This is a genomic window from Brucella sp. HL-2 (assembly GCF_025846885.2).
Taxonomy (GTDB): Bacteria; Pseudomonadota; Alphaproteobacteria; order Rhizobiales; family Rhizobiaceae; genus Brucella; species Brucella quorumnocens.
This window is the reverse complement of record NZ_JAOYTK010000009.1, coordinates 1-57,671: the sequence shown is the minus strand read 5'-3', so window position 1 is coordinate 57,671 and position 57,671 is coordinate 1. Positions and strand designations below refer to the sequence as shown.

The window sequence follows — 57,671 nt, the reverse complement described above, 5'->3', positions numbered from 1 at the left end:
TGCTGCAAAACCGCCAATCGCAAAAGGAATGCGCCATCCCCACTCGTGCAGTTGTTCTGAAGTGAGGAAGAACTGCAAAATAACCAAAACCAGAACGGCCAGCAGTTGCCCGCCAATCAAAGTCACATACTGGAAAGACGAGAAAAATCCGCGGCGACCAGCCAGCGCGACCTCACTCATATAGGTTGCAGTAGTGCCGTATTCGCCACCGACCGATAAGCCCTGCAACAGCCGCACCACCAGCAACAAAAACGGTGCCCAAAGACCAATCGTTTCATAGGTCGGCAATATTGCGATGGCAAAGGACCCCAGACACATCATGCTGACCGAAATCAGCATGGAGGTGCGGCGGCCAAGCTTGTCGGCTAGACGACCAAACAGCCACCCACCAATGGGACGCATGAGAAAACCGGCGGCAAAAATCGCAGCCGCATTCAACAGCTGACTTGTCTGGTCTTCTGACGGGAAAAACTGTGACGCGAAATAAAGCGCGCCAAAGGAATAGACATAAAAATCATACCATTCCACCAGATTGCCAGAGGCACTGGCAACAATTGCATAGATGCGGCGGCGCGTATCATGAGCGTCGTGTTTCGCTTCAATCTCGCCATTGGCATCACTCTGCATTTCTGCATTGCTCATTCTGAAACTCCCGATAGCAGGCACCGTCACGAGGGGGAGCGCCTGCGTGACCACTCGTTTTGCACGGGAGAGCGCAAAAGCCAGTGATCGTTGACCTCATAAACAATATATTCGGCAGGTAGCCAGGCCTCAGTCATCAATCTGCAAAGTTGCGCTAGCTCGCCAGGAAGTCAGGCTTTTGACATAGAGCGCATCCCGAAAACTGCGCCACATCTCGGCAAAGAGACATCGATGCTCCCAACCAAGCGATCCCTGCAGTTCGCAAAAAATACTAGGAATTACCTCCGATATCGCAAAATCATAGGAGCAATATCGTTTGCATGCAATCTATTATCAAAGACTACTATTCACAGACTTGGATTTTATGAAGCGAGTAACGCTTTGAATTAAATATGTTTTACCGGGAAACCTCTCGAAGTCTCCCGGTCAAATCTTTGTGAAAGGAACGTGTCTGTCTATTTGCTGGCGACGATAAAAATTCGCGGAAAGCGCAATAATACGCGGCCATCCTTCAAAGTTGGGTAATGTTCTTCGAGCCTCAATTTATAGGCTGTCAGAAACGCCTGCTGCTCCTGATCATCCAGCGGATCAAGAAACGGGCGCAGGCCGGTCGACTTCACCCACTCGATGATCGCATCGACATCAGCCAGCGGATGATTGTAGATCGTGTGCCAGATATCGATGCGGGAAGCGTATCCGACCAACGCATTGTAGTAATCGGTGACGGGTGCGAGCGGTCCTCTGCCCTTATCGCCAATCTTGGCGGCGAATGGTGCTGTCTTCGCAACTTCACGCATTAATTTGTGGGTCGGTTCACCCATGTTATCCGGCATTTGTACCGCAAGACATGCACCCGGCTTAAGCAGCGACAAAAGCCTCTTCATCTGCTCCGTATGATCGGGTAGCCACTGAAAAACGGCATTTGAAAACAGCACGTCCGTTTCGGCATCCGGTTCGAACTTGGTCAGATCGCCCAGATCAAAACTTACCTGAGGCAGACGCGCTTTTGCCTTTTCGATCATATCGGGTGAAGTGTCGAAACCCGACACTTGAGCATCTGGCCAGCGTTCAACCAGAAGCTCCGTTGAGTTTCCCGGACCACAACCAATATCAACAACCTTGCGCGGTTTATCGATTTTTATCTGCGCCAGAAGGTCAGCCGCCGGGCGGCTGCGTTCATCCTCAAACTTCAGATATTGCTTTGCGGACCAGTCTTTCATTCTTCACTCCTTGCAAACAAAAAGGCCGGTGCATTGCACCGGCCTCAGTTTCTTTAGCGTGTCAGCGGCTTGTAGGTGACCCGCTTTGGATTAACGCTTTCAGGTCCGAGACGACGGACCTTATCCGCTTCATAATCCTCGAAGTTTCCTTCGAACCATTCGACATGACTATCACCTTCGAATGCCAGAATATGCGTCGCCAGACGATCGAGGAACATACGATCGTGGGAGATGATAACGGCGCAGCCAGCGTATTTTTCAAGCGCGTCTTCGAGCGCTGCCAGCGTTTCGGTATCAAGATCGTTGGTCGGTTCGTCGAGCAGCAGAACGTTGCCACCTGCCTGCAGCATCTTGGCAAGATGCACACGATTGCGCTGACCACCGGACAGATTGCCGACTTTGGCCTGCTGATCGCCGCCCTTGAAGTTGAACGCACCGCAATAAGCGCGTGAGTTCATTTCAAATTTGCCGAGCTTGATGATGTCGTTACCACCGGAAATTTCTTCCCAGACATTCTTGTTCGGATCGAGGTGATCGCGGCTCTGATCCACATAACCAAGATGCACCGTGTCACCAATACGAATGGAGCCGGAATCAGGCTTTTCCTGACCGGTGATCATCTTGAACAGTGTCGACTTGCCCGCACCGTTTGGCCCGATAACACCAACGATACCACCTGGAGGCAGTTTGAAAGTCAGGTTTTCGATCAGCATGCGGTCACCAAAGGACTTGGTCAAACCTTCAGCTTCAATAACCACCTGACCAAGACGCTCGCCAGCGGGGATCAGAATCTGGGCATCGCCCGGACGCTGATTGTTCGCAGCTTCGACCAATTGGTCATAAGCCTTGATACGAGCTTTCGACTTGGACTGACGCGCTTTCGGGCTTGCGGCAATCCACTGGCGTTCACGCTCAAGCGCCTTCTGGCGGGAATCGTCTTCACGACCTTCCTGAATCATGCGCTTGGACTTGGCTTCCAGATAGGCAGAATAATTGCCTTCGTAAGGAATGCCGCGACCACGGTCGAGTTCGAGAATCCAGCCTGTTACATTGTCGAGGAAGTAGCGATCATGCGTGATGAGCAGGACAGCGCCTTCATATTCACGCAGGTGCTTTTCGAGCCAAGCAGTAGTTTCAGCGTCAAGGTGGTTGGTCGGTTCATCAAGCAGGAGAAGGTCAGGCTTCGACAGAAGCAGCTTGCAAAGCGCAACGCGACGACGCTCACCGCCCGAAAGCGTAGTGACATCGGCATCCGCTGGCGGGCAACGCAGAGCTTCCATCGCCATTTCAACCTGACTGTCCAAATCCCAGAGGTTCTGGCTGTCGATGAGATCCTGGAGTGCCGCACCTTCGTCTGCGGTTTCATCAGAATAGTTCATCATCAGCTCGTTGTAACGGTCGAGAATAGCCGTTTTCTTGGCCACACCTTCCATTACGTTACCGAGCACCGTCTTTTCGGGATCGAGATGTGGCTCCTGCGCGAGATAGCCGCAAGTCGCACCGTCTGCGAGCCAAGCTTCACCGGTGAAGTCTTTGTCGAGACCGGCCATGATCTTGAGAATTGTCGATTTACCGGCGCCGTTTGGTCCGAGAATACCAATCTTCGCATCTGGGTAGAACGACAGATGAAGGTTTTCGATAACCTTTTTAGCACCGTAGGCCTTATTCAGCCCGGACATATGATAGATGAATTGGCGTGCCATAAAGCGCGTCGTCTCCACGAGTTAAAAAGCGCGAACGGCGAAAAAGCCGAACCGCAGGGAAATTGCTGCTGGGTATGTAGGCGAAATAGAGCGCGGAAGCAAATATCATCGCGCAAGATGCGCTGCGTTTTTGTTATTCACGCAGCCCGGTATCTGACTTGAGTAAACCTCAAATAAAATGAAACCGGGCGCGGATATTTCCGTCACCCGGTTTCCCCTCTGGCCACCACTCGGGAAAGTTTCCTCCCTTTCGCCGAATGGCCTGCTGGTTATGCCTTAACGACCAAAGCCTATCGTGTTCCATCATGTCCATGCGATACGCTATAGTCTTCGTTTCTGCGCCTCTGAATTCTCTTCAAAACTCCGTCCATATCCCCTGACAGAGATAGATTTGCCTAGGATTTCGCGGTTTTCAAGCGGAATTTTCTCAAAAAAAGCAAATGCCTAAAATTACCTCATTCAACCTCTGGATGCCTTTTATTGAGACGCTACAAAAAGAGAATTTGACTATTTGCGCGGCATAAATTCTGATGGCCTTATGTCACTTGAAACCATTCACCGCTTGCCGCTGCCGGACGGAACCGAACTGCCCTATCGGCAGTCGTTGGCCCCAACCCCGAAAGCTGTCGTCCATATCTGTCATGGACTTGCCGAACACTCGGCTCGCTACGCCCGTTTTGCCATAGCACTGAACCAGGCGGGGTATCATGTGTACGCACACGATCATCGCGGACATGGAGCCAATATCGGTCCACATGCACCAAGAGGCATGTTCGCACCAAAAGACGGCAATAGAGTGGCTATCCAGGATGTTCTGGCGCTAAACCGCCATATTCATGCAACCAATCCCGACCTGCCCGTGGTGTTATTCGGCCACTCAATGGGCGGGCTTATCGCGCTGAACTACACCCTTGCGCATTCGGATACGGTGGATGCGGCCGCTGTATGGAACGCCAATTTCAATGGTGGTATCGAGAACAGTGCTGCAATGGCATTGCTTTATACCGAGCGCATGCTCAAAGGCTCGGACGTGCCAAGCGCGCTGCTGCCAAAGCTTACATTCCGGGCATGGGGCAATTCCATTCCGGGTCATCGCACTGCTTTTGACTGGCTGTCTCGTGATGCGGCAGAAGTAGAAGCTTATGTGAACGATCCTCTCTGTGGTTTTGATGCAAGTGTGGCACTTTGGATTGACGTCTTCCGCATGATGAAGAACGGCGCAACCGACAGCAATTTCGCGAACATCCGCAAAGATCTGCCGTTCAATCTCGTTGGCGGGACTGAAGATCCGGCAACAGATAAAGCCAAAGCCACGCGCAAACTGGCGGACAGAATGCTGGCGTTGGGCTTTAGCAATGTCACTTGCACCATCTATCCCGGCACCCGCCACGAAAGCCTGAATGAGATCAACCGGGATGAAGTGACGCAGAATTTTCTGGATTGGCTCGCTGAAGCACTTCCGTCCAGCCGCATCTCCGGTTAAAACCGGCAGATATTCAAAGACCGGATCAAACTCACGATTTCTTGAAACATCTTGGTTTGCCTCGCAATCAATGTTATGGAGCCCGCCTTGCGCGCTACAGGGCATCTGTACATAGACATTAAGCACACCGGTTTTACGGCAAATGCGCAAGGAATGAAGGAAGCTCCGCTTGGCAACACCAACGATTTCTGTGGTCATCCCCTGCCGCAATGAGGCCGACAATCTCGCTTTTCTGCTCGATGAAGTCGACAGTGCCATGCTTGGTCGTGCTTATGAAGTGATTGTCGTGGATGATGGCTCGACAGATTCCACCAGTGACGTGCTGGCTGGCCGCATTCACGCAGGCAGGCCGCTGCGCCATATCCGCCATGATCGTTCTGCAGGCCAAAGTGCCGCTCTGCGCTCAGGTGTTTTCGCAGCGCACGGCCAGATCGTCGTCACGATGGACGGCGACGGCCAGAACAATCCAGCCTATTTGCCAGCGCTTGCAGATGCTCTCATGAATGCAGGTCCAGCCTTTGGTATTGCCGCAGGTCAACGACTCAAGCGTACAGACACCAGGCTCAAGCAGCTTTCCTCGCGCTTTGCCAATAATCTGCGCGGCTCAATCCTGAAAGATAAGACGCGCGATTCTGGTTGCGGCCTGAAGGCGCTCCACACCGATCTTTTCCGTCAGCTGCCGTTCTTCGACGGCTGGCACCGTTATCTGCCTGCGCTGGCACTTCGCGAAGGTTTCGATGTCGTGCATATCGACGTCACCGACCGGGAACGCCGCCATGGAAAATCCAACTATGGCATTCTCGACCGCGGCCTGCGCGGTATCCTCGACCTTTATGGCGTGTGGTGGTTGCGCAAGCGTCGTAAGGTTGTTCCGCGTGTGACGGAGATTACCCATGACTGACATTCTGAACAGCCTCACTCAATGGCTGCACGATGTTTTCGTAGCACAATGGGATGGCTGGATCATTCTGGGCTTCATTGCACAGGCCTGCTTTACCATGCGTTTTGTGGTGCAGTGGCTGGCGTCGGAAAAAGCCAAGAAGAGCGTTATGCCAGTGGCATTCTGGTTCTTTTCGCTGTTCGGCGGTGCGCTTCTTCTGATCTATGCGATCCAGCGCAAAGACCCGGTGTTCATCGCCGGTCAGGCACTGGGCCTGATTGTTTATGTTCGCAATCTCTGGCTCATTGCCAATGAGAAAAAGCGAACTACGGCAGCTGATTAAATCACCCTGCCCAACCCAAAATCAAAACGCCGATCTGACGATATCAGATCGGCGTTCTAGTTTGAAATATCACGCTTTGAGCGCACGCCCGACTGAACGATAATCCAGCCCGGTGCCAACCACATCATCCGCCTTATAGACGTTACGCAGATCCATCAGCACCTTGCCTTCCATCACACTCGCGAGGCGCTTGAGATCAAGTGCACGGTAGGCATTCCACTCGGTCAACAGTGCTACAACACCGGCGCCTTGTGCTGCCTCATAGGCAGAGCCGCACCACGTTACATCTGGCAGAACCGATTTTGCGGCCTCCATGGCTTCTGGGTCGTGCGCACGCACGGAAATCCCCGCCTTTTGAATAGCCGTCACGATATCGAGCGAAGGAGACTCGCGGATATCGTCCGTATTCGGTTTGAAAGCGATGCCCAGCACAGCAACAGTTTTAGTCCCGCTCTCGTGAGCAGCTGCAACAATCCGCTCCGCCATCGACTGTTTGCGCGCCTCGTTGACCGCAATCACTTCTTCGATCAGAGATTGTGGCGCATCGTATTTTTTACCTGTAGCCGCAAACGCGCGCGTATCTTTCGGGAAGCACGAGCCGCCAAAACCAGGACCCGCATGCAGAAACTTTGAACCAATGCGGTTGTCCATACCAATGGCACGAGCAACTTCCTGCACATTGCCACCAGTTTTCTCGCAAAGATCAGCAACCTGATTGATGAAGGTGACTTTCATCGCAAGAAAGGCGTTGGCCGCATATTTGATGATTTCAGCATTTTCCAATGATGTAACCACCATCGGCGTCTCACGCAGATAAAGCGGTCGGTAAAGCCGCTGCATAGCAGCCTTGCCGCGCTCGTCGTCAACACCGACCACAACGCGATCAGGACGCATGAAATCTTCAATTGCTGAACCTTCACGCAGGAATTCAGGGTTTGAAACCATCGAAAATTGGACACCGGGACGTGCCGCAGCGATACGATCACGAATACGCGCATTGGTGCCGACAACGACGGTCGACTTGATGACGACCACCGCACCCGGCTTCATGGCGGCTGCGATTTCATCGGCAGCCGCTTCAATATACTGCAAATCCGCCTCACCATCACCGCGTCGTGACGGAGTACCGACAGCGATCAGGATCACATCTGCATCTGCAACACTGGTCGCAAGATCGGTACTGAACTCAAGCCGTCCGTCACGAATATTTCGCGCCATAAGCTCATCGAGCCCCGGTTCAAAAATCGTGACCTTGCCCGCGGTCAAGCGCTCGATGATCGACGGATTTTTGTCGACACAGGTGACGTGAAAGCCGAACTCGGCAAAACACACGCCCGAAACCAGACCCACATAGCCCGTTCCGATCATCGCCAGTTTCATGATTTGGTCCTTTTTCGTTTATCGCAGACCTGCGAAGATTCCGGTTATAGCCTGTCGAAAATGGTGATTTTCGAGAACCGGCGCGCAGCGTACCTAAAGGTACGCGAGCACCAGAAGAGCAGAAAAGTGACATTTGCAGACGGCCAAAGCCAGAATATCGGTAGGTTCAGAGCCATTTATCGTAATCTGAGACAAGTAGATGTACCGGCTTCTCGTTTTCTTCAATATTTGAGAAGCGTCCGATCGGTTCGCGGAAAATATTATCCGTCAGATCGTCATTGACGGTCGATACTTCACCGATCAGCACGTCGCCACCCTCACCCCAGAAGGCGTGCCAGTTGCCCGGCAAAAGCGTCACACTTTCGCCTGGTGCAAGCTTGAGATGCGCGCCAGCTTTTTGCGTAACCAGACGACCGTCCGTCGCGACCGTGACCTCGGTTTCTTCATCCACGCTGCCGTCGGCGCGCGAATTGAAAAGCTCAAGCACCAGCGTACCACCACCACGATTGATGATGTCTTCTGCCTTCACCACATGACGATGCATTGGAGAAATCTGATTCTTGCGCGAAATCATGATCTTTTCGGCATAGAGCATACCGCCACCACGCTTGAGATCTTCAGCATTACCATTGCGCGTGGTGAAGAGAAACAGACCCAGATCGGCAAATTTGCCCTGACCGTAATCTGTAATGTCCCATCCGAGGCGACCGTCGAGAATTGCCTTTGCATCACTGGAAGTGCGTGTTTTCAGCTCTTCTGGCGACCAATAAGCAAAGGGAGGCATGATATAACCAAACGAGCGGATGAAAGCGTCGCTCTCGCGGATAATCTCATTAATTTCTGAACGTTTCATGGCCTCTAAGCCTCCCATAGAATGAAACAGGATATATTTCGCAGTTTGGTAACTGCCTTTGAGTGCTCTTGGCAATCCCACAACAGAGAGTCTCACACAATTGCGAAGTCCAGCACCATTCTCAGCGCGTCATTTTGGCGTGTCGTCTTTACGCGAAAATCATGTCGCATCCCAATGCGCGTTTAGAACATTTCAGTGATTGAATCATGACAACGGAAGCCAGTCTGAACAGAACAGAATGAACAGACAAGCCATTGAGATAACGGGAAAAGCCGTGCTTTCGGAAGACAACGGGAACAGTCGGTCGAGCAAACGTCGCTGAGAGAACAGCGTTAGCACGACCTTGATACGGCACAAAGGTTCGATTCTATGGACGTTCGCAATGAAATGCTGGGGCTTTTGACAGGGCGCGACCCAAATTTCAGCCTGGAACAGAAGTTTTACACTGATCCTGACTATTATAAGCTGGATCTGGAAAACATCTTTTACCGCGACTGGCTGTTCGTCGGCCATGATTGCGAACTGCCGAAGACCGGCTCCTATATGACTGTGCAGGTTGGCGCCTATCCCGTCCTGATCGTGCGTGATGCGCAGGGCGGTATTCGCGCATTCCACAATTCCTGCCGCCATCGCGGTTCGCGCATTTGTTCTGCCGAAAAAGGCACCGCAGCAAAGCTCGTCTGCCCTTATCACCAGTGGACCTATGAACTGGATGGTCGCTTGCTGTTCGCCCGTCAGGTCGGCCCGGATTTCAAGCCGGCAGAATACGGTCTGAAGCACGTTCATTGCGAAACTGTCGCAGGCTATATCTATGTTTGTCTCGCTGACGAAGCACCTGACTTCAACAGCTTCCGCGCGCTTGTCGAGCCTTATCTCGCACCGCACAACATCAAGGAAGCCAAGGTCGCCTTTGAAAGCTCAATCATCGAGAAGGGTAATTGGAAGCTGGTATGGGAAAATAACCGTGAGTGCTATCACTGTGCGGCCAACCATCCAGAACTCTGCCGCACTTATCCTGAAGCACCTAGCGCAACCGGCGTTCAGGGTGTGATGGAAGACCCGGAAATCAACCAGCTCTGGAAAAACTGTGCTTCAATTGGTCTACCTGCTGAATTCAACATGTCGGAAGACGGGCGCTATCGCATCACTCGCATTCCGCTGCTACGCGACGCCGTGAGCTATACCATGTCAGGTAAGCCTGCCGTTAAGAAGCCATTGAGCGATAAAGTTGCTGGTGACACCAATATCGGCGCCATGCTGCTCTTCAACTATCCGTCCACATGGAACCATCTGATGGTGGATCACGCCATCTCCTTCCGCGTGCTGCCAATCAGTGCCGAAGAAACAATGGTCACAACCAAGTGGCTGGTCCACAAGGATGCCGTTGAAGGCGTTGATTACGACCTCGATGAGCTGACGCATGTCTGGATTCAGACCAACGACCAGGATCGTCAGATCGTGGAAGAGAACGCGGTCGGCATCCGATCGCCCGCTTACCAGCCCGGCCCATATTCGGTCGAGCACGAAGGCGGCGTGATGCAGTTCCTCGAATGGTACACCAACACCATCACGCCTCGCCTGAAAGGCGAAGCCGCAAAGCTTAGCCGCGTAGCCTGAACTAAAAGCGTATCCCGAAAAGCGTAAAACGGTTTTCGGAAGAAGATGCGCCTAAAATAAAGCAATAGAGAAGTGAGAAGGCCATGCAGCCTCTGAAATATCTGGACGAGATGCTGCCGTGGAACGACAGGTTGCAGATGCTTCAATGCATCTCAGCTATCGAAGAAGCGCCGGACGTTATGACCTTCTCCTTCAAAACACAGGACGACAACTGGTTTCGCTATACGCCGGGACAGTTCATCACGCTCGAACTTCCAATCGAGCGGTCCGATGGGCTTGGACCGGTGTTGCGCACATATACTCTCTCATCCACGCCTTCACGGCCCTATCATATTTCGGTTACGGTCAAGGCACAGAAAGACAGCATCGGCACCCGCTGGATGCTCGATAATCTGCGCCCGCCGATGACGATCAAGGCCTATGGTCCAAATGGCGACTTCTCGCTCGCCAATCATCCAAGCGAGAAATACCTGTTCATTTCGGCTGGTTCAGGCATCACACCTATGGTGTCAATGACCCGCTGGCTTTTCGATTGTGCACCGGCAACCGATGTAGCCTTCATCAACTGCGCGCGCACCCCCGATGACATTATCTTCCGCAAAGAACTGGAACTTCTTTCCGGCCGCATGGAAGCCATGCATCTTGCCTTCATCGTGGAACAGTCTTCTGCGCGCCATGTCTGGCTCGGCCTTCATGGCCGCATCGATCATGCACGACTGGAGTTGCTGGCACCTGACTTCCTGCATCGCAAGGTATTCTGCTGTGGGCCAGAGCCGTTCATGAACGGTGTGCGTGGTCTGCTGGAACAATCCGGCTTCGATATGACCAACTATCATCAGGAGAGTTTTCAGCCTGCGACGGAAATCTCTGCAGTACCGGTGCCATCCTCACTTGCAGCAACCACCAACACACCAACCGCGCCGGTTGCACCGGCGGTTGCTCCAGCCAGCGTCGTCTTTAGCCTTTCCGGCGTTGAAGTCGAATGCACAGAAAACGACACTATCCTGCTTGCAGCCCGCAATGGTGGATTGAAGATCCCGAGCGCCTGCGAGTTCGGCATTTGCGGAACCTGCAAAGTTAAATGCGTCGGTGGGGAAACCGAGATGACGCATAATGGCGGCATTCGCGATGACGAAATCGCTGAAGGCTATATTCTCGCCTGCTGCAGCCGCCCACGTGGTCGTGTCGAAATTGATGCGTAGAGCGTTTCCATTTTTGACTTAACGAAGGAAACGCTCACTTTTTTACGCCTTATCCGATGCATCGAAGCAGGATCGGAAATCAGTCCACTGGACTGATTTTTCCGCATAGGCGCTGCGCACTTTTACTGGAAATGCTTTAAGCTTTCTTCAGAAATTCAGCGCGCAGCACAAGGCCTTTGACCTGCTTGGTGCTGCAATCAACTTCATCCGGGTTTCCGGTCAAACGAATACCTTTGACCAGCGTACCGCGCTTGAGCGTGGTTGACGTGCCTTTGACCTTCAAATCCTTAATCAGCGTAACAGAATCGCCGTCATTCAGCTGCGCTCCGTTGCTATCGCGCGTGATTACATCCGTCATGATTATCCCCTGTGGCCTCAGAGCTTATTGCGAAAAATGTGAAACAATTTTCCGGATACGCTCTCAACAAAATTGGTCGGTAGCACCAAAGACAATGTAATACCAGAACATGGATATTCGCTGGTATGGGCCTGCGCTGCTGACTATAGTTGGCTCAAAGCAGTCAGGAGCATTTTATGATTGGTCACGCCCTCCTCGTCGTTGATGTGCAAAATGATTTCTGCCCCGGCGGCGCACTTGCCGTCGATAAAGGCGATGAAATTCTTCCCGCAATCAACCGGCTGATCGATGAGAGTGAGCATGTCATTCTGACACAGGACTGGCACCCGGCAGGCCATTCCAGCTTCGCAACAAGCCATCCGGGTAAACAGCCTTACGACACAGTCGATATGGCCTATGGTCCGCAGACATTATGGCCGGATCATTGCGTTCAAGGCACCCATGGCGCGGATTTTCACCCTGATCTGCAATGGACGCGTGCGCAACTGGTTATCCGCAAGGGTTTTCGCATCGGCGTCGACAGCTATTCGGCATTTTTTGAGAACGATCACCAGACCCCGACCGGCCTCGCAGGGTATCTGCGCGAACGCAATATCAGTTCTCTGACACTCGCAGGACTAGCCACTGATTTCTGCGTTGCCTATTCCGCACTCGACGCAATTTCACATGGCTTTCAGGTGCGTGTTCGGCTTGATGCCTGTCGCGGTATCGACATAGGCGGCTCTATCAATGCCATGCTTGAGAAAATGCAAAAGGCGGGCGTTGAGTTCATCAATCAACCCGCCCTTGCATCGCATTTGCTCTGATTATTTTTCGATCTCGCCATCAGGCAGAACGACATAAATCAACACGGCAATGATGGTGATGAAGAAGCGGAACGCGGATTCAATACCGTTCCATGTGGATGACATCCACATGCCGAACCATTCGCCACCAATCGACATGAAGCCAACCTGCCAGACAAGAAAGCCCAGTGAGAGACCGGCAATCGCCCATTTCTTGGAGCGATTGAAACTACCGGCATCACCACCCAGACGGCCGAGCATCGCAAATGCTCCAATCCAGCATAGGATAGCCGTCACAGTTTCAGCGGCAATGATCAAAATGTACCCGGCATTGTGCAGGAAATTGCTGTCAATGGCGCGATATTTGATCGTCGCGTCGGGGAAAATCGTATCCATGAGCAGAACATGCTGCACGAATGCGAAATTACTGCCGTAGTCGGTAATATTGCCAAAAGAAACGAGTGTGGCGAAGAAGGCGATTGCCGCAACGAATGCGGTCTTGCTCAAACGAGTAACGACCATGGAAGACCCCTCTCCAGAAAAGTCGCAGCCGCAATCTTTTCGAGACTTGCGGCATATGCTGATATGCTCTGGCGATAGCACCATAAGCGCATCAAGGCTCGCTAACTCTTTCGATTCGGTCAAGAGAGCATTGCCAGCAAAAATGCCAAGCGGTTTTGCGTAGGATAATGCGTAAAAAACAAAAAAGGCGGCTCGAAGCCGCCTTTTAGTGGCTTTTAACCCCGGGCTTTAATGCAGCGCGGCCTCATCTGCCTCTTTCTGCCACTCCGGATTATTCTTGTTGAAGCGGATCGAGGACACAAGAGAGAGCCCGATTAGCACAGCGCCGATCAAGCCGGTGATGACTTCCGGAATGTGCACCAGCGTCTGCACATACATGATCACGGCCAACACCAGGATGGCGTAAAATGCGCCGTGCTCAAGATAGCGATACTGACCAAGTGTCTTGCGCTCGACCAGCATGATGGTGAGCGAGCGAACATAGAACGCACCAATGCCAAGGCCAATCGCGATAACGAAGAGATTAGTCGTCAGTGCAAAGGCACCGATAACACCATCGAACGAGAAACTGGCATCAAGCACTTCAAGATAGATGAAGGCACCAAGACCGCCGCGATGGACCATATCCACCTGTTCCTGCGAAGCATCCAGCACCTCGCCTAAGCCTTCAACGGCCAGAAAGGTCAACAGGCCGAACAGCGCCGCGACCAGGAATGTGTGCGAATGCTCGGCATCGAGCTGATAGGAGAAGAACAGGATCAGCGCGATGGCAACGCCGATTTCAACGCCTTGAACCGATGCGAATTTTGACATGCGGCTCTCAATGATCTTGACCCAATGCACGTCTTTTTCGACATCGAAGAAGTATTTCATGCCGACCATCAGCAGGAATGTGCCGCCAAAGGCTGCGATACCTGTGTGGGATTCCGCGATCACCCGCGCATATTCATTTGGCTGCCATATAGCGAGTTTCAGCGCCGAAATCGGATCTGTCCACATGGCAACCGCAACGATTGCGAGCGGAAAGATGATACGCATGCCGAAGACGGCAATAATGATACCCCAGGTCAAAAACCGATGCTGCCACTCAGGCGTCATATCGAGCAGGATGCGCGCATTAACGATGGCATTATCGAATGAAAGGGAGATTTCTAGCACACTCAACACCGCACAAATGATGAAGACAGAAACCATGCCTCCAACAGTGCCAGTCGTCGAGTATCCAAGCCAGAGAGCGCAGAGAAGTCCAATGACCGTGAAAAATGCAGGCCAAATGAAATACTTATAAGTGGTCATCGCGAACCATTGTCTTTTATGTTTATGAGGCAGGCTGAACTACCGGTCCGACAATGCGCTGGGCCGACGGCGCTTCTCCTGCGGCGCAATAGCTTATGTAAGAAGCGGACGGATCGGGGACAAGGAAGATCGTGGCCAAATTTTGTTCACGAAAAAAAGCAAAGCTCAAGATTGCGTGATCGATCAAGAGGGCGCAACTTTTCAGCAAAACGTCACATGGCAATTATCGCGATTTGTCATAGACTTATCGTCAGAACTCATCTGGAATGAAGAGGACGATTGCCATGATAACAGGACCGCAATGCCGCGCTGCACGTGCACTGGTGGAATTCACGCGGGAGCGGCTAGCCCAGCTTTCGGGCATTGATGCTAAGATAATCGAGCATTTTGAACGAAAGATCGGCTCTCCGTCCGATGAGCAGATTCAAACCCTGCAGGATACGCTCGAGAAAGTTGGTGCGCAGTTCATATGGGAGAATGGCGGCGGACTTGGCGTGAGGCTGAAATTCAATCGCTCTGAATCAAAGCGCATTGCAAATATGGAAAATGAAGGCGGCGTCGTTGGCTACGACGACGTTCCCTGACAAAGGCAAAAGGGCGACCTCTCGGGTCGCCCTTTGTTTCAACGAGAACTAAAGCATTTTCAGCAAAAAGTGCGAAGCGGTTTTGCGTGAGGCAAATGCGTAAAAACAAATAGTTACAGCGGTTCCAACGATTCAGTCTTAACTGGAACCGCTGTAAGCCTATTTTTTCTCAATCAGTGAGGCAGGCTCAAGCTTCGGGTGCATCTGAATCGTGACCATGTCCTTGCCATCTAGATCAAGATCCTTGAAAGCAACACCGCGCAGAACCGGATCGTCATACGTCTTTACGTAATAGACCTGGTTCTTCAGATCGCCGATTGTGCTCCACTGGGTATATTCAGCAGGCGTGTTCGGCTCTTCGATCCAGCCCTTCGGGATATCGAAATTGTTCACGATATGCTCGGCGAGTCGCACGCTTTCAGGGCCGCTTGCAACAGGCTTTGCCGAAAGAACAAAAGCACTCGCCCGCACGAAGCGCGACGGAGGGGTGGTATCCCCCGGAATACCCAGCATGCCCGAGCCTTCGCCGAGCGGCTTGATTTCAGCGCCGAGAATTTTCACTGGCTTGGCATTGTTCGGAGAGAGTTTGACGTAATTCCGCAGATTGGTCATATGCCAATCAAATGAAGGCGAGTTGGTCATCACGCCCAGCGGATTATCATAGACCTTCAGCTTGCCATCGACAGGTTCGATAACAATCGAAGCGCCGCTTGAATCATGAAGTGTGTAATGCAGCGGGGGCGCAATGCCCATGTTCTTTTGAATAACGGTCACGACAGAAATATCGTTGAGCGCTTCTTTCACTTCGGCAACCGTTGCAAAATTCGTAAGCGCCCAGGTCAGGACATCCCACGGGGCGAGACTGTTTTCAGCCTTTGCTTCTGCCGGGTCCGCATAGCCGGCAAAGTCAGGGAAATAGAGAACGCCGCCAGTCAGCCCCTTCTCGTTCATGCCGTCAGCAAGTGCTGTAACGCCGAAGGCATTCATGCCAACAGCCGCATACTTGGCTTTCCAGGTCTTGGCCGTTTTGCCGTCAGCTGGCGTGGCCGCGATATCGAAATTGCGAGGAAGCACGATCATTTGTGAATCGATCGGGAACGCAAACTCCATCGTGCGCCCATAGACGATGCTTCCATCTGTGGTAGGCAGTACAAAGCTGGTGCAGGCTTGTGCTGCCTGTGGAATGGTGAGCGCTGAAGCAAGCGCCGCAATCGCTGCACCACGAGCCAACACCCGGCAGGAAGATTTCCAGATAGACCAATTCTTTTGCATGATAAACCTCATCACAAAATTAGATTGTCTGGATTGATAAATGCAGCCACTTGGGGAGCTCGGCGACATTCTCAGAAGCCAGAAACATTCATTAATCCAATCGCTGGCGAATAGAGCGACCACGCTAAAGCAAAGTCAACAGACAAAACCTCTGAATTGCCTTCATTTTTCCGTTTATTTCTTGCGATGATTAACATAATCATTGATTATGCCTTTATAGGTCGGGTCTTTTATATGTTTCTAAATTAGGTTCCGAGGGGACAACGCCGTGATCAGAAACAATTCGCGCTCCGATAGTAAAAATTTACTGAGCACTACTTTTCGAAATATTATATTAGCTACTTCTTTTATAATAACGGCAGCAGGCGCATCGCACGCGGCAGACATTATCGCACCTCCTCCTGTGCAGACAGAAATTCAGGACCAACAGCGCTGGCGCGTTATCTTCAGCCCTTATGTCTGGGGCGCATCATTGAATGGTAAAGCCGGGCTGCTTGGATTGAGCACGAATGTAGACGTACCGTTCAGGGATATTCTGGACAATCTCGATATGAGTCTTATGGGCAATATCGAAGTAACGAACGGCAAATTCGGCGTTTATTTTGACGGCCAATATACCAAAACCAGTCAGGATGCCGACATTCGCGACGAACAGCTCGACATGGATATCAAGTCGACGACGCTTTCAGGTGGTGTCTACTATCGCCTTTATGAACAGCAACTGGACGGCACAACGCTTTTCGGCGGGCAGCGAATTTTTGCCATTGAACCGACCGTAGGGGTGCGCTGGACAGAGATCAAGGCCCAGGTCAATGTCGGACCATTCAGCGCCTCTCGCAAAGCAGACTGGACCGATCCATTTATCGGAACCCGCGTTTTCTACGACATCAATGACCGCTGGAACATCTTTGCTGAAGCCGACATTGGCGGCTTTGGTGCAGGTACCAAGCTCAGCGCTAACGGCCAGATTTACCTTGGCTACCGCACTTTGTTATTCGACGTCCCGACCACATGGCGCGTTGGTTATCGCGCACTCTATCAGGACTACCGGGACAATGATGGCGTCGAAAAGTTCAAGTATGACGTAACACAACATGGCCCAGTGATCGGTCTCTCCGTCCAATTTTGATCCGGTTTACGTATTGTAAAGCGTTTCCAGCAAAAGTGCGAAGCAATTTTCGCATCTGATAACGCGTAAAAACAAATGGTTAGAGCGGTCCCAACTATTCAACTGCAACCGGAATCGCTCTAAAGCCGCTGGATTGTTCCGGCGGCTTTTGTTTTTCTCTAAGTAGGAAACCTTATCCACACGGATCGAACGGAAGCTCTTTGTTTAGCAAGAAATAATGTGTCACGATTTCATGCTTGCAAGATTGGGTGATATGGCCTCAACTATCTGAACAGGCTTGATGATTTTGACAGTAACCATTCACAACATGGATCTGCTTTCGTCATCTACTTGAATTAGCGGGGCGTTGGGCGCGGGATGAATTACATATTTGAACTATCCGTTTATCTTTCTTTTGTGACTTTCGCGGTCCTCGGCGTTGCCGTCTACTTCGTTGGTCGCTTTGCGCTTCACATTCTGTCCCATCATGCCAATCATGATATTCTGTCCATCCCGATTGGCGCTTTCATCAGCACCATAGCGACGGCATGGGCACTTTCATTGGGGTTTGTTGCCGCCGATATTTGGACGGCCAACTCAAAAGCTGATCAGGCAACGAGCGAAGAACGATCATCCATTTCGCGGCTGATTGGAGCCGCAAGCCCCGACATTCTGAATGCCCCAGTACTTGTGGCATCTCTTTCTGAATACCGCACTGCAGTCGTCAAAGACGAGTGGCTTGGAAACAGCAACATCGCGCCTGTGCATTCCGTTGAAATTGCATTGCAGAATATACGCCGCGAGATCGTGAAGCTTGCGAAGACTGACATTCCGTCGCCGATAATATCGCAGCTCGTGCATGACTTTGACGAATTGCAGGATGCCCGCAATACGCGCCTCTCTGTCGGCTCGACATCAGTTGACATGTATAAATGGTATCTGCTGTTTTCGCTGACGATCCTGACCATCATCACCATCGCAGCCACCCATGCAGACAGGGTAAGTGCTGGCGTCAAAGCCATGGTAATCTATTCGATCACGGCAGCATTTTGTCTTTGGATTCTCGCAATCCATGCCAATCCATATCAGGGAATAGAGCGGCTCGAACCGTCGCTTCTATTTACAAACCAGAAATCGAGCTGATCTTTCGAATGAAATCTCTTTCGATAGCCCTCACAGCGTTGACACTCTTCGTAGCCTTACCAACGGCCGAGGCCCAGACTTTCCGGGTCTGTCACGGCTACGAGTGCTACTACAAGACCAAGGTAACGCTATCCGATCAGGATCTACGCCGCATACAAAATCTCATGCGGCAAGGCGCGCAGTCTCCTGCCGCCGAACGCAAAGCTCTTCGAGCAGCAGTCGCTTTATTTGAACAGCGCAGTACAGCCGCCATCGGCGTTCGTGACAAGCCTCGCATGCAGTTTGGCAAGGCCCGCATCAAAGGGCAGATGGACTGCATTGATGAATCGACCAATACGGACAATTTCATCCGTTATCTGGATTCTCGCGGCTGGCTGAAACATCATGCTCCTGTGCGCAAAACCGCACGCGGCAGCTTTTTCGATGGGCGCTATCCTCATTGGACAGCGGTTATCCAAGCCAAGGATGGTGAGCGCTGGGCGGTTGACTCCTGGTACGAAGCAGGCGGCGGTCCGCCCGACATTATGCCGCTGGTAGATTGGAAGCGCCGCGGCTATGGCGGCGAAAGATAAATACAGATTGAGTGCAGTGGCAGCTTCACACCAAGCCATAAAACGAAGCGCTCATGATGATGAATGTGTAGGCCGTTTCACCTAGGGGGTTACCAATGGCTATTCTGAAGAAGTCCTTTGCAGCCGCGTGCACGAGCGCACTTGTCGCATTCAGCATGTTTGCTGCACCCGTCGCTGAAGCTTGCACACGGGTGGTTTATCTTGGAGCCAATGATCAGGTGATAACGGCGCGTTCCATGGATTGGAAGGTCGATGTCGGCACCAATCTCTGGATTTTCCCGCGCGGCATGGACCGCAATGGCGAGGCTGGGTCCAATTCCATCAATTGGACGTCCAAATATGGCAGCGTGATTTCCTCCGGCTACGATATTTCGACAACCGATGGGATGAACGAAGCCGGCCTCGTTGCCAATGTGCTTTGGCTGGTCGAATCCGAATATCCGAAATATGATGGAACCAGCCCTGGCCTTTCCATTGCAGCCTGGGCACAATATGTGCTCGATAACTTTGCCACCGTTGACGAAGCGGTCAAGGAACTCAGCACCAATCCATTCACGATCGTGACAGACAATGTGCCCGGCCAGGACCGGCTCGCGACCCTTCACCTGTCAATATCGGATGCGTCAGGCGATAGTGCGATCTTCGAATATATCGACGGAAAGCAGGTCATCCATCACAGCCGTGAATATCAGGTAATGACCAATTCCCCGACATTCGACGAACAGCTTGCGCTGCACTCTTATTGGTCGCAGATCGGTGGAACGGTCATGTTACCGGGTACGAACCGGGCATCTGATCGCTTCACACGTGCCGCCTTCTATGTGAATGCCGTACCAAAATCGGAAGAACCTGTTGAAGCGCTTGCGAGCGTTTTCGGCGTTATCCGTAACGCATCGGTTCCGTTCGGCATCACAACACCAGACGAGCCGAACATCTCGTCGACACGCTGGCGCACTGTTTCGGATCAAAAGCGTAAGCTCTATTTCTTTGAATCGGCTCTGACGCCTAACGTTTTCTGGGTCGATCTGAACACGGTAGACTTCTCTGCCGATAAGGGAAAAGTACAGAAGCTCGACCTTGGTCCCGATCAGCGAAATATTTTTTCCGGTGTTGTGAACAAGGATTTCAAGGACGCAAAACCTTTCAAATTCCTCGGGCTTTAAGCGCCATTCAGCAAAGCCTAAAACCGGCCTAGACCATTAAAAGCACTGATTCTGGCCAAAAAATCTGAAACCAATCGGCATCCCGCGCGTTAACTAGTCACAACAACCAGAACGGAGGAAATCCAATGGACTGGAATCGCGTAGAAGGCAATTGGAAGCAGGCTAAGGGTAAGGTCAAGGAACAGTGGGGTAAGCTCACCGATGATGATCTCGACCAGATTAATGGCCGACGCGAGCAGTTGGAAGGCATGATTCAGGAACGTTACGGCATCGCTAAGGACCGTGTAAAATCGGATATCGATGACTGGTACAAACACCAGCAGTGGCTTTCCTAACAAAAGCCCCGTAATCAGACCGACAGAATGAAGCCCTGCCCTATGGCGGGGCTTCATTTTTCCATGTTTGTTACGCTCAGCAGCGATCAACGCGCTGAAGCGATGCAGACAATCCCATCAGCGAAAATGTGTAACGGGTTTGCGTGCCACGTGCCGATGTGGCTTGCACATTGACAGTACGGCCAGACCGCATGGCGCTGACGATGCGTGCCTCATCACCGACGTTCTGCGCCCATGCCCGGTTTCCTTCGCTGAAGAAGGGAAACTGCGCTCCGTCAACCATTACCTTTACGGTGCTATCCGCTTTCAGATCATACCCCATCACAAGCTGCGGGCTATAGCTCGCACCCGACTTGGAAAGAATAATGAAATTATCGCCATGCCGAACGCCTGCCGGAAGAAAACTCGACGGCACGGTCAAAGCATAGCATTTGTTGCCGGGCAGCTGGGTGTTTTGATAAACGCCCCAATCCCTGAACTCACCAATATGACTCGTTTTAGCCGAAGCCGCGAGAGAACTCGCCACCAACCCTGCAAGCGCCAACGCAACAGTGGTTGTCTTTTTAGTCATTGCCTGAAACCTCCATAATGTCACCAATCACGTGGCATAAAAAATTGTTTCATTGCGTTACTATTTCCTTAACAGACTCCTAAAAACTTGTTGAACAGGAAAAAAGGTCGCGGCTGAATGAACTTCGCGCATGAAAAAGCGCGTCCGCTCGACATTTCAACGACAAATCGGACGAGCTGTGATCAACACTATTCAAATATTCTGAAACCGGGAATGCAGAGGTCGCAAACGCTGTTTCTGCGTGTTTTATCTTCACTAAGCACGTCAAGGACAAAGGCTTGATAGCCATCCATACCGACAGCAACGACAGAACAAACTTCTGGAAGAAATGGTGGGCCCGGAGGGACTCGAACCCCCAACCAAGCGGTTATGAGCCGCCGGCTCTAACCAATTGAGCTACAGGCCCCACGCAACACAGCACCTACCCTAAAGAAAGACGGGACACAAGCTGTCAATTGCACGAGTTGCCCTAATGCGCACATATTCGATTGTCATGCATGCAACTCAAGGCACGATTCATCGAACTTGAAGCGCTCGGTTGCAATTTAACTGCATTTCAAGTCAGATAACGTGGCGTTTTGCTTTAGAGGGAACTTAAATACATCAATGACAAAGCAGAAATGGCCTCTCATGGAGACTGCTTTGCACAAGCTACCTCAACATTCTCTACAGGAGATTTTATGAACAATCGCGCTACTACCCTTCTTGCTACCTCATTTTCGGCAATCATGCTCGCAGGCGCACTTTCTTTGCCAGCCGCAGCGCAGGAGAATCAGATGACGAAGCAGACCGCGCGTATTGCGGTGACCGGTGAAGGTAAGATGAACTCTGCGCCGGACATGGCCATTCTCAACCTTACCGTCTTGCGCGATGCCGAAACTGCACGCGAAGCAATGACAGCCAACAACGAAGCAATGGCCAAGGTGCTGGACGCGATGAAGAAGGCTGGAGTCGAGGAGCGCGACCTCCAGACGAGCGGCATCAACATTCAGCCACGCTACGTCTACCCAGACGACAAGAACGGCCTGAAAGAGCCTAAGATCAGTGGTTACAGCGTCTCCAACAGCCTGACCGTACGTGTGCGCGATCTGGACAAGGTCGGCAATGTACTCGATGAATCAGTGACACTCGGCGTCAATCAGGGTGGCGATCTCACCTTCGTCAATGACAATCCGGCAGCCACCATCAACGAAGCGCGCAAGCGCGCCGTAGCGGATGCAATTGCTAAGGCTAAGACACTTGCCGATGCAGCAGGCGTTGGCCTAGGTCGCGTTGTTGAAATCAACGAACAGAGCCGCGCGCCTATGCCGATGCCAATCGCGCGTCAGGCCAAGATGATGGCAGCCGCCGCACCTCAGGATTCGGTTCCTGTCGCTGCAGGTGAGAATAGCTACGATGTCTCAGTTAACGTCGTTTTCGAAATCAAGGAATAACGACAGCATAAAGGGGCGATCATTCGCCCCTTTATTTTGCCAGTCTTAGCTAACAAAAAAGCTAACCTGAGTTTTCAGGTTGGCTTTTATTCAATCCGGCTGCAATTAGCGGATAATAGGGCAACCGCGTACATTGGCGAACACAACGCCAGTTGGGCGGCCTTGGCGGAAGCCACGGACCTGAACCGATTTCCCGCGATAGACAACGCGTGCGTTACGGATACCCATGCGATGCGCCTTCATCTTTGCACCTTCAACCGAACAGGCCGGGCCGCGACGGGGCGGACGGGCATGATGGCGATTTCCGCGATAGTCAATATTTACCACAGGGGAATGCGCTGCAGTGCTGACCGCAGGAGTTGATGCAGGCGATGCAGCATTTGCTGAAGCACCAGCGGTGAAGACAGCAGCAAAGCCAATTGCCGTAGTGACAACGAACGACTTGAGCGAAATTGCGGACATCTTGAAACCCTTTCGAACTTTTGTCAGGTGATCCTCACCCGAGACATCCGATAAGTAGCGTAGCGAATATGAACGCAAAGCCAAGTTCACGTTCATACCGCATTCAGCTTGGTAAACACCGCTATACACCGCTGCAAAAGAACATGCGAAAAAATATTATAAAACAAGCACTTGGTAAAAAAGATTAGGTTGTTGGGAAATACTGACGGAAGAACATTAAACTTAATTAATGTCCCCAATAGCACCGATCTGATCCAATCAGATCGAAACGCGCTCTAAAGCATTTCCAGCAAAAGTGGGAACCGGTTTTGTGTTCGGAAATGCCTAAAAACAAATAGTTACAGCGGTTCCAACGATCTAATATTAACTGGAACCGCTGTAATCCAACGGAACCATGTGTTCGAGATATTCTTCTTCATCCGCCAATTCGTGATCAAACGCTGTCACCTTGCCACGAACGGAAACACCGGCTTCATAGATTGTGTCGGGTGAACCAGAAACGAGCGGGTGCCACCAATAAAGATCTGCACCTTCCGCAACAAGGCGATAAGCACAGGTTGCCGGCAGCCAGTTAACCTCATAGACAATTTCCGGCGTCAGAAACACGCAATCGGGCACAGTTTTGCGGCGGTTGGGATAGTCGCTGCACTTGCAGCTATGCGCGTCCAACAGCGTGCAGGCAACCGTTGTCCAGTAAACCTGCTCGGTATCGTCATCCAGCAATTTATGCAGGCAGCACTGACCACACCGGTCGCACAGGCTTTCCCACTCATTGCGAGTCATCTGCTCAAGTGATTTGGTTTGCCAAAAGGGTTTCTTATCCATGCCGCAGCATATAGAGCAATTACGAGCTTAGTGGCATGGGCAAATCGCCGCCCTTCGCTATTGAATGCTGAGTATTCTTGGGTTAAAGAACCCTCGTCATCCTTATGACCGTAAGCGTCTTACGTTAGGCAACGCATCAATTTAGCAGGGAACGGCTATCCATTTTTGATGTTTCGTTGCACGTTTCCCGCATAATATTCAGGAATACACATGTCTCAGTTTGAAGGCACTCGCTGCAGAAAACTGCCAGCGCGTTATGCATCTATTGTGATGCCTTTCATTCTCTCGATCATGATGACATTCGTCGTCTCACTGATCGCAACCACAAAAAACCTTGGCTTTAGCCATCCTGAGCTTGCATCAAGCTGGATGACCTCATGGGTTCTTTCATGGCTCATCGCCTTTCCGGTTCTGCTGGCTATTTTGCCAGTCGTCCGAAAAATGGTCGGCTTCATCTGCCACCCGCACTGACAAATCAAAATAAAAAGCCGCGCATTTTTGATGCGCGGCTTTTTCAATTTTGTTGCTGACGGCTTAGCGGAAAATGGCTTCGCCCTGCTCATCGACGATCTGGCGGCCCTTGTTCAGAGAAATGCTCGCAGCATCTTCGATACCGGGGCAACGATCTGCGCGAACAAAGCGGTGTTCTTTCAGCTCGCCGTTGATCGTCTTGGAAATCACACCACAGACCTGATACTGTCCACCTTCGCTATAAGGCGTCGCGATAATCAGAAATTCCTTGTACTCCAGACGCCCAGCTTCTTTTGGCGTTGCTGGAGTTTCTTCGGTGGAACCACCACCGAAAAGACGCTTCAAAAAGGACATGTCGCTCCCTCTCTTTTTATTTAAGAACATCGCCCGAAACCGTTTCCGGCTCCGGGCGACATGCTTTAGCTATCAAGGAACGAACGCAGCTTGCGCGAACGGCTCGGATGCTTGAGCTTGCGCAGCGCCTTCGCTTCAATCTGACGAATACGTTCGCGTGTTACCGAGAACTGCTGACCGACTTCTTCAAGTGTGTGGTCAGTGTTCATGCCGATACCGAAACGCATGCGCAGTACGCGTTCTTCACGCGGCGTAAGCGATGCCAGAACACGGGTCGTCGTATCGCGAAGGTTTGCCTGAATGGCTGCATCGATTGGAAGAAGCGCGTTCTTGTCTTCGATGAAATCGCCGAGATGTGAATCTTCTTCATCACCCACTGGCGTTTCGAGCGAGATCGGCTCTTTCGCAATCTTCAAAACCTTGCGCACTTTTTCAAGCGGCATGGCCAGCTTTTCTGCCAGTTCTTCCGGCGTAGGCTCACGACCGATTTCATGCAGCATCTGGCGTGATGTACGAACGATCTTGTTGATCGTTTCGATCATGTGCACCGGAATACGGATGGTACGGGCCTGGTCAGCAATCGAACGTGTGATTGCCTGACGAATCCACCATGTCGCATAGGTCGAGAACTTGTAACCACGGCGATATTCAAACTTATCAACCGCCTTCATCAGGCCGATATTGCCTTCCTGAATAAGATCGAGGAACTGAAGGCCACGATTGGTGTACTTCTTGGCAATCGAGATAACGAGACGAAGGTTGGCTTCTACCATTTCCTTCTTGGCGATGGTTGCTTCGCGTTCGCCCTTCTGAACCTGATTGACGATACGGCGGAATTCGCCGATCGAAATCGCAGTTTCAGTGGCCAGCATCTGAATTTCCGAACGCAGACGATCAATCGCACGTTCTTCCTTGGCTGCAAATTCCTTCCAGCCACGCGCCGACAGAGTGCTGACGCGGTCGACCCATTTCGGATCCAGTTCGTGGCCCTGATATTCCTTCAGGAACTCTTCGCGACGGACGCCGAAGGATTCAGCAAGACGCAACAGCTTACCTTCGTTCTGGACGAGACGCTTGTTGATGTCATAAAGCTGCTCAACCAGCTGCTCAATACGGTTCTGGTTCAGCGACAGCGACTTCACAGCCTTGATCAGCTGATCTTTCAGTTCCTTGTAGCGGCGCTCCTGGCTCGAAGACAGATCGGCAGTTGCAGCCAGACGGCTTTCAACCTGCTGATCCTGCAACTTACGCAGCTTGCGGTACGTGTCAGCGATAAGATCAAGCGTTTCCATAACCTGCGGGCGCAGCTCGGCTTCCATAGCCGCCAACGACAGGTTGGCTTCGTCCTCGTCTTCCTCTTCTTCTTCCGCAGGCATATCGCCGCCGACATTGGTAATGTCGTCGTCGTCACGCGAACGGCGCACAGACTTGTCGTCGCGTGGCTTTTCTTCTTCCACACGTTCAACAATTGGTGCCTGCTTGGCTTCTGGGCCAGCATAAGTGGTTTCGAGATCAATGATTTCACGCAGCAGAATGTTGGATTCATTCAGCTGTTCACGCCAGATAATAATGGCCTGAAAGGTCAGCGGGCTTTCACAAAGCCCGGCAATCATCGTTTCGCGACCGGCTTCGATACGCTTTGCGATGGCGATTTCGCCCTCGCGCGACAGAAGCTCGACGGAACCCATTTCACGCAAATACATGCGCACAGGATCATCCGTACGATCAGTCGGTTCTTTCTTAGTCGTGGTAGCGGCAACAGCAGTGCCGGTCGTCTCGACCAGATCGCCGCCTTCTTCCGTATCATCATCGTTGCTGTCGTCGCGATCAGCTTCCTGCTCGTCGTCTTCAACCACGTTGATACCCATGTCCGATAGCATGGACATGGTGTCTTCGATCTGCTCAGATGTCACTTCTTCGGAAGGCAGCACGGCATTCAGCTCGTCCATAGTGACGTAGCCGCGCTTCTTCGCAAGCTTGATCATCTTCTTGACAGCATCGTCAGAAAGGTCGAGAAGCGGCCCGTCGGTCGCACCTTCGCGCTCGACTTCGGCTTCTTCGTTTTCCTTAGCCTTCGTTGCCATATTGCTCGTCTCCAGGCGACACCGGTCGCGTCTAAGATATATAGAGTGGTCAAACGGTTTTGCGAGAGCGCCGTTTAACTGTTGATTCTGCGAATAGCTGATTTCGTGTTAATGCCGAATTAACCGTGCCGTCATTAACCGATCCTGCCGTCTCCAAATTCTTGTGGGTAGATCCGGGATCAATGGTCGCCTTTAAGGCCCGCCCGGTCTTTGACTGTTGCCCATCAAGGCTAATTTCAGGAGTCCACTTAAGGAACGTTTATCAATATCAGTTCTTTAATCCTTGCTCGAACTGTCGTGATTCCGTCATTTCTGGCCCACGTCAAGAGCGACTCACCTGATTCGGGTCTAAAAAGCGAATCATTTATTGTCGCGGCGCGTTCTCACGCCTTTAAGCCGCTAAAGATTCACGAAACCCACCATTTCCGGCAGTTTCGAGTCCTTAAGCGATTCAAAGTGATTCGGGCACCATGAGTGCCTCACTTGAGTGCGGTTACGAACCGCCGGATGCGCGTCCTGAGGAAAGTCCAAAACCGTCGATAAGGGCTTCGGTAGCTTCTGCCTGAGCGATCTGTTTTTGAATATCAATAAGCCGTGCGAAAATTTCGCCCGTTTCATCGCTATCAAGCGATGCTTCAACAGCGCGCAGTTCCCTATGTAGGGTGCGCGCGCGCTGATGCAAGTGAAGCGCCTGCTTTAATGCTTCGCGGACGTCATCTTCCGCTGCTTGCGACGTGGCCGTCCATTCCCGCGTGCGTCGGACAACAGCTTCCAGCGTTTCGATCAGTTCGCCATGTCCGGCTGCGACCAGCGCCTTGCGCATCGCGAAACCATCGTCGACATGATCCGATGCCAGAACGTCGAGCATCGCCAGATGCAGAACCTTCAAAGCGTCATGCTCGAGATCGAGCGCCGCCATTGTTTCAAAGTCTTCTTCGATCAGGCGCGGATGATTGAGCAACATCAACACAATTGCAGTTTCACGCAGAGGCGCATTACGGCCTTTGACCATATTGGACCGTGTCAGGCTGTCCGAAAAAGCCAGACGCCCGCCAACTGCGTTACCGTTGCGACCACCAGCCTGCGGACCACGGCCCTTGCCTTTGTCGCGATTAAACGCATTTCCGCCATTATTTTGCCGCCTCTGCCCGAAAAATGCCTGCGCTCTGTCACGCATTTCCTGACTATAATGGCGTCGAATGTCCTCATTTGCGATGCGAGTGGTGATTTCACGCAAGCGCGCTTCCAGTTCCGCACGGCGTTCAGGCGTATCAAATACTCCCGCTGCCGTTTCGCGTGTCCAGATCATGTCAACCAGCGGCCTGGCATCACGCAAAACAGAATAAAAAGCTGATGGGCCTTCAGCCTTAACCAGATCGTCCGGGTCTTGTCCTTCGGGAAGCATCGCAAAGCGCAAGGATTTTCCCGGCTGCAAAGTGGGCAGTCCAAGATCGGCAGCACGATGTGCCGCACGAACACCTGCTCCATCACCATCAAAACACAGGATCGGCTCGGGGCTGATGCGCCACAACAGTTCAAGCTGCTCTTCAGTCAGCGCCGTTCCAAGTGGAGCCACCGCCTGATGAATGCCCGCCTGCGCCAGAGCAATCACATCCATATAACCTTCAACCGCGATAATGGGCTTGGCTGGCTCGCCACCCTGCGGCTGGCAGGCTTTACGTGCACGAAGGCCATTATAAAGCACGCGACCTTTATGGAAGAGCTCAGTTTCCGGGGAATTCAGATATTTCGCAGGCGCATCAGCGGAAAGCGCACGCCCCCCGAAAGCGATGATACGTCCACGCAAATCCTCGATTGGAAACATGATGCGATCACGGAAGCGATCATAGGAAACAGCGATGCCCTCGCCATGAACGACAAGACCGCAAGCCTCGATCTGCTCTTTCGAAATGCCTTTGGCTGCCAGAAATTCCTTGAGCGCATTGCGCGATTCCGGACCATAGCCGATGCGGAATGTCTGTTGCGTCGCACTCGAAAGACCGCGATCGCGCAAATAAGCGCGCGCCTTCGCGCCCGACGCACTTTGTAGCTGGCTTTCAAAAAACTGCGCCGCAAGCTCCATCACATCATAGAGCGTCGCACGCTGCGCTTCGCGCTTTTCCATTTCCGGATCACGCGCCGGCATCGGCACCCCGGCCATATCGGCAACACGCTCGACGGCTTCGGGAAAACTCGCACCTTCCAGATCAGTCAGGAACTTGAAATGATCACCCGTCACCCCACAACCAAAGCAGTGATAACGACCCTTACGGTCCTCACAGTGAAAGCTTGGGGTCTTCTCACCATGAAACGGGCAACAGCCCCAGAAATCGCCTTTTGGCGGGTTGCTCTTCTTACGGTCAAACGAAACGCGCGTTCCGATCAGCGTCGAGATCGGCACGCGATCTCTGATCTCATCAAGAAAGGATGGCGGAAAACGCATTACGATTGTCACTTTCGGGTCAGATAAGCATTACCAGCAAAACTGTGAAACGACTTTGCGTAGGATAATGCGTAAAAAATAATTACAGCGGCTTCAACGATTCAGTCGCAACTGGAACCGCTGTAACCATGGTATCCAGTCGAATATATATAGGCGTGCGCAGACACACAGTCCATCACACACAAGCGGCCCTCCCCGCTAATCACATGCTGAACGCCTCTGAATTACAATGATTGCATACAGTCGCACTGTTCATAAAACTGTCATATAGTTGTCACATTACAATTGCGACGCTTGATTTCAGAGCATTTCCGGCCCATATTTCCGACGAATATGGTTAGCCGGAACATATTTTTTCTTTATTTGTTGCGTAAGCTTAACCCAATCGAGATCCAATTCTCCTCACACCCCGAAAGGATTTTTCCGTGAACGGTTCTCTGGTCCTTTTGCATCTTGCCGGTGCAGTCGCGCTCCTATTATGGGCGACGCGCATGGTGCGAACGGGCGTGGAGCGTGCCTATGGCGATCGTTTGCGACGCCGCCTGCGCAATCAGATGCAGAACCCACTGCTTTCGATAGCATTTGGCCTTATTCTGGCTATCGCCTTACAGAGCTCGACAGCTGTGACGCTACTGGTCGGCTCCTTTGTCGGCTCGGGTATCGTCAGTGGCGTTGCAGGTCTGATGGCCGTGCGCGGCGGTGAACTCGGTTCGGCGCTCGTTGTGAAAATCCTGAGCTACGATCTGACATTGCTGGTTCCACTATGCCTCGTTTCAGGCACAGCCATTTTCATGACGACAGAGCGACGTGACTGGCGACAAATCGGGCGCATTCTTGTCGGCATCGGTTTGCTCATCATGTCACTGGAAATGACAGGACAGGCGACAGAGCCACTGCGTCAGAGCGAGCTTCTGCCCGTCATCGTGGATTATCTCTCCAGCGATCCCGTGACCGCCTATCTGCTGGCAGCCTTGATGACCTGGCTGTTTCATTCAAGCATCGCGGGTGTCATCCTGCTGACTACTTTTGCATCGCGCGGACTGATCACGCCGGAACTTGCTGTGGTCATGGTGCTTGGCGTCAATCTTGGTTCGTCAATCATCGCGCCGATCCTGACCCGCAACGCACCACCCGAAACCCGAGTCGTACCGCTCGGCAATCTTTTGATGCGCGGCGCTGGCTCGCTACTCATGCTGATCCTGTTTGAGACGTTTAAGCCGTCGATTGGCTTCCTTGGTGGCGACCCTGTTTCACAAGTGGTCAACGCCCACATTCTGTTCAACGTTATCGTCATGGTCGCAGGCATTCCATTGTCTGGACTGGTGCTCCGTGCGACTGAAGCGTTGGTTCATCTCAATTCAGACAAGAACGCACCCGCCCAGCCGCTTGAAGTCGAAGAGTACAGTGCTCTTGATAATGCCGTTCTTGATCGTCCTTCACAGGCGCTCGCCAATGCAACGCGCGAAGTTGTTGGCGTTTGCGATACAATTGAAGTCATGTTGCGCCGGATTATCGATCTCTACGAAAAGCCGGATCAGGCGCGCATCAACGAACTGGCAAGCCTCGACGACCGGGTCGACAAGAAACATGCTGCCATCAAGCTTTATCTCACCAAGCTCGCAAGCAAAGACCTCGACGAGTTTGAAGCTTTGCGGATGCAGGAACTGATGGGCGCATGTGTGAAGCTCGAACAGGTTGGCGATATCATCGTGCGAAACATGCTCGCGCATGTGCAGAAGAAGATGGATCACAATCTCGAATTCACCGAAGAGGGCTGGAAGGAACTGAGCCATTTCCACGCCATGGTGCTTGCCAACGCCCACATGGCGTTCAATGTCATCGTCTCGCGTGATGGGCGGACTGCCCGCCTGCTCGTGCAGGAGAAAGACAATCTGCGCGATCTGGAAAAGCAGACGAGCATGCGTCACTTCTCGCGGCTGCGCGAGGGGTCAACCCGAAGCATCGAGACAAGCACCATCCATCTCGATACCATTCGCGATTTGAAGCAGATCAATTCGCTGCTCGCATCAATGGCCTATCCAGTCCTTGAAGAACAAGGATTGCTCGGCTCGACACGATTGAAAACAGCGAAGCAGAATTAGAGCGCCGTGCGCCTTCTTGGGCGCACAAAGGTCGCTCTAATTCTCTATATTTACAGCATAATTCTATCTTAAACTGATTCAAGTTTAAGGAATTATGCTGTAAAAAAGCCCCGCTTCGGCGGGGCTTTTTCATTGAAAACTTAGACGCTTCTACTGAAGAAGCGTTTTCACCAGCGCGCTGGCCTTGGTGAAATCCATCTGACCAGCATAGCGCTCTTTAAGAGCTGCCATCACCTTGCCCATGTCTCGCAAACCTTGTGCACCGATCTCGGTGATTGTGTCCACGCAGGCTTTTTTGATTTCATCATCGCTCATCTGCACAGGCAAAAAGTCATTGATGATAACAATTTCTGCACGCTCGCCTTCGGCAAGCTCAATACGGTTGCCTTCTTCATAAATGCGCGCAGATTCTTCGCGCTGCTTGACCATCTTGCCCAATATGCCGAGCAACTCCTCATCACCGACCGGGTCCTTGCCAGCGCCACGATTGGCAATATCACGGTCCTTCACCGCAGCCATGATCAGACGCAATGTCGATAGGCGCAGCTTATCCTGAGCCTTCATAGCCTGCGTGAGTGCCTGAGAAATCTCCTGGCGAAGCATACGTCTCTCCTGACGGTGTTAGCGCATATCGCCAAAAAGCAAAAAACTCGCTTTTCCAATGACGTCATGCGTAATAATGAAAAATCAGAGCCCTTGTATCCAGAACCGGGCCCATAAAGCAATCACACGCCTAATCCGACCTGTCAGAACAACCATCATAGAAAGAATGAGGCATTACTCTCACAATTTCCTGAAAAGCTTGCGTTCAAACGATTGACCACGCGCTCAAGTTTCTCTATTGCTCGAGGCTTAGCAGGACATCGGCATGTGCTCGCGGCGGGAAGTTTAATCCCCGCTGCTTTTTGGCGCATATATGGCCCCATAAACTCCATTTTTCAAGCTGTCTGACATCGGGCGGCTGAAACACGGATACATGCCGCATGACTGATAACGTAGAACGCGCGCCAGACGGCAAGCGCGAAACCTGACAGGAGTGCACGCCATGACCGAAGCCACATCGAAGACAGCACCCTGGACGACTGCAAAGCGAACCGCCGTTCTTGTGCTTGCTGATGGCACAGTGATTGAAGGCAAGGGTCTTGGCGCAACTGGCGCAATTGAAGCCGAAGTGGTCTTCAACACCGCCCTCACCGGCTATCAGGAAATTCTGACTGATCCATCCTATGCAGGACAGATCGTTACTTTCACTTTTCCGCATATCGGCAATGTAGGCACCAATGCAGAAGACGTGGAAGACCTCACACCTGCCAACCGTCACGGTGCTGTGGGCGCAATTTTCAAAGCCGACATCACCAACCCATCCAATTTCCGCGCTTCGGAAAATCTCGATGCATGGCTGAAGAACCGCGGCGTCATCGCGCTGGCTGACATCGACACGCGCGCCCTCACCTCGCTTATCCGTGAGCGTGGCGCGCAGAATGCGGTCATCGCCCATGATCCGGACGGCAAGTTCGACATCGATGCGCTCAAGGCCCGCGCTGCAAACTGGAGCGGCCTTGAAAATCTCGACCTGGCAAAAGATGTCACCATTGGCCAAAGCCTTACTTGGGACCAGACACCGTGGGCGCTGGAAGACGGCTATGGCGAACAGTCAGCCACGCAATATCATGTTGTCGCGCTCGACTTCGGTGTGAAGCGCAACATTCTGCGTCTGCTGTCAGGCCTTGGTGCCAAGGTCACTGTATTGCCAGCCACAGCCACGGCAGAGGATGTTCTCGCCTATAATCCAGACGGCATCTTCCTTTCCAATGGCCCCGGCGATCCGGCAGCAACCGGCGAATATGCCGTGCCAACGATCCAGAAGCTCGTAGACAGCGAATTGCCAGTTTTCGGCATCTGCCTCGGTCATCAGATGCTGGCATTGGCGCTCGGTGCCAAGACTGAAAAGATGCATCAGGGCCATCATGGCGCAAACCATCCGGTCAAGGACTACACCACCGGTAAGGTAGAAATCGTATCGATGAACCATGGCTTTGCGGTCGATTCCGACAGCCTGCCTGAGCATGTCGAGGAAACACATGTTTCGCTGTTTGACGGCACCAATTGCGGTCTACGCGTTATCGGCAAGCCGATCTTTTCGGTACAGCATCACCCGGAAGCTTCTCCTGGCCCACAGGACAGCCATTACCTCTTCCGCCGGTTCATCAATCTGATCCGCGAAAAGAAGGGCGAAGCTCTTCTGCCAGAACGCGACCAGGCAGCGTGAACCGCAATCTGAATAAAGCGAATTAGAGCGCCGTGCGCCCTTTTGGGCGCACAAAGGTCGCACTAACACGCTATATTTACAGCAAAAGTGCGAAGCGGTTTTGAGTGGGATATTGCGCAAAAACGAATAGATGGAGCAGCTCCAAAGATTCATTCTTAACTGGAGCCGCTCTAACTCTTTGTCTATAAATGAAAAGGCCGGAGCTGATGCTCCGGCCTTTTTTTTATCGCTAAAGCGCTCAGATACCAGTGGCCCTAAACGATGCAGCCGGACGCACTCTTGCCACAACAATGACAAATGCGAGGAAGATCAGCCCAGCCCCAACGGCATAAGGCATTCCGGCAAAGACGAACGGTGCATTCGTTCCCGTAAAAATGCTGAACAGCTGCGTGAAGATGAGCGGACCTATAATAGTCGTTATGCTCGAAACACTTGTCAGCGCCCCCTGCAATTCACCTTGAGCAGAAGGCGGCACCTTGCCTGCAGCAATACTGCGCAATGGCGGGTCGGCCAGACCTTCCAGTGCAGTCAGAAAGATGACCGCATACACCATCCATCCCTGCCACGCGATTGCGTAACCAATCATGCCAAAGCATGAAAACAGCACGCCGGTAATTGCTGTGCGCCGTTCGCCAAGGACTGGCAGGACCCTTGGAAGCACGAGCGCCATGACAATTGCCGCGCCAATGCCAAAAAGGCCAAGCGACAAACCGATCTGCGCTTCACTCCAGTTGTAGCGATAGGCGCCCACGAATGCCCAGACCGATGGATAAACCGCATGGGCAAGCCAGAACAGAAAGAACACCAATATTACCCAGCCGATGCCTGGATAGGTCTGCATCTGTTTAAGCGCACCTAGCGGATTGGCGCGGGCGATCTGGAACGTGCGTCTGTTTTCCTGTGACAATGTTTCAGGCAACAGGAAATAGGCCAGAATGAAATTGACGAACGACAGAAATGCCGCCCCGTAAAACGGTATACGTGGGCCAAATTCGCCAAGTAATCCGCCCAGAACCGGCCCAAGTGCAAAACCTACCCCGAAGGCAATGCCGATAAGACCAAAATTGCGTGCACGATTACTGTCATCGCTGACATCGGCAATATAGGCGGACGCGGTAGCAAAACTGGCACCACTGATACCTGCCAGCACACGACCGATGAACAGCATCCAATAAGTGGTTGCGAGTGCACAAATCAGATTATCAATCGCAAAGGTGAAGATCGAAGCCAGCAACACCGGGCGCCGACCAAAGCGATCACTGAGATTACCGATCATCGGTGCAAACAGAAATTGCATTGCCGCATAGACCAGCAACAACCAGCCGCCATCAACGGCGGCCGTACTGATATCCGCTCCAGTGAGTTCTTCAAGATAAGTCGGTAGAACCGGCATAATGATTGCAATGCCGATAATATCGAGAAAAAGAGTCATAAAGACGAGTAACAAGCCCCGCCGCACAAACTGGGGATTATGCATGGAACACCTGAAATGCACATGCGGACAAGCCGCAACAAAGCATAATAATTTGATTGTTGGAAAGAATCGCGCGCAATCGCCGCTCAAAACTGAGCGTCACGAATGGCTGACAAAAAGGGCCGCGCTGCCGTTAAATTTTACAGGGAAAATTATTCCACAGCAAGCCCGATGCTCGGTAAAATTATTGCGGGCCGTCGCCTATCGCCCATATAAAAAGGCGGCCTAAGCCGCCTCTCAGTCCTATCATAAGAACCAGTTAGATATCACCGCTGAATGTATCGCAGGATTCAATCTTTCCGCTTTCAAAACCACGCCGGAACCATTTGGCACGCTGTGCCGATGTGCCGTGGTTGAAGCTTTCAGGTACAACATAGCCCTGACTTCTCTTTTGCAGCGTATCGTCGCCAATCTGGTGGGCGGCATTGATTGCTTCTTCGAGGTCGCCTGCTTCCAGAATACCCTTCTGATCCGTGTAATAGCCCCATACACCTGCAAAGCAGTCTGCCTGCAACTCAACACGCACCGACATCTGGTTAGCCTGTGCTGGGCTCATCTGCTGACGCATCTGATTGAAGCGCGGAAGAATACCGAGCAAGTTCTGAACGTGATGCCCCACTTCATGCGAAATCACATAGGCATTGGCAAAGTCGCCGGATGCACCAAACTTATTGGCCAGTTCATTGAAGAAAGTCAGATCAAGATAAAGCTTGCGGTCACCGGGGCAATAAAACGGACCAGATGCCGAAGAGGCCATACCGCAGGCTGAACGCACGCCATCGGAGAACAGGACCATTGTTGGTGGCGTATAAGTCTGCCCGCGCGACTGGAAAATGCCGCTCCAGACATCTTCTGTTTCGGCCAAAACAGTGCGTGCAAACTGTGTCGCCTCATCATTGGCAACCGTGCCACCTTCAGCCGCAGTACGGCCACTGCTCTGCTGGGTCTGAGTGGAGTTGATACTGCCATCACCGAATAGAAGCGGTAGTGGATCAATGCCAAACGCACGCAACACAAAGAACATCACGACGAGAATGAGAATCCCGGAAATACCGCCGCCGCGAACGATGCGAAAACCCGGCCCACCCATTCCGCCGCCACCGCGACCAAAACCACCACCGAGGCCACCGCTTTGCTGGCCCCGTACATCTTCCACATTGTCGCTTTGTCTACGGCCTTGCCAACGCATTGACCAACTCCCCTTCACCGTGCCGTCTCAGACAAAGACAGCAGCAATCTATTGCATGCAATTGTCGCACAAACAGTTGGCACAGCAACATAAAAAGTAAATGGCAACTCCAATCACAAACAAAGACATGGCCGCAACATAAGAAGCGACTAAAGCATGTCGCGCTCAAATGGATTCACTTACCGTTCGCGAACATGCGACAATTGAAAGAATCCAGAGCGAGCGCCGTGGATGGGATTAAGCGCAACACGCCCTAGAGGTTGCAAATCGGAGCCTTGATCGAGAATTTTCGTGAATGCTCGCATTTTCTTTGAAATAAGCACAATTGTGGGGTTCCGCTTTGCACCATCATTGCCTATAAGGCCCACTTAGCCCACAGAATATACTTCTGCCAACCCGCCGGAAAACCGTGCGGGCTTTTCTGGCAGGCTAAAAGCATGTCTCTCAAAAGTGGGAACCGGTTTTGAGGCCAAGATATGCGCTAACACTAATAAGCAGGATATGCCCATGCCGAAACGTACAGATATCAAATCGATCCTGATTATCGGCGCGGGCCCCATTGTTATCGGCCAGGCATGCGAGTTCGATTATTCGGGCACGCAGGCTTGTAAGGCGCTCAAAGAGGAAGGCTATCGCATCATCCTCGTCAACTCCAATCCGGCAACGATCATGACCGATCCGGATCTGGCAGATGCGACTTATATCGAACCGATCACTCCGGAAGTTGTTGCCAAGATCATTGCCAAGGAACGCCCTGACGCGCTCCTGCCGACGATGGGCGGACAGACCGCACTCAACACCGCGCTTTCGCTGCGCCGCATGGGTGTGCTTGAACGCTATAATGTCGAGATGATTGGCGCGCATGCCGAAGCTATCGACAAGGCAGAAGATCGTGCGCTCTTCCGCGAAGCCATGGAAAAGATTGGCCTCGACACACCGACCTCGATGCTCGCCAACGCGACCGAGATCAAGGAAGAAGATCGCAAGCGCCACGAAACCAAGCGCAACGAAGTCAAAGCGCAATATTCCGGTGATGATCTCGACAAGGCACTCGACAAGCTGGAAACCGAATGGCAGCTCGGCGAAGTTGAGCGCAAGCAGCGTTACATGAGCCATGCGCTCGCCAAAGCCGCACAGGCCATGGACGTTGTTGGCCTGCCAGCCATCATTCGCCCGAGCTTCACGCTCGGCGGCACAGGCGGTGGCATTGCCTATAACCGCCAGGAATTCTTCGAAATCATCGAACGCGGCCTCGACGCGTCGCCAACCACCGAAGTTCTGATCGAAGAATCGGTTCTCGGCTGGAAGGAATATGAAATGGAAGTCGTCCGCGACAAGGCGGACAACTGCATTATCATCTGCTCGATTGAAAACCTCGATCCAATGGGCGTGCATACGGGCGACAGTATCACGGTCGCACCTGCGCTGACGCTGACCGACAAAGAATACCAGATCATGCGTAACGCCTCGATTGCGGTGCTGCGCGAGATCGGCGTTGAAACTGGCGGCTCCAACGTTCAGTTCGCGATTAACCCAGCCAATGGCCGTATGATCGTGATTGAAATGAACCCGCGCGTATCGCGCTCCTCGGCGCTTGCATCGAAAGCCACCGGCTTCCCGATTGCAAAGGTCGCAGCCAAGCTTGCAGTCGGCTACACACTCGACGAACTCGACAATGACATCACCGGCGGCGCAACACCCGCATCGTTCGAACCGTCGATCGACTACGTCGTCACCAAGATCCCACGCTTTGCGTTTGAAAAATTCCCTGGTTCCTCGCCGATCCTGACCACTGCCATGAAATCGGTCGGTGAAGTCATGGCCATTGGCCGTACTTTCCAGGAAAGCTTGCAGAAAGCGCTGCGCGGTCTGGAAACAGGCCTGACGGGTCTTGATGAAATCGCCATTCCAAACATTGAGGAAGGCGACGAGAAGAACGCGATCCGCGCCGCAATCGGCACGCCAACGCCAGACCGTCTGCGCATGGTCGCACAGGCAATGCGCCTCGGCCTCAGCACCGAGCAGGTGCATGATGTCTCCAAAATCGATCCATGGTTCCTTGAACAGATCGAAGGCATCGTCAACACAGAAGCCCGTATCCGCGAACATGGTCTGCCGCAGGATGCCGAAAACCTGCGCATGCTTAAAGCCATGGGCTTCTCCGATGCGCGTCTTGCAGGACTGATCGGCAAGGATGCAGAAGATGTCGCAAAGCTGCGTAATCAGCTCGACGTGCATCCGGTCTATAAGCGCATTGATACCTGCGCAGCCGAATTCGCATCGCCAACCGCATACATGTACTCGACCTATGAAACGCCTTTCGTCGGTCAGCCGCGTTCGGAAGCCGAAGTATCGGATCGCAAGAAGGTCGTCATTCTCGGCGGCGGTCCAAACCGTATCGGTCAGGGCATCGAGTTCGACTATTGTTGCTGCCATGCGGCTTTCGCGCTCAACGATGCTGACTATGAAGCCATCATGATCAACTGCAACCCGGAAACGGTTTCAACAGATTATGACACGTCCGATCGCCTCTATTTCGAGCCATTGACGGCAGAAGACGTACTTGAAATCCTGCGCGTTGAGCAGGAGAAAGGTACGCTACATGGCGTCATCGTTCAATTCGGTGGCCAGACACCGCTCAAGCTTGCCAATGCGCTGGAAAAGGCTGGCATTCCGATCCTCGGAACGTCACCTGACGCTATCGATCTTGCTGAAGACCGTGACCGCTTCCAAAAGCTGCTGATCAAGCTCGGCCTTAACCAGCCAAAGAACGGCATTGCCTATTCGGTTGAGCAGGCGCGCCTGATCGTTGCTGATCTGGGCTTCCCGCTGGTTGTCCGCCCGTCTTATGTTCTTGGTGGTCGTGCCATGCAGATCATCCATGACGAGCGTGGCTTGCAGACATATCTGCTCGACACGGTTCCTGAGCTGGTGCCTGAAGACATCAAGGCGAAATATCCAAACGACAAGACCGGCCAGATCAACACGCTGCTGGGCAAAAACCCGCTTCTGTTCGATACCTATCTGACACAGGCCATCGAAGTGGATGTCGACTGCCTCTGCGATGGCAAGGACAGCTATGTTTCCGGCATCATGGAACACATCGAAGAAGCAGGCATTCACTCCGGTGACAGCGCCTGTTCGCTGCCAGTTCATACGCTTTCACCTGAGATCGTGACAGAGCTTGAACGCCAAACGGCATTGCTTGCCAAGGCATTGAATGTCGGTGGCCTGATGAACGTTCAGTTTGCTATCAAGGATGGTGAAATCTTCATCCTCGAAGTCAACCCTCGCGCATCGCGTACCGTGCCTTTCGTTGCCAAGACCGTTGGAACGCCAATTGCCAAGGTTGCGGCCCGTATCATGGCAGGCGAAAGCCTCGAAGACGCGCTCAATGCCTATGGCGGCAAGCCGCAGCCGACCGCACGTCCGCATATCGCGGTCAAGGAAGCCGTGTTCCCATTCGCCCGCTTCCCCGGCGTTGATACACTGCTCGGACCAGAAATGCGTTCAACTGGCGAAGTCATGGGCCTTGATTACGACTACGCGCTTGCCTTCGCCAAGGCGCAGCTCGGTGCAGGCGTTGAACTGCCACGCGAAGGCACGGTTTTCGTGTCGGTTCGTGACGAAGACAAGGAACGCGTGCTTGGTGCCGTGCGCAAACTGGTCAGCATCGGCTTCAAGGTCATGGCGACCGGCGGAACACAACAGTTCCTCGAAGCAAATGGCGTAGAATCGACCAAGATCAACAAGGTCATCGAAGGTCGCCCGCATGTGGAAGATGCGATCCGCAACCGCCAGATCCATCTGGTCTTCAACACGACCGACAGCGCAAGTGCAGTCTCCGACTCCAAGTCGATCCGCCGCGCAACGCTGATGCAGAAACTGCCTTACTACACGACAATGGCCGGTGCTGAAGCAGCCGCTGAAGCCATTGCGGCGCTTAAGGCAGGATCGCTGGAAGTTCGTCCGCTTCAGGATTACTTCCGTAATTAAAGCATTTGAGGTAAAAAAGCGAAGCGGTTTTGCGTTGGATAATACGTAAAAACAAATAGTTACACGGGAATGAAAAAGGCCGCAGATGAAAATCTGCGGCCTTTTTGCTTTGTTGATTTCTTATGCCGTTGCTTCCGATTGGTGGGGCAGACGAAGGGGATCGGCCTGCAAGTCCATTTCCAGATGCAGTTGCCGCGCGAACAAGCCGTTATGGCCTAACCCTTTGCCAATATGGATGACAGCAGCTTCCTTTAAAGGACCAGTCAGAATCGCATAGGCGCGCTTTCGCGCTTCTTCATCCATCCCATCGAGCGTACCATCAATCACAATCCAGCTTGGATTTTGCAGCACAAGCCGGGCGAGAGCGAGGCTTTGTTGCTCATCATCAGTCAGTGTGCGATCCCAACGCAGGACACGGTCGATCTGCGGTGTAAGCCTCTCCAATCCGGCGAGTTTCAACACGTCCGCCACCTGATTCTTCGAGAAATCAGCGGCACTCAACGGATAGACCACCGCATCATGCAGGTTGCCGGGCGGAATGTAGGGAGCATGCGGAATAAACACCACGCGATCTCCAGCAGGCAATCCAATCCGCCCGCTCCCCCAAGGCCACAAGCCCCCAAGCGCGCGGAAAAACCGACTGCGTTCGGTTTCAGTTGCGCCTGTCACAAACAGCCGCTCCCCGGGACCGATGCTGACATTCGTCTCAACTAGATTGAGACATCCATCAGGGACCGCAATAGACAGAGCTTCGATCGTAAGCCGCTCATCCTCGTTGGTTTCCAGAACTATCTGCCGGTCGATGTGGCCAATTTCATCCATACGTAATATGGCTTGTCGAAAGCTCGCCACGCGCAGCAATGTTGCCCGCCAATCGGCAATCGCGCCAAAGTTATCGACAAACCAGCGCAGCGAATTATGCACCTGCGTAAAAGCGCCGACAGCCATCATCAAACCGCCGAAGGTCAGTCCACCCGAAAAATAGACAGGTGCTGCAACAAGGATCGGAGCAACAATGGTGAACCAGCCATAGCCTGCCGTGACCCATGTCAGATTGGTTGTGGCAATAACAATTCGCTTGATGGCAACCAGCACCGCGTCAAGATCCAGGTCCAACCTGCGGCGCTCATCAGCCTCGCCTCGTGCCAATGTAACAGCATCGATATGCTCATTCACCCGCATCAACGAGAAGCGAAAATCGGCCTCGCGCGCATAGCGGTTGGCATTATGATTAACGAGACTGCGGCCAACAAACCAGGACAACAGCGACGCAGAACCCGCATAAAAAACCGCCGCCCAAACCATATAGCCCGGTATGGAAAAACTATAACCCCAAAGATGGAATACAAAGCCGCTCGACAGAGACCACAGGACGCCAACAAAGCTGACGAGAATGACGGTGGATTGCAGCAGATTGATGCCAAGATCGCTCGTAGTCTCGGCAAGATGACGCGCATCTTCCTGCAATCGTTGGTCCGGGTTGACGCCAATTTCGCCAGCTTTCGCAAGACGGAATGCCCGCCCCGGCTGCAACCACTCACCCACCAGATCGCGCGCCAGTCCTTCTCGTAGCTTTAGCTTGAACATTTGGTTCAGCCAGGTCTGGGACACGTTTAGAAGAAGGACCGATCCAGCGATGGCAAAAAAGATCAGAAGCTGATGAAAGAAGGCGCTCAGATTGCGATCTGACAGAGCATTGTAGAACGGGACATTCCAACGATTGATGGCGACCTGCCCCACAGCAATCAACACAATTAAAACGAAGATACCAGTGCCCAGCGCGATCAATTGGTTGCGAACCGGCGATACCCAAAACGCACTCATCATCATGCGCGCTTGCGAGAAGAGATCACTGCCGTCTAGCATGCCGCGATCAGCTTGCTGATGCGCACTATCGAGCCCTTGCGGCTTTTTCTGCTTTGATTTCGGCACCAAGTCTTTCCTCATCAAAATCGTTTAGGGCAGAAGTGAAACGTTGCGGGCAAACCCAGCTCTAAAAACAAGACTTCATCGAGTTGTTCTTAATCAATTCTGATCACGCCCTATAGCAATATTTTGGAACTTTTGCGTGACCCCGGACCCTGTCACGATAGTACAAAGTACAAATCGCGCGAAGGCTTCCGATGACCACATCCACTAAAGCAATTGATAAAGTTCTGATTTATGCCACATGGAACGGAAAGCTGCTCGTTTTCCGCGAACCGGAAAATCCAGACACACCGCTGCAGGTTCCAGGCGGAACTGTCGATGAGGGCGAAGAAATCCAAAGCGCAGCCTATCGTGAGTTTCACGAAGAAATTGGTATTTTCAAAACGTCCGGCATGCGTCATCTGGAAACTTTGACCTACAACTATATCGAACCTTTTCACATTGAAACACACCGTCGTCACTGCTTCCATCTACCTCTGTCGGGCAAATTTCCCGAGGAATGGCACCACTATGAAATGTTTCCTTGCGACGGAAACAAACCAATTCTTTTCAAATTGTTCTGGCTACCCTTGCTGGAAGCAAGTGCTCGCATTGGCCTGGGAATGGGGAAAAGCATTACAAAAATAGGCCTTTAGAGATAGCGCCGCCTATCTTGTGTTGGTCAAATTTGTCGCATATAGTCTTGTCATCGATTTTTCGGTCAAGTGACTTTGCGACCCGCCCGGCCTGCCGTGCTTCCTGACGATCTCCTGTCCATAAATTCGATTCACAGGGACGTGTGCGAAGCATACGGACTAACTACTACTAATGTTACAAAGGAATTTCCCATGGCTACGGGAACAGTTAAGTGGTTTAACACGACCAAGGGCTTCGGCTTCATTCAGCCTGATCAGGGCGGCACGGACGTATTCGTCCACATTTCCGCTGTTCAGCGCGCTGGTCTGGCCACGCTCGATGAAGGCCAGAAGGTTACGTACGAAATCGTACAGGACCGTCGTTCGGGCCGTTCGTCTGCCGACAACCTCGTCGCAGCATAATTTTTGCCGAATAGGCAAATGAAAGGCGGGGTATTGCCCCGCCTTTTTGTTTGTCCGCATTCTTATTCATTGTCGTTCAGATTTTTGCCAGCGCGCTTGCACCCAGAATGAGAGCTGCGATCAGTGCCGCACCGGTGCGGACATGGTTCCATAGCGTCCAGTCCCGAACGTAAGCGAGCCAGACGTCAGCTGACGTGGCAGCATTTGCATCAATCGCAGCAAGCTGATTGTTTAGCGGCACATTCAGGACCATTGTCACCCCGATGGTGCCAATGAGATAAACGGCAGCACCGATCATTACCCATTTCGACAGGCTACCAAAGCCCATCAGACCCAGCGCAATAATCGCCAGACACAATACTGCCGTTCCAAAAAACGCAGCGAAGAACGTGCCGTTGATGACTGTGATGTTGATCGATTGCATTGCCGATATGCCCGCATTGGCTGGGATACGCGCCAATGCCGCCATTACAAAGCTTGAAAATGCATAGAAAATGCCGCCCGTTATGGCGCTACCCCATGCTGTCAGCAGAACAAGCAGTTGAAAACTCATTGTCATGACTGTCCCTCCCATGTGCCTTCACCGGCAGCCTTGCGGGCAAAATCTGCAAACCGCCGCGGCGTGCGTCCGAGAGCTTCTTCCACGCCATGCGCCACACTCGCATTGCGACCATCGAAAAGCTCAGTGAAAAGATATCGCAAAAGCGTTATGACATCTTCAGGCAGCATCTGTTCGCGCAGGACCACTTCATAGTCAGCAAACGAAACGGGATGAAACGACAACTCTCTACCTGTCGCTTGGGCGATCTCGTTTACAGCATCACTGAAACTGAACAGTTCCGAACCGGTCAGTTCATAGAGCCGATTGCGATGCCCCGTTTCCGTAAGGGCGGCAACCGCGACATCAGCGATATCGTCGGCATCGATGAATGGTTCTTTCGTGTGACCAACCGGCAGCGTCAGCGAGCCTGAAAGTAACTCATCTCGCATGTAGTTCTCACTGAAGTTCTGCATGAACCAGCTTGCGCGAAGCACGGTCCAGTCCAATCCGGAAGTTTGAAGAGCCTGCTCTGCAGCCTCGGCCTCCTCCTCTCCTCGCCCGGAAAGAAGTACGACATGGTTCACGCCTGCCTTCTTCGCCGTCGACAGGAACGCTCGGATGACATCCACGGCACCCGGCAAGGCCAGATCCGGCTGATAGGTGACATAGGCATTCGTGATACCTTCAAGCGCCGCGGCCCAGGTAGATTGATTGTTCCAGTCAAAAACTATCTCGGTACTGCGCGATACGGCGCGAACCGAAAGCCCCATCCCTCGCAGCCTTTCTGAAACCCTCCTGCCGGTTTTTCCGGTAGCCCCAATCACCAGAAAACGATCATTCAGATCCGTATTCATCTTCATCTCCCAAAATGTGAGTAACTCTCATATTTGCAATATGTGAGCAATCCTCATATTCTGTCAAGACGAAAATGTGAGTCGGTCATGAAGCAGAATTCAGGCACGGAAACAGAAGTTATGGGCGCGGCCATCCTGCGCCGCACTCCTAGTCAAAGCCGCGCACAGGAAAAAATCCGGCGCATAGCAGAATGCGCCACTGCGCTGATCGCCGCCAAAGGCAGCGACAGTCTCAAGATGAGCGAGATTGCACAGCAGGCAGGCATTTCGATCGGTGCGCTCTATCAGTATTTTCCTGATAAAAGCGCGCTGATCCGCTATCTGTTTGAAAGCTGTAACGCGCAGTCCCGTCAGTGCATCGAAGACGGCCTTGCAGCGGCGAGTTCGGTCGACGAACTGATCGTGGCATTCAATGCATTGATTGACGAATATCTGGCGTTGATGCGGCTGGAACCCGCAATGCGCGACATATGGTCGGCCACGCAGACCGATAAAATATTGTCAAAGCTGGAGATCGCCGAGAGTCGACAGAACGGCAAGTTGCTCGCAGATACGATCCGTAGGATTGTTCCCGCTAGAGAGTCGGCACAGTTGGACGAAACCGCTTTCCTGCTGATGCATTTTGGCGAAACCACCATGCGCATCGCCGTCGAGGTCTCGGAAAACGAATGCGATGCGTTGATAGCGGCCTTTAAAATCATGGCCACGCGAAGCTTGCTAGACCTCATGGCGGATTAGAGCATTTCCAGCAAAAGTGTGAAGCGGTTTTGCTTTGGATAATACGTAAAACAAATAGCTAAAGCATGTCGCAGTTAAGTGGATTCATTTAACGTTCGCGAACATGCGGAAATTACAAGAATCTAGGGCGAGCACCTTGGGTGCGATTAAACGCGACACGCTCTAGAGCGTGCTCCAAAGGTTCAATCTTAACTGGAACCGCTCTAAAACCCTTATGGCAACCAGTCCAGCGATACATGCCCCTCATCCGCAGCAACGCGGGCAAGCCATGCATTTACAGCCGGATATCGCGCCATGTTGAAACCACCTCGATGCGCCTCATGCGTATAGGCATAAAGCGCGATGTCGGCGACAGTCAGGCTGTCGCCAACGAGAAATGGTGTCTTGTTCAGCTGCTCTTCCATAACACCAAGAGCTTTTTCGCCACCAACAAGTGTTGATGCGAGACGTTCAGGCGTCGCGTCATGCGCCCGCTCTGGATAGACCATCAAGGCGCGGCGCACAGCGACATAAGGTTCATGGCTATATTGTTCGAAGAACAGCCATTGATAAACTAACGCCCGCTCATAAGCGTCTTTCGGCAGATAGGGCGTTCCCTCTGCTAGATGGAGAAGAATGGCATTTGATTCGGCAAGGAAGCGACCGTCTTCCAGCTCGAGCAGCGGAACTTTGCCATTGGGGTTTTTCGCCAGATATTCGGGCATTCGCGTCGAACCGTCGAGGGAAGACACAGTGACATGCTTGAACGGCCTGCCGAGTTTCGCAAGCAAAAGCCGTGGCTTATAGCAATTTCCGGAATCTGGCTGTGAATAGATTGTGAGCATCTGCTTCTCCTGTGCTGGTATAACATCTTTGCATCCGTGCAGCCTGTCCAATCAGTTTCATTGAAACAATATGTTCGCGGCATTGATGGATCAGAACTTTTCAGCAACACATTCTCGCGAGAAACCCGAATTTATTGCGAAACTGCAAAGCTTTTGTTGCGATTCGTGCGCCAATGCGACATAGAAAGTCCGCAAAACCGGACCGTGCCCGGTGCCGGTTATCTGATCCTGCCATCTATGGAGATCTATCATGGCATTTCTCGCCGACGCCCTTTCTCGTGTAAAGCCATCTGCGACCATCGCGGTCAGCCAGAAAGCACGCGAACTGAAAGCCAAGGGCAAGGACGTGATTGGTCTCGGAGCGGGCGAACCCGATTTCGATACTCCAGACAATATCAAGCAAGCGGCCATCGACGCGATCAATCGCGGCGAAACCAAGTACACCCCTGTTGCTGGTATCCCTGAGTTGCGTCAGGCTATCGTCGCCAAGTTCAAGCGCGAAAATGGCCTCGACTATAAGCCTGAGCAGGTCATCGTCGGCACTGGTGGCAAGCAGATCCTGTTCAACGCTTTCATGGCTACACTGAACCCTGGCGATGAAGTTATCGTCCCTGCTCCATACTGGGTAAGCTACCCGGAAATGGTTGCCATCAACGGTGGCACGCCTGTGTTCGTCAACACGCGTCAGGAAGACAATTTCAAACTGACAGCAGCTGATCTTGAAAAGGCGATCACGCCAAAGACCAAGTGGCTGATCTTCAACTCGCCGTCAAACCCAACAGGCTCCGCTTATACGGAAGCAGAACTGAAGTCCCTGACCGATGTTCTCGTGCGTCATCCGCAGGTCTGGATTCTGACCGACGATATGTATGAGCATCTGGTGTATGGCGATTTCGTCTTCACGACACCTGCGCAGGTCGAGCCTTCGCTTTATGATCGCACGCTCACCATGAACGGTGTATCGAAGGCCTATGCAATGACCGGCTGGCGTATCGGCTATGCAGCAGGTCCATTGCAGCTCATCAAGGCCATGGACATGGTTCAGGGTCAGCAGACCTCTGGTGCCTGCTCCATCGCTCAGTGGGCTGCTGTTGAAGCGCTGAACGGCACACAGGACTTCATTCCGAAGAACAAGGAAATCTTCCAGGCTCGTCGTGATCTGGTTGTCTCCATGCTCAACCAGGCCAAGGGCATCAACTGCCCGACACCTGAAGGTGCGTTCTACGTCTATCCGTCATGCGCGGGCCTTATCGGCAAGAAGACTGAAGCCGGCAAGGTTATTGAGACTGACGAAGATTTCGTGAGCGAACTGCTGGAAGCAGAAGGCGTTGCCGTGGTTCACGGCTCGGCTTTCGGTCTCGGACCAAACTTCCGCATTTCCTATGCGACCTCGGATGAACTGCTTGAAGAAGCCTGCTCACGCATTCAGCGCTTCTGCGCAAGCTTGCGCTAAACACTTGAGACATTGAATGACGAAGGGGCCGAAAGGCCCCTTTTTCGTATCTGCATTTCCGAGAAAGTAAAGTGCTGGGCGAAAAGCCAAAAAAAAAGCCAGACAAATGTCTGGCTTTGAGTTTTGAAGGTGCCATTGAGGCAAACCTCCAGAGGGGAACACTCAGCCTGCGTAAAATGGGAGGAGGAAACGCAGCGCTGAGATGATCTTTATATGCACTTTGCTTATTGTTTTGGCAATGCAACTTTATGGCAATGCAGCTATGCGTTTTATGCATAGCTCGAAAACAATAAAAACATAAATAAATTCATACAGTTATACATTAACCACTGAAACCATATTCTATATCAGCACTATAATGACAGCCCAAACCGCAGGCAGATGCAAGCCTGGCCTGCCTCTAAAAACAGCAAATCACTTCCACTGGCAACATTCACAGGGGCTGTCACGAAACTATCACCACACTGCATCGAACCTGTCACAGAAGAGGCATAGAAGCCCTCGCAAGGCCGCAGCTATCCCCGATGAATGCCCAAAACGGCACGTGCTGCGCGCACCCCTTATTCAAAAAGGAGCGCCATCTTGCGGATCGTTCAGATTACAGACACTCACCTCAGCCCTACCAAGTCGCACTTCAACAGCAACTGGTCCCCACTGGTTGCTTGGGTCGAACAGCAGAAGCCAGACCTCATCATCCATACCGGCGACTTGACCGTCGATGGAGCCGATGTTGAAGCTGACCTGATTTTCTGCCGCGACCGTATTGCAGAGCTTCCCGCTCCGGTTCTGAGCCTGCCCGGCAATCACGACATCGGCCACCTTCCCGGCAGCCACCAGCCCGTCAACCTTGAGCGCCTTGAGCGCTGGCGCACTCATTTCGGCGCAGATTATTGGGCGAAGGATTTCGGCGGCTGGCGCATTATTGGTCTCAACAGCCTGATTATCGGTGCAAATTCGGCTGAGGAAGAAGAACAGTTTCAATGGCTGGAAGCTGAACTGAACCACAGCGACGGCAGGCCGGTTGCAGTCTTTGCACACAAGCCTGTTTTCGTCGATGCGCCGAACGAAGGCGACACAGGCTACTGGGGCATTCGCCCGGCACCCCGCCAGCGTCTTTATGATCTTTTCTCAGCTCATAATGTGAAGCTTCATGCCAGCGGCCATCTGCACCGCGCCTGGGCAGGCACGACCGACGGCATCAGCTATATCTGGGCACCCGCTGCCGCATTCACAGTTGGTTCGATTGAACGCGATCTGCCCGGCGAACGCATTCTCGGTGCTGTCATCCATGACCTCGACGAGACCGCAAAAAGTCAAATCGTCCACATCGCAGAACTGAAACCTTACGTGATCGACGATGTCATGCACGAGGTCTATCCCCACCACACCGGCGATGGCAAAGCCACAAAGGTTGCTGAGGAGGCCAGCCAGTGAGCACGCTCACCCTCCGCGACATCAGCAAATCCTATGGCAGCAACCGTATTCTTGACGGTATTTCTCTGGAAGCGGCGGAGGGTGAATTCATTGCTCTTGTTGGTCCTTCCGGCTGCGGCAAAAGCACATTGCTGCGCATTCTGGCCGGGCTGGACCACGCAGACGAGGGCAGCATAGCCATTGCCGGGCGTGACATTACCGCAGCACATCCCGCCGATCGCAATATGGCGATGGTCTTCCAGTCATACGCCCTTTATCCGCACCTGACAGCCGCACAGAACATTGCCGTGCCGCTTGCCATGCGCGATCTGACAACGATGGAGCGCATGCCGCTCATTGGTCCACTTATTCCCAGCCAGAGGAAAAAGCGGGCTTTTATTCAGAAACAGGTCAGGGCGACTGCGACCAGCCTGAAAATTGACCATCTGCTTGATCGAAAGCCGGGTCAGATGTCGGGAGGTCAGCGGCAGCGTGTGGCTCTTGCCCGCGCCCTCGTTCGCCAGCCGGGTGCGTTCCTGATGGACGAACCGCTATCCAATCTTGATGCCAATCTGCGTGTTCATACCCGCGCCGAGATTGTCGAGTTGCATCGTCGTGCAGGTGTGCCAACTATCTACGTTACACATGATCAGGCGGAAGCGCTCAGCATGGCCGACCGCGTTGCGGTCATGATGGGTGGCAAGCTCCTTCAGATCGACACTCCAACTGCGATCTATAACGATCCAAAACACATCGAAGTCGCGCAATTCATTGGCACGCCCCGGATCAATATCCTTGATGCCGTGATCAGCGATAACGGCATCGTTCATTTTGCTGGTCACGCCATTCTGCAAGGCGTCGCAGCCCATTTCGGCACGCAAGTCCGCATCGGCATCAGACCTGAACATTTCCGTATCGTTCCGCATGACAAGACCGGCATCAGTGCGACCGTCTCACGGATCGAGTTTCTCGGCTCGGAAGTGCTCATTTATATGAAAGCGCCCGGCACATCAGTGGAACTGACGGCAAAGCTCGACCCCGCCAACGCAAAGCACATCATAACCGGCATGCCGGTGGGCCTGCATTTTGACGCCACCAGCATCTATTTGTTTGGCGATGATGGCCTGCGTTTGCGTCAGCCCGCCGATAGCAACGTGACGCTTGCAGCCCGCGAAAAGGCACCAGCCCATGTCTGACGCCGCCCTTTCCCATGCGGGTGCAAGCCGCGCACGTACGGCCGCAGAAAATGCCCGCCGTCGCGAAGAACGTCTTGCGTGGAAACTCGCTTCCCCTGCGATTTTTCTGACTGTACTCCTGATCTTGCTGCCAACCGCTGCCGTGATCTTCTGGAGTTTCACCAATTTCGAGCTTGGCTATGATGGTTTCGAGTTTATCGGGCTTGATAATTATGCCGAACTCTTCAGCGACCGCACCTTCCTGATCTCGCTCAAAAACACTGCCGTCTACACCGCTATTGTGGCTCCTGCCTCAGTCTTTCTCGGCCTTGGCGTAGCACTCCTTATCGAAAGCGAAGTGCGCGGCAAGTCGTTCTTCCGCACGGTTTACTTCCTGCCAGTAGCCTCACTCCTCGTCGCCATGGCAACCGTGTGGCAATATTTGCTGCACCCAACCCTCGGCCCCGTCAACGCCATGCTCGGCCTGATCGGCATCACTGGCCCCAATTGGCTTGGTTCCAGCGACACGGTTCTGACCAGTCTTGCGATGATCGGCGTGTGGCAAAGCGTTGGCTTTAACATGGTGCTGTTTCTGGCAGGCCTCACCGCAATCCCGCGCGAGCTCTACTCTGCTGCCGAAGTGGATGGCGTGAAAAACAGCTGGGAGCGGTTTCGTCTGGTCACATGGCCTTTGCTCGGACCAACTACGCTTTTTGTGACAACGATCAGCATTATCAATGCCGTGAAGGTCTTTGAAACGGTCAAGACTCTCACAGAAGGCGGCCCGAACAAAGCCTCCGAAGTGCTGCTCTGGACTATCTATCAGGAAGGCTTCGTCTTTCTGCGCGTCGGTTATGCCTCTGCAATGACCGTGATTTTCCTCGCCGTTCTTATTGTCCTGATGATGCTTCAGTTCCGCGTTCTGGACCGTCGGACCCACTATTGAGGAACCCCGGATGACATTGGCTCGTTCTTTCCGTCTCGGAATTCTGTCGCTGGGTGCGCTGCTGTTTTTGGCACCCTATATTTTCATGCTGTCCACGGCAGCAAAATCCCAGCAGGACATTTTCTCGTCCTCGCTCTCTCTCATTCCACAACACTGGGCGCTTTGGGACAATCTGACCAAAGCTTTGACACGCGTTCCAATGGGGCTTTTGCTGTTTAACGGTGTTGTCGTGTGTGGATTGGTTCTGGTCGTTCAGGTGGTCATCGCCATTCCCTGCGCTTATGCGATGGCAAAGTTACAGTTTCGCGGCCAGCGCACCATGATGATGCTGGTTATGCTTGGCCTTCTTGTACCGATCCATGCAACCGCACTGCCATTCTATGTCGGTTTCAACAAGCTTGGTGTGCTCAACAGCTATTTCGCACTGAGCGCTCCGTTCTTCATCTCGGTCTTCGGTATTTTCTTGTTTCTGCAGTTCTTCCGTGCCCTGCCGGATGATCTCATCAGTGCGGCCCGTCTCGATGGCATGTCCGAAGCTGGCATTGTCATGCGGGTCATTGTTCCCAACGCATGGCCCGCCATCACAGCCTTTTCGATTTTCTCGGTAGTTGCGCATTGGAACGATCTTTTTTGGCCGCTCATTGTCGTCACCGGCATGGAACGCGCTACGCCACCGCTCGGCCTGCTTTACTTCCGCGCGGCAGAAGCAGGCGACGACTACGGAGCACTCATGGCGGCAACGCTCATCATTACGCTGCCCCTTCTCCTCGCGTTCCTTGCAGCCCAGCGCCGCTTCATCGAAGGCATCACCTTAACTGGCCTAAAGGGCTGAATTTTCCCTCCCCGTCCCACAGGAGTTACCCATGAAACGCCTTTCCAGCGCTCTCGCCGCTCTGGTTGTTGCGACAGGCCTCACCGCGCCTGCTTTCGCAGACACCACACTGAATGTGCATTACCCGATGCCCGGCTTCTTCAAGGATGTCATGGCGGACATCTCCAAGAAGTTCATGGAAGAAAATCCGGACATCAAAATCAACTTCGTCAGTCCTTCCGCGACTTACGAGGAAGGCATCCAGACCATCATGCGTCAGGCTGGCACCTCGGAAATGCCGGACATCACTTTCACCGGTTTGAATCGCTTGCGCGTATTGGCCGAGCGCAACATCGGCGTTGATATGAAGCCGCTCGTCGATAAGGAAGCGGATCTTGAAGCCCAAGGCTTCACCGATCATCTGCTGAGCCTTGCGCATGTCGGCGACCGTCAGGTCGGCCTGGCATTCGCAACCTCAAACCCGATCATGTATTACAATGCCGATCTGGTTAAGGCTGCCGGGGGCAATCCCGACACGCCTCCAACCACATGGGACGAAGTGATTGAGCTTGGCGGTAAGATCAAGGCGCTTGGCGATGGCAATGAAGGCATCGATTTCCGCTGGCAGGGCGATGACTGGATGTTCTCTGCACTTCTGTTCGGCGCTGGCGGCACGATGCTCTCAGAAGATGAAAAGAAAGTCGCGTTCAACGGTCCAGAAGGACTTGCAGCATTCAAGCTGGTCGATCGTATGGTGAAAGAAGGCGGTCTGCCGGTTCTGACCAAAGCGGCTGGCGAGCAGGCTTTCGCGGCTGGTAAAGTCGGCTTCGCATTCCAGACAACTGGTGCTTTGCGCAACACGATCAAGAATGTCGGTGACAAGTTCGACATGCGTACCGCGAAAATACCACTTCTCAACGCCGAAAAGGGCCGTCTGCCAACTGGTGGTAATGCGGTTGTTATCCTGACCGAAGATCAGGCCAAGCAGGATGCAGCATGGAAATTCGCCAAATTCGCTGCCGGCCCTTATGGCGCATCGGTTGTCGTGCCGGGCACTGGCTATGTACCAAACAACGAACTGGCGGCAAAATCGGATGAATATCTCGGCAAATTCTACGAGGAAAATCCGCTGTTTAAAGCCGGTCTCAGCCAGATGTCGCTGATGATCCCCTGGTATGCTTTCCCGGGTTCCAATGGCGTTAAGGTAACGCAGACCATCGTCGATAATCTTTCGCGCGTCGTTGAACAGTCTGCAACGCCGGAAGATGCTCTCGCCGATGCATCTAAGGAAGTGCAGCGCCTACTGCCGCGCAAGTAACATATACGAAAAAAGAAAGAGCCGCGCTGGATGATCCAGCGCGGCTTATTCGTGTCATTAAACTAAAATCAGAACGTCCAGTTACGCGCTTTCGAGAATAGGAAGTCACGGAAGGCATGCAGTTTGGCAGAGTTTTTCAACGCTTCCGGATAGCAGAAGAATGTATCGAACGACGGGATTTCCTCAAGCTCGGGCAGAAGCTGCACCAGACCGGATTCCTTGTCCGCCATATAGTCAGGCAAAACGGCGATACCGACACCGCGCTGAACAGCACGACGGATGGACAGCAGATTATTAACCTGCAGAACTGGAATGCGCGCACTTCCATCTGAGCGACCAGCGATCTCCAGCCAGTTCAACCCGGTGAGATAGCTCGGAGCAGGTTCACCAAAAGTCACCACGCGATGCTGATCAATCTCATCGATCGAGTTCAGCTTGCCGTATTTGGAAACATAACCAGCCGACGCATAGACGTGCATATGCACAGTAAACAGACGACGCTGGATCAGATCAGGCTGCTGTGGCTGACGCAGACGGATCGCGCAGTCAGCATGACGCATGGTGAGATCCAGCTCTTCATTGTCGAGAATGAGCTGAAGCTGCACGTCAGGGTATAGCTCGACAAATTCCTGAATACGCTCGATCAGCCAGCCTGAACCCAGACCAACTGTTGTCGTCACGCGCAGGCGCCCTGTCGGCTTTTCCTTGCTTTCGGCCAGTTTCGAGCGGACGTTTTCGAGCTTCATCAGCACGTCATGCGCCGTCCGGTAGAGCGTTTCGCCCTGCTCCGTCAAAATGAGCCCGCGGGCATGGCGATGGAATAGCGGAACACCAACGTCCTGCTCCAACGCGCTGACCTGTCGCGAGATAGCTGATTGCGACAGATGCAATGTCTGTGCGGCATGGGTGAAGGACCCGGCTTCCGCAGCAGCATGGAAAATGCGCAGTTTGTCCCAGTCGAGCGGTGCGACCACCTTCTCCCCCTCTCGTTACTCCGCAGCTTCGTGCAGCGGTTCCTGTGCAGCCAACCAGCGCTCGGATTCGAGCGCCGCCATGCAGCCCATACCAGCGGCAGTCACTGCTTGCCGGTAAATATCATCGGTAACGTCACCGGCGGCGAAAATGCCTGGCACGTCGGTAGCGGTCGAATCGGGTGCGGTCCAAAGATAGCCATTTGGCTTCTGCTTGAGCTTGCCCTCGAACAAAGAAACGGCAGGTGCATGCCCAATAGCGACGAAAACCCCGTGAGTTTCATGCTCACTCAGCTCACCCGTCACGATATTCTTGAGACGAACACCCGTTACCGTTGCCCCCATTGGCGGCTTGGCTTCGGTGCCGACGATTTCATCAATAACGCTGTTCCAGATAACCTTGACGTTTTCGCGCGACATCAGGCGATCCTGCATAATCTTCTCAGCGCGGAAACCTTCACGGCGATGCACCACAGTAACGCTCTTGGCGATATGCGAAAGATAGAGTGCTTCTTCGACTGCTGTATTGCCGCCGCCGACCACAACCACATCCTTGCCGCGATAGAAGAAGCCATCACAGGTCGCACAAGCTGAAACGCCACCGCCCATGAAAGTCTGTTCACTTTCAAGACCAAGCCACTTGGCTTGAGCGCCAGTCGCGATAATCAATGCATCGCAGGTATAAACGGTGCCGGAATCGCCAATCAAACGGAAAGGCCGCGACGTCGTATCAACTTCCGTGATGATGTCATAAAGGATTTCAGCGCCAACATTCTGAGCCTGTGTCGCCATCTGATCCATCATCCATGGCCCCTGCACTGGCTCGGCATAGCCCGGATAGTTTTCCACATCCGTCGTGATCATCAACTGGCCGCCCTGCTGCAAACCGGTAATGATAATGGGCTTGAGCATCGCGCGTGCAGCATAAATCGCCGCCGTATAGCCTGCCGGACCAGAGCCGATTACAATAACGGGCGCATGACGCTGTGACATGGGAATAGTTCTCCGGTCCAAAATCGATTTAAATCGTGGGCTTTCGGCTCACCAGAATCGCCTTCGCGCCCAGCTTTGCCAATGCCCTGATATTGTGGCCAAGGTAGGTCTGCGATCCGCTGTTTGCAAGGTTGGAGCAGCATTTGCTGCGCTTTAGCCACAGCTTGTCACCATTCAGCACAATGATGCTGCATACCCACATTGCGGCTGGCAAGTTCCCGCGTTAAACACAGGACAACAAAGCAGCTTTCAAAATCGCTGGAGCCGAAGGCCATATACAAGACCGTTGCTAATATCTGTGCGCGTTTCGGCCTCGTCATGGCTGTAGCAATGCTATTGCCTGCGGCAATCGACTTGCGTGACGGCAGCGATGACTGGCTTATTTTCGTGCGTTCTGCGGCAGCAACCGGTGCATTATCAGCCCTGATCCTGTTTGCCACCCAAAACCAGAACACGCGCTTCACACCGCGCCTTGGTTTTTTGCTAACTGCATGTCTGTGGCTGACAGCCAGTTTTCTGGGATCGATCCCCCTTTATTTTTCGCATCTGCCGATCAGCTATGCGACCGCTTTCTTTGAAGCCATGTCAGGCGTGACCTCCACTGGTGCCACAGCATTGACAGGCCTCGATGAGATGCAGCGCGGAATTCTACTCTGGCGTTCGCTTCTGTGCTGGATCGGTGGTGTCGGCTTCATCGGCTTGGCGCTATTAATGCTGCCTTCGCTGCGCGCAGGCGGTCTCGCACTCTTTCACATGGAAAATTCCGACAAATCGGAAAAAATTCTGCCGCGCATGAACCAGATCGCGCTCGGCATCGTTATGGCCTATCTCACTCTGACAGCCGCCTGCATGATTGCGTATTTCGCAGTTGGCATGAGCATGTTTGACGCGATCAATCATGGTCTGGCAACGGTCGCAACGGCAGGCTTCTCGACGCACGATAGTTCATTCGGCTTTTACGAAGGCAACCGGAAGCTGCTCATCGTATCGACGGTTTTTATGGCGCTTTCGGCCCTACCATTCGTCCTTTATATCAAGGCATTTATGCCACGTCGGCTCGAGTCACTTGCCGATCCGCAGGTAAAACTGTTTTTTGCCCTCGTCATCGGCTTCAGTTTCCTTCTCGCAATTGTTCTAAGGCTTGGTTCGAACATTCCGTTTGGCGATGCACTCATCTCCGCATCGTTTCACTTCGTCTCCGTCATCACGACAACTGGCTTTACGACCGAGGATTATTCGCTGTGGGGACCACCAGCCCTTGGCATTTTCTTCCTCGCATCGTTTCTTGGAGGCTGCGCAGGATCGACATCTGGCGGCATCAAAATGAACCGCCTCATCATTCTATGGAGCCTGACACAAGCCAATCTCGCACGCCTTGTCATGCCCCATGCAGTTATAAAAATCCGGTACGGTTCTTCTGAGGTGTCTGGCGAGATCGCTCAGAACGTATTGCTCTATCTGTTTCTTTATATTGCATCGCTCATTATCGGCGCTGTTTTGCTGGCTTCCCTTGGTCTCGATTTCGTATCGGCCTTCACCGGCGCATTGACCGCATTGTCGAACGTAGGCCCAGGATTCGGGGATACGATCGGGCCTGCTGGTAATTTTTCAACGATCCACGACCCGGCACTTTGGGTACTTTCGTTTCTCATGCTGGCCGGTCGTCTTGAACTCGTAACCATATTTATCCTGTTCACACGTACTTTCTGGATGCGCTAACAACGCTTTAGACGGTTTACATCCTGTCGTTTCTTTTGGTATGAGCAGGATTAGATTGCGCTATAGCAGCGCTGAGTGTTTTATAATTACGCCTGAATGAAATTTCATTGCGCGCGGAGTTTTGCATGCCGATCAAGGCTGATCTGGACGAAATCGATTGGAAAATCCTTCGGGAGCTCCAGAATAACGGGCGCATCACCAATGTTGAGCTAGCCGAACGTGTCGGTATCTCTGCCCCTCCCTGCCTGCGTCGTGTGCGCAAGCTGGAGGAAAGTGGCGTCATTCGTGGCTATCGCGCCATACTGAATGGCAATGCGCTCGGGCAGGATCTCGTAGCATTCTGTTCAGTGGGACTGCATCGTCAGGCAGACGCCGATCTCAAGGCTTTTGCCGAAAAGACCAAGCAGTGGCCGCTTGTACGCCGCGCATGGATGGTATCTGGCGAGTCCGATTTCCTGCTCCATTGCGTCGCACGCGACCTCAACACCTTTCAGACTTTCGTTATCGAAGAGCTGACCGCCGCTCCTAATGTGGATTCGGTACGCACAGCCCTGACCATTCGTCCTGTGAAAGACGAACCGCTGATGATTCTCTAGAGCGTCGGGCGCTAATCATGCAACACATTGAGCTGCTTTGAAGAAGTTTCGGCACTCTTGTGGCGAAAACAGATCGCAGACGGAGCCGAGGGCTCTCCATAGCTCGTCATAGGTGCGTGCTTTAGCTTTTCGCAACAAGGCTTTGATTTTGGAAAAGGCCTGTTCTATTGGATTGAGTTCCGGCGAGTATCTGGGCAGGAATAACACCCACGCGCCACG

54 protein-coding genes, 1 tRNA gene and 1 pseudogene (1 of these 56 running past the window's edge) are annotated in these 57,671 nt (G+C 52.8%); 30 read left to right on the top strand and 26 right to left on the bottom strand.

The features are described 5' to 3' along the window. The 3 genes from OIV19_RS12540 to ettA form a co-directional block, all read right to left on the bottom strand. Positions 1-642, bottom strand: partial view of an MFS family transporter gene (locus tag OIV19_RS12540; protein WP_095446983.1) — the 5' portion only. The gene continues 696 nt to the left of window position 1, outside the view; 642 of the gene's 1,338 nt are visible here — the first part of the coding sequence; its start codon is at positions 640-642; its stop codon lies beyond the left edge, outside the window. 455 nt (positions 643-1,097) lie between these two features. Further along, a complete protein-coding gene (gene tam / locus OIV19_RS12535) occupies positions 1,098-1,862 on the bottom strand; it encodes a trans-aconitate 2-methyltransferase (protein WP_264231844.1) in 765 nt (254 codons plus the stop codon). Between the two features lie 53 nt (positions 1,863-1,915). Next, on the bottom strand, positions 1,916-3,565 hold the full coding sequence (gene ettA / locus OIV19_RS12530; protein WP_095446985.1) for an energy-dependent translational throttle protein EttA: 1,650 nt from the start codon (positions 3,563-3,565) through the stop codon (positions 1,916-1,918). A gap of 538 nt (positions 3,566-4,103) precedes the next feature. On the opposite strand from ettA, the gene OIV19_RS12525 reads away from it, so the two are divergent. The 3 genes from OIV19_RS12525 to OIV19_RS12515 all read left to right on the top strand — a co-directional run bounded on the left by OIV19_RS12525 (position 4,104) and on the right by OIV19_RS12515 (position 6,271). After that, the gene (locus OIV19_RS12525) at positions 4,104-5,048 is read left to right on the top strand and encodes an alpha/beta hydrolase (protein ID WP_264231843.1); all 945 of its coding nucleotides are present in this window, start codon (positions 4,104-4,106) and stop codon (positions 5,046-5,048) included. Positions 5,049-5,217: 169 nt separating this feature from the next. Then, positions 5,218-5,949 (top strand): glycosyltransferase family 2 protein, encoded by a 732-nt coding sequence (locus tag OIV19_RS12520; protein ID WP_095446987.1) that lies wholly within the window; start codon positions 5,218-5,220, stop codon positions 5,947-5,949. After that, entirely contained in the window at positions 5,942-6,271 is a 330-nt protein-coding gene (locus OIV19_RS12515; protein ID WP_095446988.1) for a lipid-A-disaccharide synthase N-terminal domain-containing protein, read from the top strand. The genes OIV19_RS12520 and OIV19_RS12515 overlap by 8 nt, the downstream gene beginning before the upstream one ends. A gap of 69 nt (positions 6,272-6,340) precedes the next feature. Here the strand turns inward: OIV19_RS12515 and OIV19_RS12510 are convergent, their stop codons facing one another. Together OIV19_RS12510 and OIV19_RS12505 are read right to left on the bottom strand one after the other, a co-directional pair. After that, complete coding sequence (locus OIV19_RS12510; protein ID WP_095446989.1) at positions 6,341-7,651, bottom strand: UDP-glucose dehydrogenase family protein; 1,311 nt, start codon at positions 7,649-7,651, stop codon at positions 6,341-6,343. Positions 7,652-7,817: 166 nt separating this feature from the next. Next, positions 7,818-8,504 (bottom strand): D-lyxose/D-mannose family sugar isomerase, encoded by a 687-nt coding sequence (locus OIV19_RS12505; RefSeq protein ID WP_095446990.1) that lies wholly within the window; start codon positions 8,502-8,504, stop codon positions 7,818-7,820. A gap of 369 nt (positions 8,505-8,873) precedes the next feature. Here OIV19_RS12505 and OIV19_RS12500 point away from each other — a divergent pair, with 369 nt between their 5' ends. Together OIV19_RS12500 and OIV19_RS12495 are read left to right on the top strand one after the other, a co-directional pair. Next, the gene (locus tag OIV19_RS12500) at positions 8,874-10,121 is read left to right on the top strand and encodes an aromatic ring-hydroxylating oxygenase subunit alpha (RefSeq protein WP_151094959.1); all 1,248 of its coding nucleotides are present in this window, start codon (positions 8,874-8,876) and stop codon (positions 10,119-10,121) included. Positions 10,122-10,204: 83 nt separating this feature from the next. After that, entirely contained in the window at positions 10,205-11,323 is a 1,119-nt protein-coding gene (locus OIV19_RS12495; RefSeq protein ID WP_095446992.1) for an FAD-binding oxidoreductase, read from the top strand. A gap of 136 nt (positions 11,324-11,459) precedes the next feature. Here the strand turns inward: OIV19_RS12495 and OIV19_RS12490 are convergent, their stop codons facing one another. Beyond that, complete coding sequence (locus OIV19_RS12490; RefSeq protein WP_264231842.1) at positions 11,460-11,681, bottom strand: alkylphosphonate utilization protein; 222 nt, start codon at positions 11,679-11,681, stop codon at positions 11,460-11,462. A gap of 176 nt (positions 11,682-11,857) precedes the next feature. On the opposite strand from OIV19_RS12490, the gene pncA reads away from it, so the two are divergent. Continuing rightward, on the top strand, positions 11,858-12,487 hold the full coding sequence (gene pncA, locus OIV19_RS12485; RefSeq protein WP_264231841.1) for a bifunctional nicotinamidase/pyrazinamidase: 630 nt from the start codon (positions 11,858-11,860) through the stop codon (positions 12,485-12,487). On the opposite strand, the gene OIV19_RS12480 is transcribed toward pncA, so the two are convergent. Then, entirely contained in the window at positions 12,488-12,988 is a 501-nt protein-coding gene (locus OIV19_RS12480; protein WP_095446995.1) for a DUF2165 family protein, read from the bottom strand. Between the two features lie 228 nt (positions 12,989-13,216). Continuing rightward, positions 13,217-14,284, bottom strand: coding sequence for a DUF475 domain-containing protein (locus OIV19_RS12475; RefSeq protein ID WP_264231840.1), 1,068 nt, complete (start codon positions 14,282-14,284; stop codon positions 13,217-13,219). A 284-nt stretch (positions 14,285-14,568) separates the two neighbouring features. Here OIV19_RS12475 and OIV19_RS12470 point away from each other — a divergent pair, with 284 nt between their 5' ends. Next, positions 14,569-14,868, top strand: coding sequence for a helix-turn-helix domain-containing protein (locus OIV19_RS12470; RefSeq protein WP_095446997.1), 300 nt, complete (start codon positions 14,569-14,571; stop codon positions 14,866-14,868). Positions 14,869-15,027: 159 nt separating this feature from the next. Here OIV19_RS12470 and OIV19_RS12465 read toward each other — a convergent pair whose 3' ends face one another. Next, complete coding sequence (locus OIV19_RS12465) at positions 15,028-16,140, bottom strand: choloylglycine hydrolase family protein (RefSeq protein ID WP_264231839.1); 1,113 nt, start codon at positions 16,138-16,140, stop codon at positions 15,028-15,030. Positions 16,141-16,408: 268 nt separating this feature from the next. On the opposite strand from OIV19_RS12465, the gene OIV19_RS12460 reads away from it, so the two are divergent. The 5 genes from OIV19_RS12460 (at position 16,409) to OIV19_RS12440 (ending at position 20,461) form a co-directional block, all read left to right on the top strand. Beyond that, positions 16,409-17,269, top strand: coding sequence for a hypothetical protein (locus OIV19_RS12460; protein ID WP_191793718.1), 861 nt, complete (start codon positions 16,409-16,411; stop codon positions 17,267-17,269). Positions 17,270-17,626: 357 nt separating this feature from the next. Beyond that, positions 17,627-18,391: a bestrophin-like domain gene (locus tag OIV19_RS12455; RefSeq protein ID WP_264231837.1), complete on the top strand. Its 765-nt coding sequence runs from the start codon at positions 17,627-17,629 to the stop codon at positions 18,389-18,391. 8 nt (positions 18,392-18,399) lie between these two features. Beyond that, entirely contained in the window at positions 18,400-18,963 is a 564-nt protein-coding gene (locus tag OIV19_RS12450) for a hypothetical protein (protein WP_264231836.1), read from the top strand. A gap of 95 nt (positions 18,964-19,058) precedes the next feature. Further along, positions 19,059-20,126: a linear amide C-N hydrolase gene (locus OIV19_RS12445; RefSeq protein ID WP_264231835.1), complete on the top strand. Its 1,068-nt coding sequence runs from the start codon at positions 19,059-19,061 to the stop codon at positions 20,124-20,126. A 125-nt stretch (positions 20,127-20,251) separates the two neighbouring features. Beyond that, positions 20,252-20,461, top strand: a complete 210-nt coding sequence (locus tag OIV19_RS12440) for a CsbD family protein (protein WP_264231834.1) — start codon at positions 20,252-20,254, stop codon at positions 20,459-20,461. Between the two features lie 76 nt (positions 20,462-20,537). Here OIV19_RS12440 and OIV19_RS12435 read toward each other — a convergent pair whose 3' ends face one another. Continuing rightward, on the bottom strand, positions 20,538-21,032 hold the full coding sequence (locus OIV19_RS12435) for an invasion associated locus B family protein (RefSeq protein WP_095447003.1): 495 nt from the start codon (positions 21,030-21,032) through the stop codon (positions 20,538-20,540). Between the two features lie 329 nt (positions 21,033-21,361). Next, a tRNA-Ile gene (locus OIV19_RS12430) sits at positions 21,362-21,438 on the bottom strand. Between the two features lie 274 nt (positions 21,439-21,712). Between OIV19_RS12430 and OIV19_RS12425 the strand changes: the two genes are divergently transcribed. Then, positions 21,713-22,465, top strand: a complete 753-nt coding sequence (locus OIV19_RS12425) for an SIMPL domain-containing protein (RefSeq protein ID WP_095447054.1) — start codon at positions 21,713-21,715, stop codon at positions 22,463-22,465. Between the two features lie 105 nt (positions 22,466-22,570). Here the strand turns inward: OIV19_RS12425 and OIV19_RS12420 are convergent, their stop codons facing one another. Both OIV19_RS12420 and OIV19_RS12415 read right to left on the bottom strand, forming a co-directional pair. Further along, positions 22,571-22,927, bottom strand: coding sequence for an antifreeze protein (locus OIV19_RS12420; RefSeq protein WP_095447934.1), 357 nt, complete (start codon positions 22,925-22,927; stop codon positions 22,571-22,573). A gap of 363 nt (positions 22,928-23,290) precedes the next feature. Beyond that, positions 23,291-23,752 carry a YcgN family cysteine cluster protein gene (locus OIV19_RS12415; protein WP_264231833.1) on the bottom strand — a complete coding sequence of 154 codons (462 nt, stop codon included), beginning with the start codon at positions 23,750-23,752 and terminating at the stop codon, positions 23,291-23,293. 210 nt (positions 23,753-23,962) lie between these two features. Between OIV19_RS12415 and OIV19_RS12410 the strand changes: the two genes are divergently transcribed. Next, complete coding sequence (locus tag OIV19_RS12410) at positions 23,963-24,223, top strand: DUF2798 domain-containing protein (RefSeq protein WP_264231832.1); 261 nt, start codon at positions 23,963-23,965, stop codon at positions 24,221-24,223. Between the two features lie 63 nt (positions 24,224-24,286). Here the strand turns inward: OIV19_RS12410 and OIV19_RS12405 are convergent, their stop codons facing one another. From OIV19_RS12405 to dnaG, 3 genes are all read right to left on the bottom strand, one after another. Beyond that, positions 24,287-24,577 (bottom strand): HlyU family transcriptional regulator, encoded by a 291-nt coding sequence (locus tag OIV19_RS12405; RefSeq protein ID WP_264231831.1) that lies wholly within the window; start codon positions 24,575-24,577, stop codon positions 24,287-24,289. A gap of 65 nt (positions 24,578-24,642) precedes the next feature. Beyond that, entirely contained in the window at positions 24,643-26,661 is a 2,019-nt protein-coding gene (rpoD, locus tag OIV19_RS12400; RefSeq protein WP_151094950.1) for an RNA polymerase sigma factor RpoD, read from the bottom strand. A 493-nt stretch (positions 26,662-27,154) separates the two neighbouring features. Further along, on the bottom strand, positions 27,155-29,104 hold the full coding sequence (gene dnaG, locus OIV19_RS12395) for a DNA primase (RefSeq protein WP_264231830.1): 1,950 nt from the start codon (positions 29,102-29,104) through the stop codon (positions 27,155-27,157). Positions 29,105-29,529: 425 nt separating this feature from the next. On the opposite strand from dnaG, the gene OIV19_RS12390 reads away from it, so the two are divergent. After that, positions 29,530-31,206: a Na/Pi cotransporter family protein gene (locus OIV19_RS12390; protein WP_095447060.1), complete on the top strand. Its 1,677-nt coding sequence runs from the start codon at positions 29,530-29,532 to the stop codon at positions 31,204-31,206. Between the two features lie 150 nt (positions 31,207-31,356). On the opposite strand, the gene OIV19_RS12385 is transcribed toward OIV19_RS12390, so the two are convergent. Beyond that, entirely contained in the window at positions 31,357-31,809 is a 453-nt protein-coding gene (locus OIV19_RS12385; RefSeq protein WP_264231829.1) for a GatB/YqeY domain-containing protein, read from the bottom strand. A gap of 442 nt (positions 31,810-32,251) precedes the next feature. On the opposite strand from OIV19_RS12385, the gene carA reads away from it, so the two are divergent. Further along, a complete protein-coding gene (carA, locus tag OIV19_RS12380) occupies positions 32,252-33,475 on the top strand; it encodes a glutamine-hydrolyzing carbamoyl-phosphate synthase small subunit (protein WP_264231828.1) in 1,224 nt (407 codons plus the stop codon). A gap of 238 nt (positions 33,476-33,713) precedes the next feature. On the opposite strand, the gene OIV19_RS12375 is transcribed toward carA, so the two are convergent. Continuing rightward, the gene (locus OIV19_RS12375; RefSeq protein WP_264231827.1) at positions 33,714-34,952 is read right to left on the bottom strand and encodes a TCR/Tet family MFS transporter; all 1,239 of its coding nucleotides are present in this window, start codon (positions 34,950-34,952) and stop codon (positions 33,714-33,716) included. Between OIV19_RS12375 and OIV19_RS12370 the strand changes: the two genes are divergently transcribed. Continuing rightward, positions 34,951-35,178, top strand: coding sequence for a hypothetical protein (locus OIV19_RS12370; RefSeq protein ID WP_191793712.1), 228 nt, complete (start codon positions 34,951-34,953; stop codon positions 35,176-35,178). The genes OIV19_RS12375 and OIV19_RS12370 overlap by 2 nt on opposite strands. A 30-nt stretch (positions 35,179-35,208) precedes the next feature. On the opposite strand, the gene ypfJ is transcribed toward OIV19_RS12370, so the two are convergent. Then, positions 35,209-36,138, bottom strand: coding sequence for a KPN_02809 family neutral zinc metallopeptidase (gene ypfJ, locus OIV19_RS12365; RefSeq protein ID WP_095447064.1), 930 nt, complete (start codon positions 36,136-36,138; stop codon positions 35,209-35,211). A gap of 507 nt (positions 36,139-36,645) precedes the next feature. Between ypfJ and carB the strand changes: the two genes are divergently transcribed. Then, positions 36,646-40,134: a carbamoyl-phosphate synthase large subunit gene (gene carB / locus OIV19_RS12360; protein WP_095447065.1), complete on the top strand. Its 3,489-nt coding sequence runs from the start codon at positions 36,646-36,648 to the stop codon at positions 40,132-40,134. A gap of 120 nt (positions 40,135-40,254) precedes the next feature. Here carB and OIV19_RS12355 read toward each other — a convergent pair whose 3' ends face one another. Then, on the bottom strand, positions 40,255-42,081 hold the full coding sequence (locus OIV19_RS12355) for an ABC transporter ATP-binding protein/permease (RefSeq protein WP_264231826.1): 1,827 nt from the start codon (positions 42,079-42,081) through the stop codon (positions 40,255-40,257). Between the two features lie 176 nt (positions 42,082-42,257). On the opposite strand from OIV19_RS12355, the gene OIV19_RS12350 reads away from it, so the two are divergent. After that, entirely contained in the window at positions 42,258-42,698 is a 441-nt protein-coding gene (locus OIV19_RS12350; RefSeq protein ID WP_264231825.1) for an NUDIX domain-containing protein, read from the top strand. A 192-nt stretch (positions 42,699-42,890) separates the two neighbouring features. Next, entirely contained in the window at positions 42,891-43,100 is a 210-nt protein-coding gene (locus OIV19_RS12345) for a cold-shock protein (RefSeq protein WP_007875924.1), read from the top strand. Positions 43,101-43,176: 76 nt separating this feature from the next. Here OIV19_RS12345 and OIV19_RS12340 read toward each other — a convergent pair whose 3' ends face one another. Together OIV19_RS12340 and OIV19_RS12335 are read right to left on the bottom strand one after the other, a co-directional pair. Then, positions 43,177-43,659: an anthrone oxygenase family protein gene (locus tag OIV19_RS12340; RefSeq protein WP_264231824.1), complete on the bottom strand. Its 483-nt coding sequence runs from the start codon at positions 43,657-43,659 to the stop codon at positions 43,177-43,179. Beyond that, a complete protein-coding gene (locus OIV19_RS12335) occupies positions 43,656-44,495 on the bottom strand; it encodes an NAD(P)H-binding protein (RefSeq protein WP_264231823.1) in 840 nt (279 codons plus the stop codon). The genes OIV19_RS12340 and OIV19_RS12335 overlap by 4 nt, the downstream gene beginning before the upstream one ends. Positions 44,496-44,615: 120 nt before the next feature. Between OIV19_RS12335 and OIV19_RS12330 the strand changes: the two genes are divergently transcribed. Continuing rightward, positions 44,616-45,233: a TetR/AcrR family transcriptional regulator gene (locus OIV19_RS12330; RefSeq protein ID WP_244923262.1), complete on the top strand. Its 618-nt coding sequence runs from the start codon at positions 44,616-44,618 to the stop codon at positions 45,231-45,233. Between the two features lie 212 nt (positions 45,234-45,445). Here OIV19_RS12330 and OIV19_RS12325 read toward each other — a convergent pair whose 3' ends face one another. Continuing rightward, a complete protein-coding gene (locus tag OIV19_RS12325; protein WP_264231822.1) occupies positions 45,446-46,057 on the bottom strand; it encodes a glutathione S-transferase family protein in 612 nt (203 codons plus the stop codon). 250 nt (positions 46,058-46,307) lie between these two features. Between OIV19_RS12325 and OIV19_RS12320 the strand changes: the two genes are divergently transcribed. From OIV19_RS12320 to OIV19_RS12290, 7 genes and pseudogenes are all read left to right on the top strand, one after another. Then, complete coding sequence (locus tag OIV19_RS12320; RefSeq protein WP_094577703.1) at positions 46,308-47,510, top strand: pyridoxal phosphate-dependent aminotransferase; 1,203 nt, start codon at positions 46,308-46,310, stop codon at positions 47,508-47,510. Between the two features lie 16 nt (positions 47,511-47,526). Further along, a pseudogene (locus OIV19_RS12315) lies at positions 47,527-47,716 on the top strand (hypothetical protein). Positions 47,717-48,092: 376 nt separating this feature from the next. Further along, positions 48,093-48,944: a metallophosphoesterase family protein gene (locus tag OIV19_RS12310; protein WP_264231821.1), complete on the top strand. Its 852-nt coding sequence runs from the start codon at positions 48,093-48,095 to the stop codon at positions 48,942-48,944. Beyond that, positions 48,941-50,119 carry an ABC transporter ATP-binding protein gene (locus OIV19_RS12305; protein ID WP_095447071.1) on the top strand — a complete coding sequence of 393 codons (1,179 nt, stop codon included), beginning with the start codon at positions 48,941-48,943 and terminating at the stop codon, positions 50,117-50,119. The genes OIV19_RS12310 and OIV19_RS12305 overlap by 4 nt, the downstream gene beginning before the upstream one ends. Beyond that, entirely contained in the window at positions 50,112-51,044 is a 933-nt protein-coding gene (locus OIV19_RS12300; RefSeq protein WP_264231820.1) for a carbohydrate ABC transporter permease, read from the top strand. Before OIV19_RS12305 ends, OIV19_RS12300 begins: the two co-directional genes overlap by 8 nt. Positions 51,045-51,054: 10 nt before the next feature. Continuing rightward, positions 51,055-51,876 (top strand): carbohydrate ABC transporter permease, encoded by an 822-nt coding sequence (locus tag OIV19_RS12295; RefSeq protein WP_095447073.1) that lies wholly within the window; start codon positions 51,055-51,057, stop codon positions 51,874-51,876. Positions 51,877-51,907: 31 nt separating this feature from the next. Beyond that, entirely contained in the window at positions 51,908-53,173 is a 1,266-nt protein-coding gene (locus OIV19_RS12290) for an ABC transporter substrate-binding protein (RefSeq protein WP_264231819.1), read from the top strand. 68 nt (positions 53,174-53,241) lie between these two features. On the opposite strand, the gene OIV19_RS12285 is transcribed toward OIV19_RS12290, so the two are convergent. Continuing rightward, complete coding sequence (locus tag OIV19_RS12285; protein WP_024899462.1) at positions 53,242-54,147, bottom strand: LysR family transcriptional regulator; 906 nt, start codon at positions 54,145-54,147, stop codon at positions 53,242-53,244. A 15-nt stretch (positions 54,148-54,162) separates the two neighbouring features. Continuing rightward, entirely contained in the window at positions 54,163-55,137 is a 975-nt protein-coding gene (gene trxB / locus OIV19_RS12280) for a thioredoxin-disulfide reductase (RefSeq protein WP_095447075.1), read from the bottom strand. Positions 55,138-55,455: 318 nt separating this feature from the next. Between trxB and OIV19_RS12275 the strand changes: the two genes are divergently transcribed. Both OIV19_RS12275 and OIV19_RS12270 read left to right on the top strand, forming a co-directional pair. Further along, a complete protein-coding gene (locus tag OIV19_RS12275) occupies positions 55,456-56,856 on the top strand; it encodes a TrkH family potassium uptake protein (protein WP_095447937.1) in 1,401 nt (466 codons plus the stop codon). Positions 56,857-56,981: 125 nt separating this feature from the next. After that, on the top strand, positions 56,982-57,452 hold the full coding sequence (locus OIV19_RS12270) for an Lrp/AsnC family transcriptional regulator (RefSeq protein ID WP_095447076.1): 471 nt from the start codon (positions 56,982-56,984) through the stop codon (positions 57,450-57,452). Positions 57,453-57,467: 15 nt separating this feature from the next. On the opposite strand, the gene OIV19_RS12265 is transcribed toward OIV19_RS12270, so the two are convergent. Beyond that, on the bottom strand, positions 57,468-57,671 hold a 204-nt coding region (locus OIV19_RS12265), incomplete at its 5' end, for a transposase (protein ID WP_264231818.1).

Coding starts and splice junctions, on each gene's coding strand:
- OIV19_RS12465 (WP_264231839.1), bottom strand. CDS start 16,140: ATGCAAAAGAATTGGTCTATCTGGAAATCTTCCTGCCGGGTGTTGGCT.
- ypfJ (WP_095447064.1), bottom strand. CDS start 36,138: ATGCGTTGGCAAGGCCGTAGACAAAGCGACAATGTGGAAGATGTACGG.
- OIV19_RS12470 (WP_095446997.1), top strand. CDS start 14,569: ATGATAACAGGACCGCAATGCCGCGCTGCACGTGCACTGGTGGAATTC.
- OIV19_RS12410 (WP_264231832.1), top strand. CDS start 23,963: ATGTCTCAGTTTGAAGGCACTCGCTGCAGAAAACTGCCAGCGCGTTAT.
- dnaG (WP_264231830.1), bottom strand. CDS start 29,104: ATGCGTTTTCCGCCATCCTTTCTTGATGAGATCAGAGATCGCGTGCCG.
- OIV19_RS12345 (WP_007875924.1), top strand. CDS start 42,891: ATGGCTACGGGAACAGTTAAGTGGTTTAACACGACCAAGGGCTTCGGC.
- OIV19_RS12495 (WP_095446992.1), top strand. CDS start 10,205: ATGCAGCCTCTGAAATATCTGGACGAGATGCTGCCGTGGAACGACAGG.
- OIV19_RS12510 (WP_095446989.1), bottom strand. CDS start 7,651: ATGAAACTGGCGATGATCGGAACGGGCTATGTGGGTCTGGTTTCGGGC.
- OIV19_RS12335 (WP_264231823.1), bottom strand. CDS start 44,495: ATGAATACGGATCTGAATGATCGTTTTCTGGTGATTGGGGCTACCGGA.
- OIV19_RS12295 (WP_095447073.1), top strand. CDS start 51,055: ATGACATTGGCTCGTTCTTTCCGTCTCGGAATTCTGTCGCTGGGTGCG.
- carA (WP_264231828.1), top strand. CDS start 32,252: ATGACCGAAGCCACATCGAAGACAGCACCCTGGACGACTGCAAAGCGA.
- trxB (WP_095447075.1), bottom strand. CDS start 55,137: ATGTCACAGCGTCATGCGCCCGTTATTGTAATCGGCTCTGGTCCGGCA.
- ettA (WP_095446985.1), bottom strand. CDS start 3,565: ATGGCACGCCAATTCATCTATCATATGTCCGGGCTGAATAAGGCCTAC.
- OIV19_RS12290 (WP_264231819.1), top strand. CDS start 51,908: ATGAAACGCCTTTCCAGCGCTCTCGCCGCTCTGGTTGTTGCGACAGGC.
- OIV19_RS12450 (WP_264231836.1), top strand. CDS start 18,400: ATGAAATCTCTTTCGATAGCCCTCACAGCGTTGACACTCTTCGTAGCC.
- pncA (WP_264231841.1), top strand. CDS start 11,858: ATGATTGGTCACGCCCTCCTCGTCGTTGATGTGCAAAATGATTTCTGC.
- OIV19_RS12425 (WP_095447054.1), top strand. CDS start 21,713: ATGAACAATCGCGCTACTACCCTTCTTGCTACCTCATTTTCGGCAATC.
- OIV19_RS12270 (WP_095447076.1), top strand. CDS start 56,982: ATGCCGATCAAGGCTGATCTGGACGAAATCGATTGGAAAATCCTTCGG.
- carB (WP_095447065.1), top strand. CDS start 36,646: ATGCCGAAACGTACAGATATCAAATCGATCCTGATTATCGGCGCGGGC.
- OIV19_RS12300 (WP_264231820.1), top strand. CDS start 50,112: ATGTCTGACGCCGCCCTTTCCCATGCGGGTGCAAGCCGCGCACGTACG.
- OIV19_RS12500 (WP_151094959.1), top strand. CDS start 8,874: ATGGACGTTCGCAATGAAATGCTGGGGCTTTTGACAGGGCGCGACCCA.
- rpoD (WP_151094950.1), bottom strand. CDS start 26,661: ATGGCAACGAAGGCTAAGGAAAACGAAGAAGCCGAAGTCGAGCGCGAA.
- OIV19_RS12325 (WP_264231822.1), bottom strand. CDS start 46,057: ATGCTCACAATCTATTCACAGCCAGATTCCGGAAATTGCTATAAGCCA.
- OIV19_RS12515 (WP_095446988.1), top strand. CDS start 5,942: ATGACTGACATTCTGAACAGCCTCACTCAATGGCTGCACGATGTTTTC.
- OIV19_RS12480 (WP_095446995.1), bottom strand. CDS start 12,988: ATGGTCGTTACTCGTTTGAGCAAGACCGCATTCGTTGCGGCAATCGCC.
- OIV19_RS12375 (WP_264231827.1), bottom strand. CDS start 34,952: ATGCATAATCCCCAGTTTGTGCGGCGGGGCTTGTTACTCGTCTTTATG.
- OIV19_RS12490 (WP_264231842.1), bottom strand. CDS start 11,681: ATGACGGATGTAATCACGCGCGATAGCAACGGAGCGCAGCTGAATGAC.
- OIV19_RS12355 (WP_264231826.1), bottom strand. CDS start 42,081: ATGAGGAAAGACTTGGTGCCGAAATCAAAGCAGAAAAAGCCGCAAGGG.
- OIV19_RS12525 (WP_264231843.1), top strand. CDS start 4,104: ATGTCACTTGAAACCATTCACCGCTTGCCGCTGCCGGACGGAACCGAA.
- OIV19_RS12385 (WP_264231829.1), bottom strand. CDS start 31,809: ATGCTTCGCCAGGAGATTTCTCAGGCACTCACGCAGGCTATGAAGGCT.
- OIV19_RS12320 (WP_094577703.1), top strand. CDS start 46,308: ATGGCATTTCTCGCCGACGCCCTTTCTCGTGTAAAGCCATCTGCGACC.
- OIV19_RS12275 (WP_095447937.1), top strand. CDS start 55,456: ATGGCTGTAGCAATGCTATTGCCTGCGGCAATCGACTTGCGTGACGGC.
- OIV19_RS12330 (WP_244923262.1), top strand. CDS start 44,616: ATGGGCGCGGCCATCCTGCGCCGCACTCCTAGTCAAAGCCGCGCACAG.
- OIV19_RS12505 (WP_095446990.1), bottom strand. CDS start 8,504: ATGAAACGTTCAGAAATTAATGAGATTATCCGCGAGAGCGACGCTTTC.
- OIV19_RS12445 (WP_264231835.1), top strand. CDS start 19,059: ATGGCTATTCTGAAGAAGTCCTTTGCAGCCGCGTGCACGAGCGCACTT.
- OIV19_RS12405 (WP_264231831.1), bottom strand. CDS start 24,577: ATGTCCTTTTTGAAGCGTCTTTTCGGTGGTGGTTCCACCGAAGAAACT.
- OIV19_RS12370 (WP_191793712.1), top strand. CDS start 34,951: ATGGAACACCTGAAATGCACATGCGGACAAGCCGCAACAAAGCATAAT.
- OIV19_RS12420 (WP_095447934.1), bottom strand. CDS start 22,927: ATGTCCGCAATTTCGCTCAAGTCGTTCGTTGTCACTACGGCAATTGGC.
- OIV19_RS12435 (WP_095447003.1), bottom strand. CDS start 21,032: ATGACTAAAAAGACAACCACTGTTGCGTTGGCGCTTGCAGGGTTGGTG.
- OIV19_RS12350 (WP_264231825.1), top strand. CDS start 42,258: ATGACCACATCCACTAAAGCAATTGATAAAGTTCTGATTTATGCCACA.
- OIV19_RS12475 (WP_264231840.1), bottom strand. CDS start 14,284: ATGACCACTTATAAGTATTTCATTTGGCCTGCATTTTTCACGGTCATT.
- tam (WP_264231844.1), bottom strand. CDS start 1,862: ATGAAAGACTGGTCCGCAAAGCAATATCTGAAGTTTGAGGATGAACGC.
- OIV19_RS12415 (WP_264231833.1), bottom strand. CDS start 23,752: ATGGATAAGAAACCCTTTTGGCAAACCAAATCACTTGAGCAGATGACT.
- OIV19_RS12455 (WP_264231837.1), top strand. CDS start 17,627: ATGAATTACATATTTGAACTATCCGTTTATCTTTCTTTTGTGACTTTC.
- OIV19_RS12340 (WP_264231824.1), bottom strand. CDS start 43,659: ATGACAATGAGTTTTCAACTGCTTGTTCTGCTGACAGCATGGGGTAGC.
- OIV19_RS12440 (WP_264231834.1), top strand. CDS start 20,252: ATGGACTGGAATCGCGTAGAAGGCAATTGGAAGCAGGCTAAGGGTAAG.